Source organism: Rhizobium sp. BK181 (genome assembly GCF_014193305.1).
Classification (GTDB): Bacteria; Pseudomonadota; Alphaproteobacteria; order Rhizobiales; family Rhizobiaceae; genus Rhizobium.
The window spans coordinates 1-57,671 of record NZ_JACHZA010000016.1; the positions used below are offsets into that span (position 1 = coordinate 1).

Sequence of the window (57,671 nt, forward strand, 5' to 3'; positions counted from 1 at the left end):
TCATCGACACGAGGAACGCCGCGAGGCTTGTTCGGCAGTAGGGACGAAATGATTGACCACTCGTGGTCGGTGAGTTCGTAGCGGCGGCGTGTCATCATAGCTCCTAATTCGGAAGCCTTGAATCACGCCGAACGCAATACGCCAAGAGAATTTATGAGTTTACGGCCTAGCTGCCTCGCCAGTATCACCCGATCGACATCAGGCTTGCGTTGCCCCCTGCCGCAGCGGTGTTGATGGAGGTCGACACCTCCTCGAGAAGCCAGTTCAGGCAGTAGGCATCCGCATCATGCCTGAGCTCCGCTGGCGTCGCAGATTGTGTCAATAGTAGTGGCCCTGGCATTGCTGCTATCTTCGACAGCATAGCGAGAACCCGCGCGTCCTCACCTTCGATGAGCGCTCCGGCCAATGGCTCGGAAATTGCTTTGGTTTCCTTCCAGTCAATGCGTGAGCCGACGCTGGCGGGAAGTCCTTTCAATGTTGGACGCAAGCCTTCATCGCAATCGATAACTGCGCTATTTCCGGTGGCGAGGACAACGGAAATCTGGCGGATGAGACCTGTGCTGGACCACGGCGCGCACAAGATCTTACCGCGAGGGTGAAGCGCATATAGATTACGCTCGCCCACCGGACCGGGAAGCTCCATTTCAAGTCCCAGAGCGGACTGGCTGCCAAGTTGCCGCGCGACTTCCGCATCTTCAGAAAGGCCCTGCTGTTCCAGCCATTTTGCAAAGTCCAGAAGCGAAGGATCGCTGTAGACCGAGCTGTGCTGTGGCGGAATGGGCGGAGATGAAACCAGGCGCCCGAGGTAGAGAGGCCCGCCTGCCTTGGGGCCGGTCCCGGATAGACCGCGACCGCCGAAAGGTTGCACGCCGACGACTGCGCCGATGACGTTGCGGTTGACATAAATATTGCCCGCTTTCACCTGCCTCGTCACATTTGCAATCGTTTCATCGAGGCGCGTATGAAGACCGAACGTAAGACCATAACCCGTCGCATTGATATCGTCTATCAGGCGTCCAAGGTCCTGGCGGCGCCATCGAATAACGTGAAGAACCGGACCAAACACCTCGCGTTTAAGCTGCGAAATGCTGCTGATTTCGATGATGGTTGGGGCGACAAATGTCCCCCTCTCGGTCGCTTCGGACAAATTCACACGTTCGACTTTGCAGCCTGCGCCGCTCATGGCCTCTACGTGCGCTTCGATTGTATCCTTGGCTTCGGCAGTAATGACCGGCCCTATGTCCGAGGCCAGGCGATTGGTATTGGCGATGGAGAGCTCCTTCAAAGCTCCTTTAAGCATCACCAATGTACGGTCGGCGATGTCTTCCTGCAGGCACAGAACGCGCAGTGCCGAGCAGCGCTGCCCGGCGCTGTCGAATGCCGAGGCAATCACATCACCGACAACCTGTTCGGCAAGTGCCGAGGAGTCCACGATCATGGCATTCTGGCCGCCAGTCTCGGCGATAAATGGAATCGGCTTTCCGCCCTTGGATAGTCGCTTGGCGAGCTCGCCCTGGATAATTCGCGCAACCTCTGTGGAGCCTGTGAACATCACGGCAGCGGCTTCGGGAGCTGTCACCAGAGCCGCCCCTACCCTTCCATCACCCGGAACCAACTGGACGACGTCAGTCGGGATACCGGCTCCATGCAGAATTCTAACGGCTTCGGCCGCAATCAACGGCGTTTCTTCCGCAGGTTTGGCTAGAACCGGGTTGCCTGCGACAAGCGCAGCAGCAACCTGCCCGGTAAAGATCGCCAATGGAAAATTCCACGGGCTTATGCACACAACGGGACCAAGTGGTGCATGAGAAGGACCGAGGGTGCGGCGCGTCTGCTCGGCGTAGTAACGTAGGAAGTCGACCGCCTCCCGGACCTCAGCGACGGCATTCAGCAGCGACTTCCCAGCTTCGCGAATGATGAGACCCAACAAGGTCTCCATTTTCGCCTGCATAGCGTCAGCTGCCCGCTCGAGGAGCGCGGCCCGCTCGGCAGGCTGCACTGCAGCCCAGGACGGCGCGGCTTTGAGTGCGATTGCGGCCGCAGCTCCGGCTTCCTCGATCGTTGCCTCGCGCACGGTCCCCACAATGTCCTGCCCGTCGGACGGATTGACGACGTCGCGGGACGGCGCAGCCTCCCTTTCATGGGTTGGCGCTGCCTTCCAACGTAGCGTTGCGCTTGCCTTCAGGCTCTCGGTCAGTTCCGCAAGCGTCGTTTCGTTCGAGACATCGATACCAGCGGAATTGCGGCGCTGACCGTAGAGGTCGCCGGGCAGTGCGATCTTGTCGTGCTTCAGACCAGGTACTTGCATTCCGGCGACAAGATCGACGGGATCCGCAACAAGCTCTTCAACGGAGACGCCCGGATCGGCGATCCGATTCACAAACGACGAGTTTGCCCCATTTTCGAGGAGCCGTCGCACGAGATAGGCGAGCAGTGTTTCATGTGTGCCAACCGGTGCGTAGATGCGGCAGGGACGGTTGAGGTTCTGGCGGCCGACGACCTCGTCGTAGAGCGGTTCCCCCATGCCATGAAGGCATTGGAATTCGTACTTCCCAACATGGAAGTCTGAACCGGCCATGTGATAGATTGTGGCAAGCGTCTGCGCATTGTGGGTTGCGAATTGCGGGAAGACAGCATCTGGTGCAGCCAAGAGCTTCTTTGCGCAGGCCACATAGGACACGTCAGTGTAAATCTTTCGAGTAAAGACGGGAAAGTCTTCAAGACCGTCGAGTTGAGCCCGCTTGATTTCGGCATCCCAATAGGCTCCCTTGACCAGGCGAACCATGATCCGGCGACCAGCGCGACGGGCAAGGTCAATGATAAAATCGAGCACGGACGGGCAGCGCTTGCCATAGGCCTGCACAACAAAACCCATGCCGTTCCATCCGGAAAGATCATCGTCGAGGCATAGTGTCTCAAGGATATCCAGCGACAACTCCAGCCGATCCGCCTCCTCGGCATCGATATTGAGGCCTATATCATAGGACTTGGCAATCAGGGCAAGCGTCTTAACCTTCGGCAGCAGTTCACTGACGACCCTTTCGCTCTGTGCTCTTGAATAGCGCGGATGCAAAGCAGAGAGCTTGATCGAAATCCCAGGCCCTTCATAGATACCACGCCGATCGGACGCTTTGCCGATTGCGTGGATCGCGGCTTCATAGTCCTTGTAGTACCGTTCGGCGTCGGCGCCGGTCGTTGCCGCCTCCCCAAGCATGTCATAGGAGTACCTGAAGCCGCGCTGTTCGAGTGGCTTTGCTCGTTGCAGCGCCTCGTCGATGGTTTCGCCAGTGACAAACTGCTCACCCATCATTCGCATCGCCATGTCGACGCCACGCCTGATAACCGGCTCGCCGCATCGTGCGATCAGGCGCGTGAGCGCAGCCGAAAGGTTACGATCGTTGACCGTCGCTGTGAGCTTGCCGGTTACCACCAGCCCCCAGGTTGCGGCATTGACGAAGAGGGACCGGCCGCCGCCCAGATGCGACTTCCAATCACCCTCGGCGATCTTGTCGCGGATCAGGGCGTCACGGGTAGCCGTATCAGGAATCCGAAGCAAGGCTTCTGCCAGACACATCAGCGCCACGCCCTCCTGGCTCGAAAGCGAATATTCGTGCACGAGGCCCTCAACGCCAGTACCCTTGTGTTTGGCACGGAGTGCTTCGATAAGTCGACGCGCAGTCGTCGCTGCACCCTGGCGAACTTTTTCCGGGAGTGCAGCAGCTTCCACGAGAGCCGGAACGCAAACGGTTTCTGGAATACGGTACGCCGCAGTGATTGTTCGTCGCAAATCACTTTGTGGACGCACCGCCGGTGCAAAACCCTCAAACGGATTGGCGCCACCAGTCACTAAGCTGTTGAGGTTGCTTGCCACCGTCTCGCTGGTGATCGTCATGTCTTTGCTCCAGGTAGAATCTTGACCAACACATAACAGGTCGTGCGAAGGTAATTTCACTTGAAATTGCCACCTCTGACCTATAACTGCCTAATTTAGAGGAACAGTCGAGGGAAAATCGTGAGTATAGTCACAAACGGCAGGGAAATTGACCAATTCGATCACAAGATCATCGAAGCTCTTATCGCAGATGGTCGAATGTCGATAACCGATCTTGCCAAAAAGGTGGGCCTCTCTAACACACCCTGCCAGGTCAGATTAAAGCGATTGATCGAAGATGGCTATATCCTCGGCTTTCGTGCGGTCGTCGACTTGAAGAAACTCGGGAAGAACCACGTCGCATTCACGGAGGTGAAACTCTCGGATACGCGCGAACACGCGCTGAAGGCATTCAACATTGCAGCGCGGAGGCTGCAGGAAGTGGAGGAGTGCCACATGATCGCAGGCGCATTCGACTATCTGCTGAAAATCCGCACCTCCGATATTGCCAACTATCGCCTCGTGCTCGGAGAAAAGATTTCGAGTCTCCCTTTCGTTGCCAGCACCTCGACCTTCGTCGCCATGGAGGCCGTCAAAGAAAGCGGGGCCTGAGAGAACGACCACTCTTTTGGCCGCACTATTTCCGATCCGCCAAAATCGCGCTGTCCGCGATATCACCTATTACAACTAACGTCGGCCGGCGCGCATTGTCACCTAGCTAGTTGCCGGCTCCATTCAGCCGCGATAGCAGCCAAGATCATTGACCGCTCGCAAATGCAACGGCTGCCGTTCTGCGTTTGGAAGCGCTCTTGCACGAATTGCCGCTTCACCTTGGACTTCAGGAAAGGATCTGCAGGATAGTCGTCAGTCAGTACTTAAGCTCAACTTCCTCAGTCCACCAATAGACATGCTGGACGGTGGCGCCCATCACCGTCTTCTTAGTAATTAAAACGGCTGTTCCCAATGCCGGCCCAGGCTTGAATAGTCCACCGCCCCAGGGCGATGGGAAATAATCATCGTCTGCCTTCCATTTCGACCCGGAGGGATTATCTTGGTAAGCCATTTGTATGGCGCCGGTACTTTGCTGCATAAGCCAGACCTCAACCCGTACCGGTTGATACCCGTCAACGTAACCCAACGGTCCCGTTGGCCACTCGACGAATCCAGGCAATATTAATTTTTAAGGGTGAATCGAAATTTGCTGGCATGAGATCGCCCTCCGATCTTCTTGCAACAACTTATTCTACTATGTCGTATCTTCCAAAATTCCACAATGGAGTATCAATCGACTTATGTGAGGTTATTTTTTCTTTACTCCGGTCGAATATTACCCTTTGACCAGCTGGGCAGCTTTCTCCATTTCTTGCGGTCAGCTGAAGTGGATAGGCAAGCGATTTTTCTCCTCTCGCCGCTCGCCGTGCAGAGAGGACCGGGTGTTTAAACCTAAGAATGTGCCTTAGTTATTCAGGCGCCGGGAGGCGGTATTTCAGCCCAATGTTCAATATCTTCGTCTCTCACCTTGATGCCAGCGCCACCGTACCAAAGCTCCATCGGCGCATGGTAGAACACAACGTTATAGTGGTACCCCCCCCTCATCCTGTGAGCCGATTATAATCTGGCGACCATCTTTAACGTTAGAACGGTCTGAAATCGTATTCCAGTTCAGTTCCATGAGCTTGCCTCCCATCAGGACGTGCGCGCCAGCGCAAAAAGATTCGGCGCTTGGGATGACCTGCTGTCAAATCAATTCTGGCACCGCTAAACCGTGGTTTCTGCCGGTCCCGAGAGCCATCACTCCCGACTCGATTGGGCCGGTGACCGTTCATTTCCTGGGATCATCAGGTGAAATCACGGTTGACATGGGCCGGACAGGTGGCACCGAACACGCGAGCGGCGCCGAATGCTGTGTCGCCAAAAACCAGAAAGATATGCCCACCAATGCAGTTCGACCGACCAGACCTATGTATAGGTCAGAAGACGCCGGGAACAGGATATGCTCGTGGCAAATTATAATGGGGTAACGATGTCCAGAGTGTCGAATTTGCGTCGCGCACGCGATCCGGATGGAGGCCACAACGGGGCATTTGCCTTGGCTGCGGGAGGGCTCGCAGCCGAGCCGGCCCAGCTCTCCGGTGGCCAGCGGTAACGCGTCGCCATGGGACGGGCAGTCGCCCGGGACCCGAAAGTCGTCCTGTTCGACGAACTATTGCCCAATCTTGATGCAAACTTGCGCGTCAAGATGCGGGCCGAGATCAAGGCGCTTCACCAACGCTTGAAAACGACGATCGTCTACGCCGCGCATGACCAGATCGAAGCGATGACCATGGCTGACAAGATCGTCGTGGTCCAGGGCGGCAAGGTGGAGCAGATCGGCAGCTCTCTGGAACTCTACGACAGGCCACGCAACGTATTTGTTGCAGGGTTTCTTGGTTGAGGGAACCATCTAGATCGGCGCCAGCCCTTGGCTCGTGCTTGCAGGCGGGGCCCGCATCCGGCTTTCACGTTGCGTGCCAATTCGGACAAGAGGCCGTTCACACTCGGCATACGTCCCGAGGACATCACGCTTGGCGACCGAAACGGGCATCGAAGCCACTATCAAGGTCGTGGAGCCGACCGGTTCGGAAACCCATGTCGCCGTTGAGCTCGACGGCAGGGAACTGACATGGGTCGTGGGCGATCGCGTTGAGTTACGCGCGAGCAAAAGGTCAGGCTCCCCTTGGAAACGGCAAAGGCTCACTTCTTCGACCGACAGACCCAACAGAGGGCTGGAAACCTGAAGGAGCGCGCACCGTTCGCCGCGCTCTCGCCCCCTCAGCGCGTCAATTTGATTGTTCCGCGGGGGATCGACTTGACAAGCCGGCGTGTATATGGGTGCTGCGGGTCGCCGATGACCTTCTCTGTCGGTCCCTCCTCGACGATCTCGCCGAGATAGAGCACATAAATTCGCTCGGCGATCTGTCGCAGCACAGCGAGATCGTGCGTGATGAAGAGGTATGATAGCGCGTGTTCGACTTGCAGGCGTCGGAAGAGATTAAGCACCTGGCCCTGGACAGACACATCGAGAGCAGAGACGGGTTCGTCGCAGACGAGAATTGCCGGCTCGACCGCAAGCGCACGGGCAATCGCAACGCGCTGGCGTTCGCCGCCGGACAGCGACCTCGAACGGCGGGAAGTGTATGAAGCGGACAAGCCGACCTCGGCAAGCAGCGACACGATCCGTTCGGGTGTCACCGGGTCTGTGGCCCCCACCGACGCCCCGAGTGCCTCTGCCAATGCCTGGCCGACGCTATGTCGGGGATTGAGCGTCGAATAGGCGTCCTGAAAAACCATCTGGATGGTCCGGCGTATTCTCGCAAGGTCCCCCTTGGTCAGGGCGCGATAATCGCCAGCCGAAATGCCGTCGATTACGATGTTGCCGGAGGTCGGGTTCTCGAGGCCAACGAGACAGCGCCCGATGGTCGTCTTGCCCGAACCGGATTCGCCAACCAGCCCCACACATTCCCCAGACCTGATGTGCAATGAAACCTCCCTCACTGCGCGGACCGGCCGTCCACGGGCTCCGGAGAAAGTCTTGCTGAGCGAGTCGACACGGACAAGGCAATCCGTGGTTTCTCCGCGACTCAACGCTTTCGGCTCCTCCGACAGTGCAGTCGCGCGCCGGGCATCGATCTCACTCTGGATCTCGTCCTGACGGAGACATGCGGTGGAGCGCAGAGCGCTGAGAGCACCGAGCGGCGGCTTGCTGGCGCGGCAAACCTCGCTTGCCCAATCACAGCGGTCTGCGAAACCGCAGCGGTCAATAACGTCGGCCGCGCGGGGCACGGAACCCCGCATGGCGACAAGGTTTTGCACACGAATATCAACCGGCGGTTCCGACAGGAGCAGCCCAAGGGTGTAGGGATGGAAAGGTCGACGCTCGACGGAAATGGCGTCGCCGACTTCTAGTACCGAGCCTGCATAGAGGACGTAGACGCGCTGGCAGGTCGCGAAGGCGAGCCGCAGATTGTGGGTGACAAGGATCAGGCCCATATGACGCTCTCGCTGGATATGGCCGAGGAGCTTCATGATATCGGCTTGACTGGTGACGTCGAGCGCCGTCGTGGCCTCATCGGCAATGAGCAGATCCGGGTCGCGCGCAAGCGCGGCAGCCATCGCGACACGCTGACACATGCCGCCCGACAACTCGAATGGCAGGCGGCGCGCCACATCGGGATCCGAAATCCCGACTTCCTCAAGGCGCCTTTGCACCTCGCCCCCCCTTGCCTGACGCGACGCGAACTCCGGCCGATCACGCAGCATCTCGTCAATGTGGTCACCGCAACGCATGAGCGGGTTCAGCATCGTGAAGGGATCCTGCATCAGCATCGAAACGCGATATCCGCGTAATTTGCGACGTTCGCGCTCGGGAAGCGGCATCACGGACATGCCGTCGAAGGTGATCGCACCGGTTGCGTTGAGGCCTGGCGGCAGAAGCCCGGCAATCGCGCGGGCCGTCACAGACTTTCCCGATCCAGACTCGCCAACGATTGCTATGCTCTCGCCGCGCTCCAACGCGATGCTCACTGATGTTGTGATTGCCGCCCTGCCGAACGAGATCGCAAGGCCCTCGACCTTGAGTAGCGGCCCACCTCCGCTAGCCTCGATCGACCCTGTCTTCATCTGGCGAACCGCTCGAGCAACCAGTCGCCGATGAGGTTTATGCTGATGGCGGTGACGATGATCATGCCAGCAGGCAAAAGCAGTGCAGCGGGATTTGAGAAGAGGATATTACGGTTCTCGAAGAGCATCCGGCCCCAGTCGGGGGCACCGGGTTCGATGCCGAGGCCGAGGAACGACAAGCCGGCGAGGTTCACCAGGGCAAAGGCGAAGTCAAGGATCACATACGCAAGGATGATCGGCGCCACATTCGGAAGAACGTGCACGAACAGGATGCGCGTCTTCGAAAGACCGAGCGTGCGCGCAGCTTCTATGTAAGGAAGGGGTCGCTGCTCGAGGACAGCACTGCGAACAATGCGGGTATCGGTAGCGGAAAATAGAACCACAAGAACGGCCACCGCGGTCCAGTAGCCGCCTCCCACGATACCGACGACAACGATCGCCAGAAGCGGTCCCGGCAACGCGAGCGTGACGTCAACCCAGCGCATGATCGCTGTGTCGACCAGGCCGCCGAAATAGCCTGACACCAACCCAAGCACGGTCGCGATCGCAAAGGAGCCGGCGGCGACGATGACCGGACCGACCAGAGCTGTCCGCGCGCCGTAGATGACGCGCGAAAGCACATCGCGCCCGAACAGATCCGTCCCTGCGAGGTGCGCGAGCGATGGCGGTGTATCGCCAGTCCCGAGTCGCTGGAGAAACGGTGAATCGGGGACAATCTTATCTCCAAGGATGGCGCTGACCGCTACTGTCGCGAGAACGAGCATGGCAACGAGCACGCTAGCGGCAACGCGCGGCCGCAGCTCCTCTACACCTCCTTCGTCGGCGGCCGGGCTGCTCATGGCCGAACCCTCCCAAAGCGGATGCGTGGGTCTATCATTGCGTAAATCACGTCGACTCCAAGATTCACCAGCACGACAAAAGTAGAAAATAGCAGAACAGTCCCCTGGATCGTCGGAATGTCGCGCTTCTGGATGGCGTCAACTGTCAAGGCGCCGAGGCCCGGCAACGAAAAGGTGACTTCGACGTAAATCGCCCCTGCCACAATACCGACAATGATGATCCCCGCGGCCGTGACCAGCGAAATGAGGGAATTCCTGAGGACGTAGGCAAAAAGAATACGGTGCGGGGAAAGGCCACGTGACCGTGCAAAGGTGACGTAGTCCTGCCCCAGCTCCTCGATCATCGCTGCACGCGTGATCTTGATGACGATTGCCATGACAGATATCGCCAGCGCCAGCGAAGGAAGTGCCAGGTGCCAGGCCCGGTCGAAAAAACCATCACCTGATCCGAAGATGGGAAACCAGCGCAGCAAAACACCGAAGAGGTAGAGGAGGAAGATACCGGTGACGAAGGCTGGCGAGCTTATCCCGAAAACACCCAGCAACACGACCACCCGGTCCAGGCGCGTACCTTGGCGATAAGCCGCAACGGCGCCAAGCAAGATGCCCGGGCCGAGAACAAGGGCACTGCTCATCAAGGTCAGGAAGACGGTGACGCCTAGCCGATCCTTGATGGTCCGCGTCACCGCCCGATTGCCCTGAATGGAGACGCCAAGGTCCCCCCGGATGACTTGCGACAGCCACTTTCCGTACTGCATCGGCAGCGGGTCATCCAGGTGGTATCGGGCGCGGATCACAGCAATCGTCGCCGGGTCTGCCGCACGCGTGCCAAGCAGAGAGCGCACCGGATCGCCTGGGGCGATATGGACGAGTGCGAAGACACCGAATGAGATGATCAGAAGAAGCGGGATCGCTATTGCGAACCGGCGCGCGAGAAACATGACGAGGGTCGAAGCCGTCATTGTCGTGCCCCACGGGTCCGCCCCAAACAGGTGCAAATGCATGCATCCACTTGATGTCGGTCGTGTGGGTCAAGGCTGTGGCATTGCGGAACGACCTGCATTTCCACGAAGCAGGCGTCTGGCCTCCCCTGCAGGTCCCTCATCTGCCGCCGATCGATGATGCGCGCTAAAAAAAGGTCCATCCGCCGGTACCTTCCGTCTTCGGCCGGTGTCGATCGATGGGGAAACACCCCTCTGTCTTCTTCCGGACAGCAGCGTCACCATGCCGGGCCAAACCCTCTCATGGCCCAGGGAACATTATACCAGAAGGCGGTATAGCCGTTGAGCCTGTACTTATTGCTGAGAGCCATCGCAGAGTTGGGCCAAAATATCGGCACAAGGGGGACTTTGTCGTTGACGATCGTGAACAGTTTCTTCAGCGCCACCGTGCGTTCCGTGGGATCGGACTTCTCGGTCGCAGTCTTCAGGAGCGCATCAACCTCAGCATCCTTGAAGTTCGAACCGTTCAGTCCATCCTTCCTCGCGGTCGAACTCGAGAAGAAGAGGTAGGGATAACTGACGGCGTCGGGATAGTCAGGATAATAGGCCATGATCTGCATTCCGAGCTTCTCATGGCGAAAATACTGGGCGAGCCAGGTGTTGTTGTCGGTTTCCTCGATCCTTGCACGGATACCGATCTGCTTCAGGTTCTCGACCACGGACTGCAGGATATTGACCATGTATGGATCGGCACTCGATGCCGGGATGGAAACGTCAAAACCGTCCGGATGGCCGGATTTTGCCAGTTCAGCCTTCGCTAGCCCTAGGTCGAATGGGTACTGCGCCAAGGTAGCGTAAAAGGCGCGGACCTCCTCGGGCAACATCAGCCCTGACCACATCTGCGGCGGATTGAGAGCCGTTGCTGCCTCTCCCTTGCCTTTGAGCAGAGCCTTAACCAGGCCTTCCCGGTCGACAGCATGGGCCACGGCGCGGCGAACATGGATGTCGTCGAACGGTGGCGCCGATTGGTCCAGGATGAGTGCATAGACGCCAAGAGAAGGCGTCGTCTCGACGTTGCCGAGTGCATCCCACTGGTCCAGGTCAGAAATGGCGATATCGAAGGTACCTGCTATGTCACCGTTCTGCATGGCTAGCAGCCGGGCCTGCCGGTCTGGTATTGCCTGGAAGACGATGCGTTTAGCAAAGGGTGTCCCACCCCAGTAATCATCGCGGGCCTCAAGAACGACGCGATCGGACGGAACAAATTCGGCTAACCTGTAGGGGCCGGTCCCAAGTGGCAGCACCTCCGGCGTTCCGATGCCGTTGTCCGCAAGTTGCTCCTTCTTGAAGACGAAGCCCGCCATGTGTGCAGCGGTATAGACGAACTGTACGTCGGGACCCTTCAACTTGACAGTGACCTGGTCTTTTGCTGTCGCCTTGACGGCTGCCACCGAATTGTAGAAGGAGGCCAGCTGTGAACCGGAGTCCGGGTTCATGTGATATTCCATGGTGGCAACGACATCGTCGGCCGTTAAGGGAGATCCGTCGCCAAAGGTGACGCCACCACGCAGGTGATAATGCAGCGTCGTCGCATTCTCCTGGTTCCAGGTGTCAGCGGCAGCGAGCTCAAGGCTGAGATCGTCTCCGAACGTCAGCAGTCCCTCCTGGACGAGCGACATGATCGCCCCGACATACGTTGTCCAGGCATGTGGGATCAACAGCGTTTCCGCAACGCTGGGCAAGGCCCATGTAACCTCGCCGATCTGATCACCGGCACGTGCCGACGGTATGATCGAACGTGTTCCCGAAAGGGCGACCGCTGTGGTCAGAAGCACGCCGTTCACCATCGCACAACGTCGCGTCAAGCTGATGTCCATTTCGCTCCCCAGTCGCGCAAGGGTACATTAGGCACCATTAATGTACCTGTCTCGTTGCCGGGCCTCAAGAGGCACGTCAGGCACCGTGCAAACCAATTCGAAGCAGTGGACGAACAACGGATGGCGCCGGCCGATTCTGGTCGTCGCATTCGCAGCAATAGGCTATTGTTTTGTTCTGGAACGACGTGTGATGAAGGCAAGTCTGCCAGCAGAAGGGCGATATTATGCCATTGCCTCGGGTCGGACGAAAGCTCGCAGCAATTCTGGTTGCAGATGTCGTCGGCTATTCAGGCCTCGTCGAGGCGGACGAAAGCGGAACGCTCACCGCGTTGAAACATTTACGGCAATCCCTCATGGAGCCGTTGTTTTCCGAGCACCACGGCCGGATCGTCAAGGTCATGGGTGACGGACTGATCGCGGAATTCAACTCCGTCGTCGATGCCGTAGCTTGTGCTGTGACCATGCAGGAAAAGGTGGCCGACTGGCAAAGGCCGGTCAATTCCGAACGCCGGATCGTCTTACGCATCGGCATAAACCTCGGAGATGTCGTGGTCGAGGATGACGACCTGCTCGGCGATGGCATCAACGTCGCCGCTCGTCTCGAACAAATTTGCCCTGCCGGAAGCGTATTGATCACGGGCTCGGCCTACGAGCAACTCCCCGGCAAGATCGATGTCGATTTCGAATATGCCGGCGAGCAGCAACTGAAGAACATCAGCCGGCCTGTCAAGATCTACCGGATGGCAGCCCGAACGGCCGAGGTCAGGCCGCTGGCGCCCGGGCTGCACGAGCCGAGCACCGACATCCGAAAGACGGTCACGATCCTTTTTGCCGACATCGTGGATTCCTCCCGACTCGGGCTTGCGCTTGACCCGGAAGCGCTTCGCAACGTCCTCAAACGCTACTTTGGCGAGATCAGCGCTGTCGTGCAGCGCCATGGCGGAATCGTTGAAAAGTATATCGGGGACGCCATCATGGCCGTTTATGGCACGCCCACAGCCAACGAAGACGACGCTACGCGGGCCGTGCGGGCAGCGGCGGAAATGAGAGAAAGACTTGCCGATCTTAATCAGGAACTGGAGGCTGGGTGGGGAGTACGCCTTGTAAACCGGATAGGCATCAACACGGGTGAGGTTATCGCCAGCGCGGATTCGCGGGGGTTTCTCTCGGTCGCCGGCGAAGCCGTCAATACAGCAAAGCGGCTGGAGGAAGCAGCCCTGCCGAACGAGATCCTGATCGGCAAATCGACACACAGGCTGGTACGCGATGCGGTCGTCGTTTCACCAAGCGGCCCGCGCCTACTCAAGCACGGCGAGACCATCACAGCGCTTGTCGTTAGCGAAGTCCTCCATCACGCGCCGGGGCTTGCGCGCCGCTTCGATTCCCCTTTTGTCGGACGCGAACGCCAGCGCGTCCTGCTGGAAACCGTCTTCCAGAACGCGGTCGGCGACAGGACATGCCATATGGTCAGCGTCCTTGGTGATGCCGGGGTCGGAAAGTCACGGCTCGTACGGGAGTTCTCGCGTGGTCTTGCGGAAGACGTTACGGTCTTGCACGGCAACTGTCTGCCCTACGGCGAAGGCATCACCTATTGGCCATTGGCCGAGATCGTCCGGGAATTCACGCGGGCCGAGGGGCTGGATGGAGGTGAGCAACTCGCAGCTATGATCGAAGCGCAGCTTGCAGGGGACGAAAAGGCCAGCCTCATTGCCGAGCGCGTCGCTGGGGCGCTTGGCCTCGGCGGCGCGGTACAAGGGACCACCGAGGAGACCGCCTGGGCCGTGCGCAAGCTTCTGGAGGCACTCGCCCGATCCGGTCCGCTCGTCGTCGTGGTGGACGATGTTCATTGGGCGGAGCCAACATTCCTGGACCTGCTCGAGCACGTTGCCGACTTCTCCCGCGACGTCCCAATTCTCCTTGTCTGCATCGCGCGGCCGGAACTCTTCGACGCTCGACCCGGCTGGGGAGCGGGCAAGCGCAATGCAACCTCGATCTTTCTCGAGCGGCTGAGCGACGAGGAATGCCATACGCTCATATCCAATCTGCTCGGCGGCGCACCACTCCCGCCGGCTGTCGAATCGAGGATCTTCGGTGCCGCCGGTGGCAATGCACTCTTCGCTGAGGAGCTTGTCGCAATGCTGATTGACGAGAACCTACTGCGTCGCGCGTCCGATGGCTGGGTCACCGTGTCCGATCTCGCCGATCTGCCGGTTCCCTCGTCGATCAACGCTCTTCTCGCTGCCCGGCTCGAGCGGCTCCCATCCGTGGAGCGTTCGATCTTGAGGACCGCAGCGGTGGAGGGCGCAGTTTTCCACCAAGGAGCAGTCAGCGAACTGGCGAAACCCCTGTTAGATGCGCTCGAGGCCGGGCTGCTTGCGCTTGTGCGCCGGGATCTGATCCGGCCGGAGGCTCCGACCTTCCCTGGAGACAAGGCCTATCGCTTCAGGCATGCCCTCATCCGGGATGCCGCATATCGATCCTTGTCGAAAGGTTCGCGGGCCGAGTTGCACGAACACTTCGCCGCCTGGCTTGAACGAGCGACTGCAGACCGTCTTCGCGAATTCGAGGAATTTGTCGGCTATCACCTTGAACAGGCCTTTCAATACCGGACATCACTCGGACCACGCGATACCCGTACTGCCTCTCTTGCCGCCCGTGCAGGCGAACGGCTCGAGGCGGCCGGAAGACGGGCGCTTGTTCGCAGCGACCTTCCGGCGGCAATCAGCCTTCTCGAGCGTGTATCGCGGCTCATTCCAAGGGATGACCCACGCCGGATCGCGCTGCTTGCCGAATTGAGCGGTGCGCAGATCGAGAGCGGCCGACTGGACGATGCGGGCCGTATCCTCGACGAAGCCGAACAGCTTGCCGCCGCCTCCAGAGACCGGCGATTGGTTGCGCATGTCAGCATCCAGCGACAGTTCCTGCAACTCCTCCTCGCCCAGGAGGGCGGGGTAAAGCAAGCAGAAGAGGCCGCAATTGAGGCTGTCCCGATCTTCGAAAGTCTGGGAGACGACCTCGGTCTATGCCGTGCACACCGACTAAAGGCCTGGCTTCGTTTCAACGGCGCCCGGGGCGAGGCGGCAGCCGAAGCTTGGGAGCGCGCTGCAATTCACGCCAGGCATGCGGGCGATTGGCACGAATATCACGAAATCCTGACCTGGATTGCTTCATCGCTCTGGTTTGGCCCCACCCCTGCCGCCGAAGGAATTAGCCGCTGCGAGGCCATGCGTGTGGAAGTGACCGAAAGCCCAGTGTCCGAGGCCGCAATCCTGCGTCAACTCGCTTCCCTCAACGCAATCGCCGGCCGCTTTTCTGTTGCCCGCGACCAAATCGCAAAGAGCAATGCGGCGTACGCCGACTTCGGCCTCAGCCACACCCTTTATGTAGCATCCTCAGAACATGAAGCCGTCGTCGAACTGCTCGCCGGCAATCCTGCCGCTGCAGAAAGGAGCGCGCGCGCTTCCTACCACGCGCTTGAGGCGATGGGCGAGCGCGCCTTTCGTTCGACGATGGCGGCCTCGCTTGCAGCCGTTCTCCTGGAGCAAGGTCGTGACGATGAGGCAGAGGAGTTTACGGCCGTGAGTTCGGAGCTTGCTGCAATCGATGATCTGGTGACGCAGGTTCGCTGGCGGCGTGTGCGCGCACGTATTCTTGCCCGCAGGGCGAAAATCCAGGAGGCCGAAGCCCTTGCGCGCGCCGCAGTGGAGTTCGCCGAAAAGACGGACTTCGTCAACGACAGGGCCGTAGCACTTGTCGATTTGTCCTATGTCCTCGAGGCGTCCGGCCAACATAGCGACGCGTTCGCCGCGGCGTCAGTTGCGTTGCGTCTATACGAGCGCAAGGGAAACGTGGTTGCCGCAGCCAACACAAAGCGTCGACTGGCAGAGTTCGACAAGACGTGACAAATGGCGTACTACCGGCGAGATTGGCCTAGCCACGCTCCTTGCCGCTCGGGCGCCGCTGGACAGGACCGAAGACCGCGTCCATAGCCTCTCCGCGGGCTACCCGCTCAAGCTTTTCTTCGGCTCTGCCGATTGCCTCGGTGACCCTCTTCTGCAAAGTCCGCAGGACGTCGACCTGGGTCTTGTAGCGCTCAATGAATTCGCGCTCCTCCATGGTCATTGTATCCTCCATCTGCGTCTCGCTCGACCATTCCAGATCGGCGCTAATCCCGAAGTGTGACAACATCGAACCACCAATCATACTGGTAATGTCCATCATCATCGCGCAATGCGAGGAGCGAAATTCCGACCGCAGGACCGGGCGCAAAGCGTCCGTTTCTCCACCCAGCTTCGGGCGCGGTCCAGCGCCCACTCTGGAAGCCTGTCCAGGAACTCTGAGCGGAGCTCTGACTTGGTCCGGCCCAAACCTGCCCTGGGCCAATTCCGCCACCCTGTACGACCCAGGCTTCGACCCACCTGGGTTCGTAGTCCGGATCGATGTCGGTCATCGGACCCGTCGGCCATTCAATTCGACCTGTCTCGGAGTCAATATGCTGATTTGGATCCCAATTGGCTGGCATGACGTCTCCCCAATCGCTACCGGGCAATCCGCCCTTTAAACATGAACAAGAGAACAACTGCGCAGTAAGTATGTCCCAACTCGGTGACCAGGGCTAGGTTAAATCTCTCGCCAGAAACAGCATTATATTTCCTCCTGGATCATATCGCGCACAAGTGAACTCCGGCGAATTACTATACGCTAACAATAAGGTTACGCCGAACATTACTCCGACATACTGACGCTTTTGGACGCGCAACCCGACGTTCCGAATAAGACTCAGTCAACGGCTGAGAGCGTGTCTTGGCGTTGTTTCGTCACTCTCGACTTGATCCCCGTTCGACCGAACGGCACACGCTTAGCACCTACTTGTGGTGTCACCTGCGGGTGGCGCCAAGCCTCGCGAGGACCTCGCCGGGAATCTGGTAGCGATCGATGACATCTCCGTTGTTGCGAAGGCCGCAGATCTCCCGCTGGATGAACAGGGCCCATACTGCATCAGAAGCGTCATCCAGAAGCGTCATCCGATCAATTCGTTGAGGGCTTTCCGAAGACCATGCAGCCAAATTCGCCAACGCGGCCTCCGCCTTGCGGCCCTGTCGGCCGAGAGCATCCGCGCGCTCGGAGGCGAGCTCGTAATCAAGTGGGTTGACGAGCGAGTGGCTGGAGATCGATTGTGGCAGCCTGAGTGGCACATTGCCTCACTTCCCGAGCGGTTTGCTCGAAGCGCAACGGGTACCTGATCGACCAAGTCTAATGCTGGTGCGCCCACCAGGAAAGACAAATTGAGCAGACCTATCAATCGAGGACCTGAACCAAAGCAGCAATCAAGAGGAGCATTTTGGCTCCATCGACATCCGAGGACGCAGCGGCGCAGCTGCCGAGGAGCTCCTCAAGGGCTGGCGGTATCTCGGAATGTAACCGGATACAAACAGGGGCGTTGGCCCGCAATACTTACGTTGCGAAAGGCCAACGCAAACAACGTTCAACTTGAATGTCACCTATCGTCGCGAACATGCTGATTAGTTGATGACTTCGATGACGCGGTGGGTATGGGGATCGACGATCACGCGTTGTTTGTTGATTACTGTGTAAGCGTATGCATCATTGCTGGGGATCGTGTGAACTTCGATGGAGGACGGCAGCTCTGTTCCGACAACGATATCGCCGTCATACGTCACCGACGGAACCTCTTGCTCGGTAATGTAAGTCCTTACCTCGCCGGGCACTGTCACGACGGTGGTTTGTGCCATTGCCGGGACACTCAACATCATTGCCGCGATTGCTGCTGTAACATGCACTTTCATAATTACCTCCAATGTTTCTGGAGCGATGAACTCCATCCTCGCTTGAAGGTTCCGACGACACCAGCAACAAGTGTGTTCGGATATTAGTGCAACATCTGGTGCGACCCCTCGTCCGGCGCGACGATTGCAGTCAGCAGCAGTTTGTCGATCCGTCGCCCGTCAAGGTCGACGACCTCGATACGCCAGCCATTCATAATGAAGCTCTCGCCGACCTCGGGTAGATGCTTCATTTCCTCCAGCACAAGACCCGCGACTGTCTGATAGTCCCTGTCGCCATCAATCTGGAAATTCATGAAATCCGCGAACTCGTCGATTGGCGTCCAGCCGGATACGAGGTAACTGCCGTCGTGACGACGCACAATGGCTTGCTCGCCGATCGAGTCTTCCTGGACGGCACCCAGAATTGCCTCCAGGATGTCGCCGGAGGTAATCACCCCCTCGAAGTGGCCATATTCGTCATAGACCAGTACCATGTGACAGCTTGATCGACGAATTGCCTGAATGACGTCCAGTGCGCCTGACAGATCCGATACGATCGGCACCTGCTTAACGAGCGTCCCGATTTCGACATGACCCGAGGATGCCAAGGCGTCATAGAAGTCCTTGGTCAAGAGCACGCCGATAATCTCGTCCGAGCTATTCTTGCGTACCGGCAGTCGCGCCTGCGCGCTCAGGCGGAGTTGCTCCCGGATCTCCGGGAAACTGTCTTCGACATCAATCACCTCCACCTCCCGGCGCGGTGTCATCAAGGCACGTGCGTTTCGGTCGGCCAACCTCATCACCCCGGAGATCATCGCCGACTCTTCCGTCTCGATGACACCGGCGCTGTGCGCTTCTGCCAGAACAGTCTTGATTTCCTCGTCTGTGACGACATCGCCCGACTTGCCTGCCTGGCCGAGAAGGCGAAGGATTGTCCGTCCTGATGCGTCGAGCAGCCAGACGAGCGGCGCGGCAAGCCGGGACAGGAAAATCATCGCCGGTGCGACCTTGCTCGCCACGGTCTCCGGCGCACGAAGCGCAATCTGCTTTGGCACCAGTTCGCCAACAATCAATGAGAGATAGGTGATCGCGACAACGACCGAGCCGACGCCAAGCGCATCAGCAGCTGCTGGCGACAGACCCTGCGTACCAAGCCAGCCGGCCAGTCGAGCGCCAAGCGTCGCGCCCGAGAATGCACCTGATAGCACGCCGACCAGCGTGATGCCGATCTGCACTGTCGACAGAAACCGCCCGGGCTCCTCGCCAAGCCTCATAGCCATGGCGGCCCCGCGACTGCCCTGGTCGGCAAGAACCTTCAAACGAGCCGGCCGCGAGGAAACGACGGCAAGCTCCGACATGGCGAGAACGCCATTCAAGATGGTAAGAATGGCAACGATTGAAATTTCGAGAAGCAAAAATGGAAACCCTGTAACGTCGAAGCTACGCGAAACATAGGCATTCTCAGACAGAACACCAGCGGCAATCCCGTCGCGGTAGCTGTTTCTTTTGCTCAACGCCCACAAGGGAAGGCAGGCCACCGGCGGCAACTTGCTTTCCCGCGTGTCAGGCTTTCCTTGGTACTCCCTCTTCCTGATTTGCAAAATCGGTCTGTTTTCTTGGGAGGCCATATCCAGTCGGCCGGACACCGAGGAGCCAACGCGGGCGTCTCAGCCGCCAAGGCGTGCCGAGCGCCGCGTCATTTCCTTGCGCGCGACATAAGCGCCGAGCGACACAAGCAGGGCGCCGGCGACGAGCGCGATCAACAGGTGCACATGCAGTTGCAAGCGTCCGAGCATGGCTTCGATGGCCTGCCCGGCCAGGAACCCGGCGCCTGTTATCATGATACCCCAGGCCGATGCGGCAATCGCGTTGAGGCTGACAAATTTCCAGCCCGGAACGCTGGATACACCGATCGCAACAGGACTGATCGTGCGAATCCCGTATATGAACCGAAAGGCCAGGATAAAGCTTGTCGGACGCGCTTCGAGGAGGCGAGTCGCCCCGGCGATCGGTGCCGAGTCAAGAAGCCTCTTCACATAGGACCATTTCGCTGCGTGGCGGCCCAACAGGAAGAAGATCTGGTCTGCGGTAAACGAACCAAGACTTGCCGCTAAGGCAACCTGCCAGTAGGCGATGAGGTGGCGGTGGGCAGCGATTCCGCCGAGAAAAGCCGCTGTTTCGCCTTCGATACCAGCGCCAAGAAACACGGCGAACACGCCGTAGTCACCGATCAGCTTTTCCAGCAATGTCTGACCTCCAGTGTTCCACGGACGCAATCTGCATTGGATTCATTCTGGCGGCAATCTGTCCGCTCTACATGCAAGAGCTATAGCTTGCAGGCCATCCCGCGAGACTGTATCCCGCCAGTCAGGTGCGATCCCATTGGACGCATCGTGGCACCTGGGGAGGACGGCAATGAAGATTGAGAAGATCGGTTTCATCGGAACCGGGACGATTTCCGAGGCCATGATCAGGGGACTGCTGGCAGAATCCCCCGCTCTCTTGCATGTCATTGTTTCGCCCCGAAGCGCCGAGATTTCGCAACGTCTCGCCGCCGAATTCGCAGAGGTCTCGATTGCGGCAGACAACCAGTCGGTCATCGATCAGAGCGATATGGTTGTCCTGGCATTCCGACCTCAAATTGCACAGGACGTCATGAGTGAGCTGAAGTTCCGAACCGGGCAATCCGTTCTCAGCGTCATTGCGGCGACCGATCGCCAGACCCTTCTCGGATGGATTGGTGTGGAAGTTCAACTCGTACAGGCCATTCCATTGCCTTTCGTCGCACGTCGCGAAGGTGTGACCGCCATCTTCCCGGCAGATAACGACGTTGCAGACCTTTTTTCCGTTCTTGGGACCACAGTCGAGTGCGACACGAAGCAGGAATATGATCTTCTGGCTGCGGCCAGCTCGCTGATGTCGACCGTTCTCGGGATCATGGACATGTCGGCTGCCTGGCTTGAAGATAATGGCCTCGCCGCCGACAAGGGACGCGCCTATATCGCGGCGTTATTTACCAGTCTGTCGCAAACCGCCATGCGTTCCGACGTCCCGCTTGTCGACCTCAGTCGCGAGTTCGCGACCAAGGGTGGCCTGAACGAACAGGTATTGTCCGATTTCAAGGCAAAAGGCGGACATGACGCGTTGATATCGGCACTTGATCGCGTCCTGAGGCGGATCAAGGGCGACACCGACACTTGACAGCGGGCCCTATGTCTTAGCGATCATTTCGGATACACCAAAATAACGGTGGTGCGGTTTGCTTTTTGATCGCATCGGGATAAGGATCCGGAGGCAAGCAGGGAGTTTCGAGATCCAATGTCAAAGCCCCGGTTGAGAAGGGAAGCTGACCTCCTTCTGCATCGTGGAACAAGAACGGCAAGTGGCGACTATGCCCTGAGCCGTTCACGCAGGCCTGCCAATGTCCAGCGCGTTATCGGCGCGTTGGGTAACATCCTGATGTCGGATGCAGCTCCTTTCATGGAAAAATTCGTCGCCGGCAAGGTATTTCACCTCCTGCAGGAGCCCGGCGCCGTCGCGATGAAGCCGGCTAGCCCTCTGCCCTTGGCGCCGCAGTTGCAATTCGCGCTACGCAACCTGGCCTCCAGGGGGGAGCCTTACGCCGAAGCTGCCGCCGCCATCACCGATGTCGCCAGGAGCCTGGAATGGGTCGCCAGCAAGACCGGCCCGTTTGCCAGCATCAACATCGAGCATACCCACGCTCATGCGGTAATCGCGGGCATGTCTGGCATGGAGGAGCGCAGCGACGTCGCTCTCGGTCTGACCATCATGGCACCCTACAGCCGCTTCCCCGATCACATCCAGTTTCGGTCCCGCGTCTTTCTCTCGCTGTCCGACTGCGAATTCTCATGCGACGATAAGGGATGGCAACGCGGCACGGTCGGTTCGATCTTCTTCAATGAAGCCGGCCATAACGTCGCAATGCGATGCACGTCACGGCCACTCCTGGCGGCCTGGTGCCACGTCGAGAAGTGAAGAGGCACCTTAATTTTCCCCTTGACGTTTGGCCATCAAACCTCTGAATTAAAAGGCCATCGGGTGGAGGAGAAGCCCCTGCACAGCAACGACGCATCACCCGGATCCGACGAGATGTCGGGCCGCATCTACGGTCAGGGCCTGGCCGATAGCAGTCTGGGTCCACCAAGCACATGGCCGCAGTGTCTGAAGTCGACTGTCGATCTGATGTTGCCGTCAAAGGCTCAGATCGTTCTCTTCTGGGGCGAGGATTTCATCGCACTCTACAATGACGCTTACGCCCCGACCATCGGCACCAAGCATCCGCGCGCACTTGGTCGCCCGGCGCGCGAATACTGGGGAGAGTTGTGGAGTGACCTGGAGCCTCTTTTGCGTCGCGTCCTCGATTTCGGAGAAACGGTCTTCGCCAAGGACCGCCCCTTCTACATCGAACGTCACGGCTATCCCGAAACCGTCCATTTCGACATTTCCTACTCGCCGGTACGCGATGAGACAGGCAAGGTGCGCGGCGTATTCTGTATAGTCAACGAGACCACTGAACGAGTCAGGTCTGACACGGCACTGCGCGAGAGCGAGGAGCGGTTCCGCGCCATATTCACACAGACTGCAGCCGGGATCGGGCAATCCGATCTCGCCGGCAGGCTGCATCTGGTAAACAGGCGGTTCTGCGAAATTGTCGGATATTCGGAAACTGAACTGTTAAAGATGCGGGTGCAGGACATAACGTTCCCGACCGATCTCGAAGACTACCTCCGTTCGTTCAGGCAAATGATCGAGACCGGCGAGAGCTTCGACATCGAGAAGCGCTACGTGCGCAAGGATGGAAGTCTTGTCTGGGTCGCGAATTCGGTTTCGCCCCTACGCGACGAGCACGGAGAGATCAAGCAGGCCGCCGCGGTTGTTGTCGACATCACCGAGCGCAAGCGCGCCCAAGAGGTGGAGCGTCGTCTTGCGGCCATCATCGCCTCCTCCAACGATGCCATTCTCAGCATCGATCTGAACATGCGGATCACGAGCTGGAACAGTGGCGCGGAAAAACTCTACGGCTACTCGGCACAAGAAGCCATTGGACGTTCTGTCATGATCCTTGTTCCGGACGACAGGATTGAAGAAGAACCTGCGATCATCAGGCAGGTCAGCGCCGGATTGAGGGTCGATCCCTACGAAACAAAGCGCCGGCGCAGTGATGACGGGCTGGTCGATGTCCTGCTCAGCGTGTCCCCGATTTTCGACGCCTATGGCAGGACGATCGGCGCAGCGAAAATTGCGCACGACATCTCTGCCCGCAAGGAAGCAGAGCGACTTCAGACGGTTCTTGTCGGAGAGCTCAATCATCGGGTCAAGAATGTGCTTGCAACCGTCATGGCCATCGCCCGACAGACGCTTGGGCGTGAGACGGCGAACCGCGCAGGGGTGGATGCATTCGAGGCCAGGATCTCCCTGATGTCGAGGGCTCATGACTTGCTGATGCACGGGAATTGGGAACAGGCAGAGCTGGAAGCGGTGGTAAAGCAAGCCCTGTCGCCCTATTCGCGCGAGAAGATTTCAATATCAGGCCCAAGCGTTCGCCTGGTGCCCCGTGCGGTCGTTTCGATCTCGCTTGCATTGCACGAACTGGCTACGAATGCGGCAAAGTATGGAGCGCTGTCCATGCCGGAAGGACAGATATCCATTCACTGGTCTGTCACCAATGACGAACCGCATAGACTCACCCTGCGATGGCAAGAAATGGGCGGACCAAGGGTCAGCGAGCCTACCCGAAGGGGATTTGGCTCCCGCCTGATCGAAAGCCTGCTTGCGGCTGAACTGAAGGGCGAGGTGAATATCACCTATGATCCGGCAGGCTTGATATGTGAAGTCAATGCCGTTGTAGACGACGATGGGATCCCAAGCGCCTGAACCAACCGTCGCGATAGCGGACCGCATCTCGATAAGCTCCCGTGCCGCTCTTCGAGTGAGGCGGTTGTTTGCTGTTTCAGGCGGTGTTTTCCTCCACTGCTTAACGCTGACGTTTGATGGTATTGTTGTCCCGCTCGCCTCGCGGGACGACCTGGGTGGCGGGATGGTAAATCCTCTTTCGCGCTGAAGGTGTCCTGAAATAAACCTTCGAAATCATCCGCCTGTCATCGAGACGGAGGCAGAAATGCATGCAGTTGTTTCTGGTTCAGGTGGTACCTTTCCAACCTTGCCGCATCGCTTTGGCGGGTTTCATGCTTTCCATTTGTGCAGTGGAAGCATGGGCGGCCCCGATTCTCATCGTTTGTATAGGAGCCGATAACACAGCCGGGAGAGGAACAGGCCGGCGGCATCCTGGCGGCGTCGCCAGAGATCAGGCCTTCCCGTTGAACTGGAACGTCTTCTTCATGGGCGTGAGGTTGATTCCCATGTCGTCAACGCTGGTGTTCCGCACAGCACAAACGCCGGTGGCAGGTTAGACGCGGATGTGCCCACCGGGGCCGGCTTGTCATTATCGACAGGGCCAAGGGAAATGACAAACAATAAAGTGGCCTAAATACCAAGGAATACGTCGCCGAGATCGGATTAAGTGCGCGTCACATTCCACTGATCCGATTACCTGGAGGTGGGCGAACCTTCAGCGCGTATCGTGATCCTGTGGCCGTCATCGCACCGCGGAAGGTCATGAAGAGGTTGCCGAGTATTTGTTGCCGCAGGCATTAAGGGCCCTGGGCAGTAGTTAGCGTCACGGTCACCCGAAGGTCCGCCCCATTGTTCGGCGGCCACGAACGATTTTCATACCCGTTGCCGCCGTCTCAACAGTTGCGTCGTCCTGGTCTAACCCTAGGGGTTCCTGTTCACCAGTCATGTCGAAATGCCCACTGGGGGATGCTCGGTCCGGACGCGCGGCTCGCTTTCACTCATCGCTCACGACCTATTTCACGAGGAGCGGTGCCTTTCCGCGGACACGGTCATAGAGATCGATGACATCCTGGTTGAACATCCGAACGCACCCAGATGACGCGTTCTTTCCGATCGTTTGCCACTCCGGAGAGCCATGGATGCGATAGAGCGTATCCTTGCCGTCCTGAAAGATGTAGAGAGCACGCGCGCCGAGTGGATTTGTCAGGCCGGGCTTCATGCCCCCCTTCCAATGTGCGAGCTTTGGATTTCGCGCAATCATCGAAGGGGTGGGCGTCCACGTCGGAAACTTCCTCTTCCACTGGATGATCGCCCGCCCCTTCCAGGCACGACCCTGCGCGCCCAGACTTACCCCGTATCGCATTGCGCGTCCGTCCTCGAGAACGAGGTAGAGAAATTTCCTCTCGGTGTCGACGATGATTGTGCCCGGTGGCTCGTCCGTTGCGTAGTCGACCTCCTGGCGCAGATAGTCGGGATGAACCGCCCTAGGGTCGATCGCCGGCCAGCGAAACTCCTGATCGTCCAGCTCAGCGTAGGCGATCGAATAGTCTGGCTTCTCAGGAGGCCGATCCGTCGGGACGACGGTTGACTGGGCTGCCGCCGCCCGGCTTGGCTCAAGCGCTGAAAGACTTGCTCCGGTCGGGGGAGTGTCGACGGATGCGACAAGGCGCTCCGAGGGGATTTGCGTACAAGCCGCAAGAAGGGAAGCGCCGGCCGCCACCAGGAGCGGTCGGATCAAGAACGTGGCATGCAACTTCAGGGGTTCCGATTCGAGTTTCGAGAGTGCGAGCCAGTCCTACTCGCCGACACCATGGCCGAAATGTGGTTCCAGCGGGCACAATTGCGCGAGCGGCGCGTCTGGACCACATACTGTTTCAGGAGAGCAACAATCAGTCCGGAACGGCCTCCCGGGATTGACCCGGACAATCAAGTCCTCGCTGTCACTCGCAAAATGGGAACGGTTTCCAGCCGGTCCGCCTCGAGACCGAAGGCATCGACCGATGCCGCAATGCCTCGAGATCTCAGAAGCTTTGTCTGCGACCGTACCTTGACCGTCTCATTAACTTCTCGGTCATCCGCGGGCTAATATACGCTAGACGCAATGAGGTGTGCCAATGGACAGCAGATCGACCCATAGAAAAAGAACGTTTATCGGAGGAAAGGTACTCTTTAACGGCGGCGGGAGTGTACTGGACTGCGTTGTAAAAGACTTGTCCGATGGCGGCGCGCGACTGGCTGTCGAAGCAGCACTCGCGGTTCCTCAGGAGTTCGATCTGAGATTGTCTGACGGCCGTGTGTTTGAGTGCACCGTCAGATGGAGGCAATTCGGCTCCCTCGGCGTACGTTTTGCACCAACCATGTAGCCGTGGCCCTGCAGCCGGATCGCCGATCCTTGCGGGCATGATGGGCCGTCATCAAGGGTCGAAAGGCTGCTCGTCGCGAAGCGAAAGATGGAGCCAGGACAGCGGAAATTTCGACAGCCGGGATCGATGGATGCCACAAAACGAACCGGCAGCGGATTCAACGTCCGCTGCCGACGGTGGTTCGGTGAGTTGGCTGCCTCATCTTGCCGGGGATTTGTAGGCAGATACGATTTTGCCCGCCTTTTCCTGGGCGGCCTTGAATTCCGAACCCGTGTATGCTCGCACGGTTTTGATATTTGTTACTGCTCCCGACGCTCCGATGACCAGGAGTGCGGGGACCAGGTCAGCACCGTCAGGAAATTCAGCGGTTACCATCCAGTCATTTTCTCCGGTCGTAATGTAGAAAGAGTGTAGTTTTCCGCCTGCTGCTTCCATTATGGCTCGCGCCGCCACCTCCCGGTCAGATGGATCGGCGATCATTCCTTTCGCTGCCGTCGTTGAATAGCACCCTGTGATGATGAAGAGTGGCATAAGGAATCCTCCCTCAACAACCGGGCAGATCGGCCGATCTGCCGCGCACCCAATATCTCACATCCGGGCGTTTGCCGCGACAGTTAAACCGGAGTCAATCTCACAGCGCGGGACGTCATGTGGTGCAGGAGGTCGCGCGTCGCCGTCTCCTCCCTCGAACCATCGCGCGACAAATGGATCGGTGTAGCCACGCAGGTGACGGAACCGACGACTTCAAGTCACACCGTGATCTCGAAACTATCTGGAACAGTCTCGGGCCGGGCCTTTTCGACATCGACGGCATCGACAGACGCCCCCGGCGGCCCTTTCCAGAAATCCTTCAGCATGCTCGAAACGGCGGTTTCCTCTCCGGCAATAAGGGCCATGACCGAGCCGTCGTCTTCGTTGCGCACCCACCCCTTCAAGCCCAGTCGACGCGCACGATCCCGCGTCCATACGCGAAAACTGACCCCTTGGACGCGACCGGTTACCCGGACCCTCATCACCATGGAATCTGCATCCATATCGGTCTCCCATCTTCCTGCCTGAGGGCAATATGGCGCTGCCACGCAGGATGTCAGCACGAGGCGCACAGACCGCTGCGCCTCACGTTAATCATTTACCGAATTCCTACGAATTTAGACGGCCTTATGGTTCCGAGCTGCTGGTACAAATAAGAATCGGCTCTATATTCGTAAGTGCTTCAACATGAAGGGATCTCGATCATGCGCAGGCTTATCGCAGTGACTTCAGTGCTCCTTTTCGGTTTTGCTGGTTCGGCCTTCGCGCAAGCGAGCATGGGAATGGACAGCAGCGGCCGCTTCGATGGTTCTCCGCCATTGGGAACATCTCCCGACACCGAGGGCACAGGCGGAGGAGGTCTTTCTATCCCGATCGATTTTGGCACGACCACTATATATTCAGACCAGATCAACTGGACCGTTTGCCCTGGCGGCCAGCGCGTGGAAGCCCAGCCTGGAACCCGTGCAGCCAATCAGGCCTGCCGGAATCTCCAGTAGTCATTGCCCGTACACTGTCCCGCGAGCCGAGATGCGGTTCGCGGGACCGCCATGCTGTGCTAGGGAGTGGCACGCAACGCGAGATACGAGAACATGCTTCCTTGGATTCAACTTGATTCGGCGCCGATCCCTGGCGAAAGCGGCGAATTGCGTCTGAAGCGACGCGGCAGCGAGTTTTCGATCATGCTTGGGTCAAACGAGCTGATGAACAGCCGCCTCAGTGGCTCCGAAGAAGCGCTGGCAACCCTTTCCCATAAGAAGATCAGCAATCATCCGCGCCCGACCGTCCTTATCGGCGGCCTCGGCATGGGCTTCACACTGCGTGCCGCCCTTTCAGTTTTGCCTGAAAATGCGTCGGTCGTGGTTGCCGAACTTGTGCCGGCGGTCGTCGATTGGGCCCGCGGCGCGATGTCAGAGGTCTTCCAGGGTTGCCTTGATGACCCCAGGGTTACCGTCCATCAGGGTGATGTAGGTGAACTGCTGCGGGAGCGCAACGCGAAATTCAATGCCATTCTGCTGGACGTCGACAATGGGCCTGACGGGCTAACGCGCCGTTCCAATGATCGCCTTTACGACAGCGCCGGACTGCGCGCGGCGAGAAATGCCCTTCTGCCTGGCGGGGTTCTCGCCGTCTGGTCATCAGGACCCGACGCCAGGTTCACCCGTCGTCTGTCTGATTGCGGGTTCGTCGTCGAGACGATAAACACACGCGCCAATGGCAAGCGCGGAGGCGCGCGTCACGTCATCTGGCTAGCGGTGAAGTAGTCAACCCGAAGCCTGAACCCGCCTGGCCGCAGCAATCGCGCTTGCCGCTCCTGCACGCAGTTGCTGCGTGTCGGCGCCTGCGATGACGAAATCGAAGCCCATCTTCAAGAGCTCGCCTGCCCGCTCGCCGTTGCTGCCGAAAACGCAGGCGAACTTGTCATGAGCGCGGCATCGGGCGATCAGGTGCTTCAGAACGCCGTCGACTTCGGGCGTATCCGGTGCCACCGAGGTGCCCTGCGAGAGTGCAATCGACAGGTCGGATGGCCCGATGAAAATGCCGTCGATTCCCTCAACGCGCGTGATTTCGTCTGCGGCATCGAGCGCGGCCCGCGTTTCGATCATGGCGATGGCGACAGTTGTATCGTTCGCTGTCGTCAGATATTCGGCTGCGGGAAGTCCCGTATGGTTCAGGGCCAGCGTCGGTCCCCAGCTACGCTCACCAACCGGCGGATACTTGGTAGCCTTCGCGAAGGCGGCCGCATCCGCCGCCGAGTTGATCATCGGCGCAATGATCCCAGAGGCCCCCGCATCAAGGAGGCGGGAGGCAGCGGCGAAATCGCCGACAGGAATTCGCGCGAGGACCGGCTTGCCCGCAAGTCTTCCCTGACCGATTCCAACGGCAGCCGACCCCAGATCCCAGACGCCGTGCTGCATGTCCAGCACGATTGCATCGAATTCTTCCTGCGCCAGATGATTGACAAAAAGTGGGTCGGGAATACCGATCCACGCAGAAATCAATCCGCCTTCGCCGCTTCTGATGCGCTGTGCGAAGCTGTCGATCGTCCTGCCACTCATTCCATGCTCCTTTCGCGGTTCAGCCGACCGCGCGCCGCCTGTCCAGTTGAAACTCCTCGATAAACGCCTTTTCGAGCCGGATGCCATCCCACTCGTCTGCGTAGAACGTTGAATCGTAGATCAACGTATATGGTCCGTCGTAGCCTGCCACCCGACACGCTTCCAGAACTTTGCGATAATCATCGCCATCGAGGCCGGACGAGTTGAAATTGGCCTTGGCGTGGCAGAGTTCTGCCCGCCGCATAATGTCGCGAAGACCTTCGTACTTGGCCGGCGCTGCCCAGTTGCCGAGGTCGCCATTGAGACCGACCTTGCCTTCCAGCGTGTCAAGCAGCCAGTTTGTTTCCGTAGGGGATGGCAGGAGATCAAACCAGTTCTCGGTGACAACCCGAACCGCGCTATTGCCGGCCTGTCTTGCAAGCCACCCGAGGTGCCCCGCCGAGCGCTCCAGATTTTCGCGTAATGGCGGCTGCTTGCCCGCAATCACCCGAATGTTCCTGGCGCCAAGCACCTCTGCGATCTCGAGCCAGCGGGCAATCCATTCGATGTCACGTTTCGCTGTTTCCGGATGGCTCGGATCCCCATCCTCGACAAGAAGCGTCTGCAGCATGATATCAGCTTCCTGAAGGGCCGCCTGCATTTCCTGGAGATAGCCTCGATCCAGGCTTGGCAGATGAAACGAGCATATCTCGATCCTGCCGATACCGTTGCTTGCGAGCTGCTGTGGGATTTCGATCAGCGATGAACGTCCCGGTTCATAAGGCTCCTTGCTGTCCTGGCTCTTGTCTGGATCGGGGCTGTAGGGATAGACGGTTCCCAACAACCGATGCAGCGACCACGTCGAAACTGCAAAGCGTCCATTCTCCAGCGTTCCTTCAGTCATGTTCGCCTCCTCGCAATGCCAATCGGTCAACTCAGGTCTTTGCGGATGATCTCCTCCGCAGCAAGGGCGGCACCGAGGACTGCTTCGTCCTGCCCTGCCACGGCAGAGAGCAGGAGACCGACGGGCATATTGGCGTCACCAGTCCCGCAGGGGATCGAGACGCCACACCAATCGAGGAAATTGCCGAGCATTGTGTTGCGCAAGGTCTGGCCGTTGGTTGCAAAGAACAGCTCGTCGTCGGCTTCGAGTGGTGCAATTGGCGGTGCCACATGGGCAACGGATGGGAAGGCGACGAGGCTGGACCCCACGCGACGCGCGACATCGGCAATCAGCCGCTCGCGCGCTTCCAGGATCGTAAGATAGTCCGCAAGCGTGATCTTCTCGCCGAGCCTCGTGCGCACGACGACACGTCGATCCATGTCGTCGGCGGCCGGCCCGGCCAGCCGTTCGCGATGAAGTGCAAAGGCTTCGGCAGTAACAAGAGCGCCATATCGGGTCATGAGCCCCAATATGGCATCGAAGGCCGGTATTGTGATCCGGGTGATCGACGCACCCGCGGCAGCAAGCCGATCAAGCCCTGCTTCAAAGGCTGCAACAACCCCGGATTGCGCGCCATCGAAGACGACGTTGTCCGGCACGACAATTTCAAGCCCGGCGACCGGTCGAGCCACCATCAGCGGGAAAGGCGTTCCACGCAAGGCTGCGTCAATCCAGACGGCGTCCTTCACCGTTCTGCATAGCGGGCCAAGGGAATCCAGGCTCTTTGCCAGTGGGTAGACGCCATTCATCGGGTAGCGACCGCGTGTCGCCTTGTATCCGACGATACCGTTGAACGCCGCAGGAATGCGAACGGATCCCCCGGTGTCGGTGCCCATGGCGACCGGCACGAGCCCGGCAGCCACCGCGACTCCGGCGCCGGATGACGAACCGCCCGGGATTCGCGGCACGTCACGACTTATTGGGTTTTCGGGCGTGCCAAAATGCGGATTGAGGCCAAGGCCGGAAAAGGCGAACTCGCTCATGTTGGTGCAGGCGATTGAAATCATCCCCGCCTGCTTCAGCGCTGCCACCACCGCTGCGTCGGTCTGTGCGGCCGGGCCGGTCGAAAGGACGGTAGAGCCGGCCGTTGTCGTGCGACCCTTGATGTCGAAGAGGTCTTTCCACGCTATCGGTATGCCGTCCAGCATCCCCCGCGACCGCCCTTCCCTCAGGCGTTTGGACGAGACCATGGCCTCCTCCAGCGCTCGGTCCCTCAGGACTGCCGTGAAAACTGCCCTATCCGCATAGGCGTCGATACCATCGAGCACGGCTTGTGTCACCTCGAGGGGATCGACGGCTGCAGTTTGAATGAGAGTGGAAAGCTGCGCAACTGACATCGCGCCAAATGAGTGTGCCATGGGCTATCCGCAATCTGAATGTCCTGCTGACCTAAGCCGAATTTTGTCGACGCGCCAAGCCCCATAGGTCAAATCAAACCGATTGGTTCGATTTTATGAACACTGCGTTTGCGTATTCACTCTTCAATCCGCGGCCTGAAAATCACAAATGCGTCGTGCGTGCTGTCTGCGGCAGAAGACGATCGTATGCCGATGCGCGCTTCAGTGTAGGAGTTAACAAAATGAAAGATGGTGAGACTTTGAACACGGCGCGCGGCGACGTGGTGCATCACCACGCAACGGAAGACGAGTTGAACGGCATGGGTGAACGCGAATATGTCGAGCATGTCAATGCAAACGCACCTTCCTTATCAAACCGAGTGATAGTCCTTGCAGCCTTCGTGCTCCTGGGCGTTGCCGGGTTGACGGTCCATTATACAGCTCCGATGGCATCCCTCGATCCGGCAACGGTCGGATCAATCTCAGAAACACTTCCATCGGCGGATTACTGCCGCGAGCACAGTCCATACCCCGACAGGTCCTGCTAGCGGCCTGTCGCAGTCCGGGCATGGACAAGGATCCCTGGCGATATAGTTATGCGTAAAGGGAGGGTCGTCGATGCCCGGCAAAATCGATTACAACCTTGAGCGCTTCGTAGACGCACAGAACGGCTTCTACGAGCGAGCGTTGTCCGAGTTGAGAGCCGGACGTAAGCGTTCCCATTGGATGTGGTTCATCTTTCCCCAAATGGCCGGACTGGGTACTTCCACAATGGCCGAGAAATATGCGATCAGGTCTGCCGAAGAGGCTACCGCCTATCTTGCCGATCCCGTCCTTGGAAGCCGGCTGCAGCGCTGCGTCGATGCAATCCTCGAAATCGAGGGCTTGTCTGCGCACGACATGTTCGGATCCCCCGATGATCTGAAGCTCCGCTCGTCCATGACGCTGTTTGCAGCCATCAGTGACCACGGCTCACCGTTCCACAAGGTCATCGAGCACCTCTATGACGGGGAGTACGATCAGCGGACCATACAACTGCTTAACGCCGGCAATTAGCGGGCATTCAAGTGTTCCAGGGTGTCGATTCCAGTGCCGATCTCGGTGAGCCGCTTCCGCAACTCCCGATCCGTACCGTCGTCGATCTCCTCGTCGCCGAAGCAATCGCGTGCCTCATAGAGCTCAAGCTTGGCTTCGAGCTCGGGGCGCTTTTGGTACAGACGATGAAGGTAGGTATAATTCATGCCATCCTCCCCACCTCGTCAGGAGAGCGAGAAGAAAGATGGTTCCCACCGACACGCCGCCTGATCACGCAAAGGCGGTGATGGCGGCGTTGCAGGCTTTGGAGAAGTGATTGCAGCATGTGTCGTTGCCCATTGCCTGGCGTGTCACGCGAGCCCCCTCAAGAAGCAGGGTCAGCGTATCCGCCAGGAGTGCCGGTTCGCGCGCACCGGCTGCAAGACAGAGCTCCTCGAGCCGGTCGCGCTGTTCAGCCTTATGGCGCTCTATCACACCATAGGCCGGATGCCCCTCGCCTTTGAGCTCGATTGCCGCATTCGCAAGATCGCAGCCGACGTGCTGACCGCAAAGGCTCTGGGTACGGGCTTCAACCCACGCCCTGAGCTGGCTCTTCGGGTCGCCGGGATGAACCGCCTCAAGGTCGCGCCAGATCGCCTCTGCCTTTTCTGAAGCACGTCGCAGCGTTTCGCAGACGAGTTCATCCTTGGAGCCAAAGTGGCGATAGAGCGTCATTTTGTTCGTTGAGGCCGCGTCTGCGATTGCATCTACGCCGATGCCGCGGATGCCGTGCTCACGAAACAGCAGGGTGGCGGTCGACACGATACGTTCTCGCGGTGGGAGTTTCTCGTCGACGTTGGCGGGAAATTGCAGGGCCAATGATTCAACTTTTTTTGCGGACAAGGTCCTTGACATCCATGTGACCGATCGGTAACAAATGAATTGTTACTTACCGGTAACACCACTCCTCAGCGAAGTCAACGAGACTTCATGCCGCAGTCACATGGCGCCGACGGAGTGGAACACGGGCTACTGCCCACGAAAGGAGGCAAACCATGAGCAAGACCAGAGAAGAATTGACGATTACCGAAGCCCTTCGCGACCCCCTGATCGCCATGGTGCTCCGTGCCGACGGCGTGAAACTTGACGATTTCAGACGTCTCCTCGAGACGGCAGCTGGGAAGCGCGAACAGCGGACTCCTGTGGGCAAATTTCTGAAGTCGATTTCGAACGATCCGGCTGCCATGTGCAGCTATTGCTGAATGTTTCCGGGCGGTTCCCTGCCCCTGTGAGAGTCGCCGCTGCCGCAGCGGCGGCTCTTTGTGTTTGGGCTCACCTGTCAGAACAACTCGTATTCCAGGTTTGAGAGGTAGGCTGGGTCTGCTACGGCATCAATGCCAGCAATCCTTTCCCCCTCGAACGTCATAAGCAGGACGACGCGCAGTTGTCCGCCGACCACAACGACAAATCCGAATTCTCCATCAATTTTTGCCGGCTGCGCTGCCTGGGCCCGACCCTTGAACGTCTCGGCAACTGCATCCGCGCCGCGCAGTTCGCGAACGGAAGGATTGTACCGGATTGCTGCAGCATCTGGGGTGAAGACCACCTGCGGGTCGAGGATCGACAAAAGTGCCTTGATGTCACCGAGCCGCGAGGCTGCAAGGAATGCATTGATGATCTGCTTCTTGCGTGTCGCGTCCGCCTCCGGCATGTCCGTCCTGCCCTGAACGCGGCGGCGGGCGCGACTTGCAAGCTGTCGTGTTGCCGCCGATGAGCGGTTGAGGATCGGCGCAATGTCGTCGAACGGGAGATCGAACATATCGTGTAGCACGAAGGCGACGCGTTCGGCTGGCGCGAGTGTTTCCAGGATCACCAGGAGCGCCAGGCCGACGGAATCTGCAAAGGCGACCTCGCGCTCCGGATCGACCGATTTCGACGTGTCTGCGACGCGTTCGTGCACGGGCCCGTCGAACGGCTCCTCGCGCCTCGCCTTTCTGGAGCGTAGCATGTCCAGGCAAATGCGTGCGACAACGGTCGTCAGCCAGCCGCCGATGTGGCCGATAGCACCGGCATCAGAGCGGCCGAGCCGCAGCCAGGCCTCCTGAACCGCGTCGTCCGCATCCGTGCGCGAGCCGAGTATGCGGGAGGCCACGGCGCTGAGGTGCGCCCTGTTCGCCTCGAATTCCGCCGCCAGCCAATTTTCTTGCATCACTGTCACATTCCTCCAGCCTGTTCCGTCAACTCCATGACGAACCAAACCCGGCCTGTGTGACAACACGGCCGGCGGCGTCATTTCGAAAACACATCAAGGAGAAACGTGATGCAAGCAAGAATGGGAAATCCAGCGGTTGTCGTTCCTGACGCGATGCAGGCCCTGCAGGCTCTGGCTGCCGTCCCCGCCAAAACAGGTTTGTCGCCAATCCTTCTGGAACTGGTCAATCTGCGCGCCAGCCAGATCAATGGATGCAGCGTCTGCATTGACGGACATCCGCGCATCGCCAAGAAGGCGGGCGAAACCGATGAGCGGCTTTTTGCCGTCAGCGCCTGGCGTGATACTCCTTATTTCACGCCGGCTGAACGAGCAGCCCTGGCGCTGACCGAGGCGGTTACCCGCATCAGCGATCGCGCCGACCCGGTACCCGATGATATCTGGAATGAAGCCACGCAGCATTTCGACGGCAAGAGCCTCGCAGCGCTCGTCATCGCCATCGCCAACATCAACGTCTGGAATCGGCTGAACATCGCGACCCGGCAGATAGCCGGCGAATGGAGGCCCTAATGTGAACCGGGTCGCTGTCGCGCCGACAGCGGCCCTTTGAAACGGCCGTGGAACGTGGCGATCAGATGATGCCGCCCCCCCCGGCGGCAGAAGCGGGCCGTTCGGCAGTCACCTTCTTGCGATAGCCGCTCGCCCGGTAGGTCCCGACCGGATCGATCGCACCACCGGCCCGCCGGCGTGCCTCCGAAAGGATCGGCTCGACGTCAGTGCGATAGGCGCGCTTCAGCGTTTCCGTCGCCATCAGCGCGTCGTTTTCGTCCTGGTGTCCAGTCAGCGCCTTGCGGTCGACCAACAGCGCCTGGGCGTAGGCCCGACGGATTTCGTTGGCACTGTTGATGAGGCTTTCGAGCGGATCAGTGACATTGTGCGACTGGTCTATCATATGCGCCGGATTGAAGTCGTTGACCCCACGCTGCTCCGCCTCAACCAGTTCATTGAAAACCAGGAACAGGCGGTAGGGCTCGATCGCACCGGCATCGAGGTCGTCGTCCCCATATTTGGAGTCGTTGAAATGGAAGCCGCCGAGCTTGCCGAACTGGATGAGCCGGGCGACGATCATCTCGATGTTGGTGTTCGGTGCATGGTGGCCAAGGTCGACAAGGCATTGAGCCTTCGGACCGAGCGTCTGGGCGATCAGGTAGTTGGTTCCCCAGTCCTGCACCACCGTCGAATAGAAAGCCGGCTCATACATCTTGTGCTCGGAAAACAGCTTCCAATCGTCCGGCAGCGCCTTGTAAATGTCAGCCATCGCCGCAAGGTAGCGCTCGAATGCTTTCGTGAAGTTGCTCTGGCCCGGGAAATTCGAGCCGTCGCCGATCCAGACGGTCAGTGCCTTGGACCCGATCGCCTTTCCGATCTCGATGCATTCGATGTTGTGTTCGACGGCCTGAGCACGGGTCGCCGCATCCGTGTGGCTCAGTGAGCCGTACTTGTAGGAATGCGCCTGGCCGGGTGAATCGGAGAAGGTGTTGGAATTCATCGCGTCGAAGCCGAGGCCAAGCGCATCGCCCTTCGCCTTCAGTTCCCTCGGATCGGCCTTGTCCCACGGGATATGCAAGGACACGTTTGGTGTCGCGCGTGTCAGCTCATTGATGACGGAGCAGTCGTCCAGCTTGTCGAAGATACCGCGCGGCTCGCCGGTGCCCGGAAAGCGGGCAAACCTGGTGCCACCGGTACCGACACCCCAGGATGGAACGGCGACGAAGAACTCGGACACCTTGCGTGTTATGGTTTCGATGTCGACGCCGCGCCGCGCCAAATTGGCCCCAAGGGCCTCGTAGTCCGACTGGAGCGCTGCTGCACGCTTGTCATTTTCCTGCGCGATAAGATCCTGCGCGATCCTGGTATCGGCCATTCTTTCCTCCCTTGCCGCAACGAACCAACGGCTCCTGTCCGCGTTCACCTGCGTGGAATGCTACTCATGAACGAGGCGGCCGTGGACATCATTCGAATTCTTCTCGCGATCATCCTGCCGCCTCTAGGCGTCTTTCTGCAGGTCGGTCTCGGCCTGCACTTCTGGCTGAATATTTTGCTGACGCTCTGCGGCTACGTTCCGGGGATCATCCACGCAATATGGGTGATCCTGCGGAAATAGCGATCAGCGCGGGAAGCTCTGCGCATTGCCAGCATCGACGTTGATGATGTTGCCGGTGGACTTTGCCGAGAGATCGGATGCCAGGAAGTAGATTGCCTCGGCGATGTCCTCCGGGAAGACATTCAGCTTCAACATTGAACGCTTGCGGTAGTGCTCCTCAAGTTCCCCGATCTCGATCTTGGAGGACGCTGCACGCTGTTCGCGCCACTCTCCACTCCAGATCTTCGAGCCACGAAGCACCGCATCCGGATTGACGGTATTGACGCGAATGCCGGCTTCTGCGCCCTCGAGCGCCAGGCAACGGGCAAGATGGATCTCGGCGGCCTTTGCCGTGCAGTAGGCGGCCGCATTCGGCGAGGAAGCCAGGCCGTTCTTTGACCCGACAAAGACGACATTGCCCCCGAGGTTCTGCCTGCGGAACAGACGGAAGGCCTCACGCGATACAAGGAAGTAGCCAGTTGACAGGATATCCATGTTCTTGTTCCACATCGAAAGCTCCGTGCTTTCGATCGGCGCCGACGAAGCAATGCCGGCATTCGACACCAGGATATCAATTCCACCGAACTCGACGCAGGCTTCGGCGAATGAGGATATAACAGCATCTTCGCTGGTCACGTCGAGCCTCAGGCTGCGGACGGCGTCACCTCCGAACTGCTTCGAAAACTCGACTCGCGTGCTTTCGAGCGCGTCTTGATCGATATCGGCCAATACGACGCAGGCACCCTCTCCGATCAGTCGGGTGGCTGTCGCGCGACCAATGCCGCCGGCGCCGCCGGTGACGAAGGCAACTTTCCCTGCAAGGCTCTTCGGCTTCGGCATCCGCTGAAGCTTGGCCTCTTCGAGGAGCCAGTACTCGATGTCGAACGCTTCCTGCTCGGGCAGCCCCTGATATTCCGAAACCGTTGATGCCCCCCGCATGACATTGATGGCATTGACGTAGAATTCACTGGCAATGCGAGCCGTCGCCTTGTCCCGTGCGAATGACAGCATTCCAACGCCTGGAACAAGGAATATGACGGGATTTGCGTCGCGCATGGCTGGCGAATTGTCGTGCTTGCAGTCGTTGTAGTACCGCGCATAGTCGGCTCGATAATCCTCGAGCGCCTTGTCAAGGCCAGAAACGACGGCATCGATATCCGGCTTTGCCGGATCAAACGCGACGATCAACGGACGGATCTTGGTCCGCAGGAAGTGATCGGGGCAGCTCGTACCGAGGGCCCCAAGCGGCTGCAGGTTCCTGGAATTTACGAATTCGAGGACAGCATCCTGGTCATCGAAGTGACCAAGCTTGCGCTCAGCCTGGCCAATCCGGCCGCGAATTTCAGGCATCAGCCGGGCGGCGATGGCGCGACGCTGGTCAGCCGGCAGACTCTCTGTCGATTGGCCGCCGAAGATCGCTTTGCCCTCGGTCTTTTCGGCAAACCATCCGATCGCTTTGTTGATGATATCGAGCGTCAGCTCGTAGCAAGCCTTTGCATCATTTGCCCATGTGAAGAGACCATGGCTCTCCAGCACGACACCGCGCGCGTTCGGATTTGCCCTGACGAACTCTTCCAGGTCGAGCCCGAGCTGGAAACCGGGGCGGCGCCACGGAAGCCAGCCGATGTCGTCACCGAAGATCTGTTTCGTCAATTCCCGGGAGTTTTTGGAGGCAGCAATCGCGATGATGGCGTCCGGATGCATGTGGTCGACATGCGTGAACGGTACGAAACCATGCAGCGGTGTATCTATGGACGCTGCGCGGCCGTTGAGATTGTAGGTGCAGTGCGGAAGGAACCCAACCATGCGATCTTCATCCTCGACCCCCTTGTAGATCCCTTTGAGCGAATCGAGCTTGTCCTGGTAGAGAGTCGCAAAGCCGTCGAGCTTGATGGTGCCGACATCGCCGCCAGAACCCTTGACCCAGAGGATCTTGACGTTTTCGCCGGTCAGCGGGTCGGTCTCCATGACCTTGGCGGAGGTGTTGCCGCCGCCATAATTGGTGATGCGCTTGTCGGCGCCGAGCAGATTGGAGCGATACAGCAGCTTTCCAGGCTCATCGAGGCCTGCCGCGTATGAGTCGTCCCAACGGTTATCAAGAAGCCGGACGGTTGCCGCCATGTCATCCTCCCATGTGAAATTTATTGGTGCGCGAACGAACTGTGCGCTCCCTTGTGCTGACGATATCGCTCATGAAAGCAGACATTGTCAATCGAAAACGATCAAATCCGATTATGTTGCAGCGCAATATGAAATTATATGATCGTTTTTGATTGACAGATTTTCATAACTGCGAAATAAGCAGGTTAGGAGGAACCCCATGCACGAACGCGAACGCCATCGCATCATCTTGAGCGCCGTTCAGGAAAAGTCGGTCGTCACAGTTCAGGATATCTCTGAACTGACCGAAGCTTCCGAGGCGACGATCCGGCGTGACATTGCAGCGCTGCATGTGCAGGGAAAAATCCGCCGCGTCCGCGGTGGCGCAGAGGCCGTGCATCCGCCGCAACTCGGAAATCTTGCGGGCCGCCCTTTCAGAGTTTCGGAATCGGTCAACATCGATAAGAAACGCTCAATTGCCCGAGCAGCTGTCGATCTTTGCGATCCCGGTGACGCCATCATCATCAACGGCGGGACGACCACGTTTCAGATGGTGCATTTCATGGCCGCGCATCGCATGCAGGTCATGACCAACTCGTTTGCAATCGCCGAGCACCTGGTCAAGCATTCAAAGAACACGGTTACCGTTCCCGGCGGTGTGATCTACCGCGAGCAGAGCCTCATCCTGTCACCATTCGACAATGATGCGATCCGCAATTTCTACGCCCGACGTTTCTTCATCGGTGCGCAGGGCGTTGGCCCCCTTGGGGTTATGGAATCGGATGCGCAGATCATACAAAGCGAGCAAAAGCTGATGCACCAGGCCGACGAGCTCGTCGTCATGGTCGATTCCAGCAAGTTTCATCGCCGGTCGAGCCTCATTCTGTGTCCGCTTGAGCGTGTTTCAACGATCATTACCGACGACGGCGTTCCAGAGGAGTCCGTTCGGATGATCGAGGATGCAGGCATCAAGCTCGTAATCGCGAGCACGGTTTCGCAAGCGAAGGGGAATTCCTCGTCGGTCGCTTGAGTGGCGCCGCAAGGATGTAGCAAGTCTTATTAACGTGGGAGGATGAAAGCATGAAACTCGCAAAAACACTGGCAGTGGGCGTCGCCTTTGCCGTCGCCCTGATGGCAGGCGCAGCAAGCGCCAAGGACGTCAAGATCGGTCTGGTCGTGAAGTCGCTCGGCAACGGCTTCTTTGAAGCCGCCAACAAGGGCGCGCAGGAAGCTGCCAAGGAGCTGGGCGGCGTGGAGGTGATCTACACGGGCCCGACCTCGACGACCGCAGAAGGCCAGATCGAAGTCATCAACTCGCTGATCGCCCAGGGCGTTGACGCGATTGCCATCTCCGCCAACGACCCGGACGCCGTTGTACCGGCACTCAAGAAAGCCAAGCAGCGCGGCATCATGGTCATCTCCTGGGATTCCGGTGTCAACAAGGACGGCCGCATCCTGCAGCTCAACCCCTCGTCCAACGAGCTGATCGGCAAGATGTGCCTGACGCTCGCCAAGGACCATCTTGATGGCGGCAAGGGCGACTTCGCAATCCTGTCTGCAACCACCACCTCGACGAACCAGAACATCTGGATCGACCAGATGAAGAAGCAGCTCAAGGACTTCCCGGGTCTCAACCTTGTTACGACAGTTTACGGCGACGATCTGTCTGACAAGTCCTATCGCGAAGCCGAAGGCCTGCTGAAATCCAACCCGAACGTCAAGGTCATCGTCGCACCGACGACGGTCGGCGTTCTGGCTGCCTCCAAGGTTGTCGAAGACAAGGGCCTCATCGGCAAGGTTTACGTGACCGGCCTTGGCCTGCCGTCTGAAATGGCAGGAGCGATCAAGTCGGGTGCGACGAAGGAATTTGCCATCTGGAACCCGATCGACCTCGGTTACTCCGCAACGCAGATCGCCTATCACCTCGTAAAGGGTGATGCGACCGGAAAGCCGGGCACGGAAATCGAAGCTGGCCGCATGGGCAAGATCAAGATCGACGACAAGGGCGAAGCCGCAATGTCCGATCCATTCGTCTACAACGCTTCGAACATCGACCAGTTCTCGAAGGTTTTCTAGTCGCACTCCAACAAGCAAAAACCCGGCGGTTCGCGCCGCCGGGACTTTTCACCTGAACACTGGTAAACGCTGATGAACACTGCCCTCCAACAATCCGTCGCGGGTATCAAGGCGGACGAGGTGCCCGCGATCCTGGAAATGCGCGGGATTTCGCAGATCTTCCCCGGCGTGAAGGCGCTCGATAACGTCAGCATCGCGCTCTATCCCGGCAAGGTCACTGCCCTGATCGGCGAAAACGGTGCCGGCAAGTCGACACTCGTCAAGATCCTGACAGGCATTTACCGGCCGAACGAAGGCGAGATCATCGTCGATGGAAAGGTCATGACCTTCGCCAGCGCACAGACCGCCATCGACGTCGGCGTGACCGCCATTCATCAGGAGACCGTTCTTTTCGACGAACTGACGGTTGCCGAGAACATATTTCTCGGCCATGCGCCGCGAACAAGGCTCCGCACGATCGACTGGAAACTGATGAACAGTCGCTCGAAGGAATTACTGCATTCCCTTGAAAGCAATATCGATCCGACGATCCGGCTGAAGGATCTCTCGATTGCGCAGCGTCATCTTGTTGCCATTGCCCGGGCACTCTCGATCGAGGCGCGCATCGTCATCATGGACGAACCGACGGCGGCCCTCTCGCGAAAGGAAATCGACGACCTGTTCCGCATCGTCAAGGGGCTGAAAGCGCAAGGCAAGGCGATCCTCTTCATCAGTCACAAGTTCGACGAGCTCTACGAAATTGCCGACAACTTCGTGGTCTTCCGCGACGGACGTGCAGTTGGCCACGGCCAACTCAAGCAGACGCCCCAGGATGATATCGTTCGACTTATGGTTGGTCGCGATGTCGAGAATGCCTTTCCGAAGATCGATGTGACGATCGGCGGCCCGGTGCTTCAGGTCGAGAAGTACTGTCATCAGACAGAGTTCCGCGATATCTCCTTTACCCTGCGCAAGGGCGAAATCCTGGGTGTCTACGGGTTGATCGGTGCTGGCCGGTCCGAGCTCTGCCAATCTCTCTTCGGTATTACCACGCCCGCCTCGGGACGACTTTCGCTCGAAGGTCAGGAAATTGCGATCCGCTCGCCACTCGACGCGATCAGCGCAGGTATCGTCTATGTTCCCGAGGAGCGCGGTCGTCACGGACTGGCGCTGCCCATGCCGATCTACCAAAACATGACTCTTCCCTCACTCGCTCGCACCTCGCGCAAGGGCTTCCTGAAAGCCGCGAACGAATTTGCACTGGCGCGCAAATATGCCGAGCGCCTGGATTTGCGCGCTGCTGCCCTTTCGGTTCCTGTCGGGACCCTGTCGGGAGGAAACCAGCAGAAGGTTGTGATCGGCAAATGGCTCGCCACCATGCCGAAGGTGATCATTCTCGACGAACCCACCAAGGGCATCGACATCGGCTCGAAGGCTGCCGTGCACGGCTTTATCAGCGAACTCGCCGCCGAAGGGCTGTCGATCATCATGATCTCGTCCGAGCTGCCTGAAATCATTGGAATGTCCGACCGGGTCCTGGTCATGAAAGAAGGCCTGATGGCCGGTCTTTTCGAGCGCAGGGACCTCACGCCGGAAACGCTGGTTCGCGCCGCGACCGGAAACGCTTGAGGTAATCGGAATGTCCAGACTTCTGAAAAAACGAGAAACCCTTCTTTTCGTCATCATTGCGGTCATGGTCGCGATCTTCTCGACGAGAGCCCAGGATTTCGCTACGCCCGGTAACCTCGCTGCTATCTTCAACGACACGTCGATTCTCATCATCCTGGCGCTCGCGCAGATGACGGTCATCCTGACGAAGTCGATCGACCTTTCAGTCGCCGCAAACCTGGCCTTTACGGGCATGGCCGTTGCGATGATGAATGCCGCCTACCCTGACTTGCCCCTGGTCGCCCTGATCCTAGCTGCGATCCTGATTGGAGCATTTCTCGGTGCCATCAACGGCTTTCTCGTCTGGGCGCTTGAGATCCCGCCAATTGTCGTGACCCTTGGCACGCTAACGATCTACCGCGGCATGGCCTTTGTCCTGTCGGGCGGAGAATGGGTCAATGCCCACCAGATGACGCCGACGTTCCTGAATGTGCCGCGCACTGTTGTCCTCGGCTTGCCGGTTCTCAGCTGGGCTGCGATCATCATCGTCTGCCTGATCTACGTCCTCCTTAAACATACCCCGTTTGGCCGCTCCACCTATGCCGCCGGAGGCAATCCGACGGCGGCGGTCTATGCCGGCGTCGACGTGGGCTGGACGAAATTCCTCGCGTTCGTCCTGTCGGGCGCGCTTGCCGGCCTCGCCAGCTATCTCTGGGTGTCCCGTTATGCGGTTGCCTATGTGGATATCGCCAATGGCTTCGAGCTTGACAGCGTTGCTGCCTGCGTCATTGGCGGGATTTCGATCGCCGGGGGTGTCGGATCAGTCATTGGCACGGTGCTCGGTGCGCTTTTCCTTGGCGTCATCAAGAATGCGCTACCGGTGATCGGTATCTCGCCGTTCACGCAAATGGCGATTTCAGGCACCGTCATCATCCTGGCCGTTGCCTTCAACGCAAGGCGCGAACGCAATCGTGGTCGCATCATCCTTCGAGACAAGGCTGCGGGAGAGACCCCAGCAGAGGTTGCAGCATGAGCACCGTCCTTTTTACGCCGGGTGAAAAGCGGGTCATTCCCGATCGCCTCGGCACACCGTTCAAGCGCGTCATTTCGAGCTGGGAGGTCTTGCTCTTTGGCGTCGCCGTACTGATTTTCATCTTCAATTGCGTGGCATCGCCCTACTTTCTTGATGCCTGGAACCTCTCGGATGCGACCTTTAACTTTACCGAAAAGGCAATGATTGCCTTTGCGATGGCGTTGCTGGTCATCGCCGGCGAGATCGATCTGTCGGTCGCCGCCATCATCGCACTTGCCTCGACCGCCATGGGTGCGGCCGCCCAGCTTGGCGTCGGCGCGCCCGGGCTCGTAGTCATCGGCATCGTCGTCGGGCTGGTCTGTGGCATGTTCAACGGCTTCCTCGTCTCGGTCATGAAACTGCCGTCGATCGTCGTGACGATCGGGACGATGAGCCTCTTCCGCGGGATCTCCTACATCGTCCTCGGAGACCAGGCCTACGGCGGTTACCCGGAAGAGTTCGCCTTCTTCGGCCAGGGCTATGTGTTCTGGGTGTTCTCCTTTGAATTCGTCCTCTTCATCGTGCTGGCGATCGCATTCTCGATCCTGCTGCATGCGACGAATTTTGGCCGCCAGGTCTATACGATCGGCAACAATGATTTCGCCGCCCGCTTTTCCGGCATCCCCGTCGAGCGGGTGAAATTCATTCTCTTCGTCCTGACTGGCGTGATGAGCGGGATTGCCGCGGTCTGCCTGACGTCGCGGCTCGGCTCGACCCGTCCCTCTATCGCACAGGGTTGGGAGCTCGAAGTCGTTACCATGGTGGTTCTCGGGGGTGTTTCCATTCTCGGCGGCTCCGGCAAGATCGGCGGTGTCGTAATCGCTGCCTTTGTCATGGGCCTGGTGACCTTCGGCCTCGGACTTCTCAATGTTCCGGGTATCGTAATGTCTATCTTCATTGGCCTGCTCCTCATCATCACGATCGCGATTCCAATCGTTGCACGACGCATCAAGACCATGAGCTCGAAGTGAGTGGACAAATGACGATCGAAAAGCACGCCTTCAAGATGACGCTCAATCCGGGAATGGAAGCCGAATACAGGAAACGGCATGACGAAATTTGGCCGGAGCTGGTCGAATTGCTGCATCAATCCGGGGCGAGCGACTACTCGATCCACCTCGATCGGGAGACAAATACGCTGTTCGGCGTGCTGAGCCGTCGTGCCGACCATACGATGACGAGCCTGCCCGACCATCCCGTGATGAAAAGATGGTGGGCGCATATGGCTGACATCATGGCTACCAATCCTGACAATTCGCCGGTCCAGAGTGATCTCGTTACCGTCTTTCACATGCCATGACCACGCAGGATTTCAGATACGTCGCTGTTTTCGATATCGGCAAGACCAACGCCAAGGTTGTAGTGCTCGACAGTGCATCGGGTGCGGAAATCGCGGTGGCGAAGACACCGAATACGGTCCTGAGGCACGGTCTCTATCCACATTATGATGTTGACGGTCTCTGGGCCTTCGCGATCAGGGCGCTCCGATCCTTTGCAAAAACACCGGGTTTCGATGCAATTTCTGTCACGACGCACGGGGCATCTGCAGCTCTCCTCGACGCAACCGGCACTCTTGCCATGCCCGTGCTCGACTACGAGCACGACTATCCCGAAGAGATCAGCAAAGCCTATGCGCGCCTGCGCCCTGCCTTCGAGGAGACCTATTCACCGCATCAGATGATGGGGCTGAATGTTGGAGCGCAACTGCATTACCAGAAGACCAACTTTCCTGACGAATTCGCAAACGTTGCGACAATCGTCACGTACCCCCAATACTGGACGGGGCGACTGGCTGGCGTCTTTTCGAACGAGGTGACATCACTCGGCTGCCATACCGACCTGTGGGATCCCCGTCACGGACGATATTCCTCGCTCGTCGATACGCTTGGCATTCGGGAGCTGATGGCACCGATCCGGTCTGCCTTCGACCCGCTCGGCATGGTCCTCCCTGGTGTCGCGCGGGAGATTGGCCTGCGATCGGATATTCCCGTCTATTGCGGCATCCACGATTCCAACGCCTCCCTGCTCCCGCACCTAGTGGCTCGTGCCGCGCCGTTCGCCGTCGTATCGACCGGAACCTGGGTCGTCACGTTCGGCGTTGGAGGTAACTTCGATCGTCTCGATCCCGGCCGCGATACGCTTGCCAATGTCGATGCCTATGGCCGCGCCGTTCCTTCGTCACGGTTCATGGGAGGCCGCGAGTTCGAAACCATATTACGCGAGATCGGAAGTACCAGCGAAGAATATGTTCGCCGCGCCGTCGAGCACGTGATTTCGGAGGGCGTCATGCTGCTTCCCAATGTCGTGTCGGGCTCCGGTCCGTTTCCGGGCAAAAAGGGCAGATGGCTCAACGCCGAGGGCGCCAGCGCCGAACAACGCTACGCGGCCCTGTGCCTGTATCTTGCTCTGATGAGCCAGACCTGCCTCGACCTCGTCGTCGCAGACGGCCCCGTCATCGTCGAAGGGCCGTTTGCCCTCAACGAAACCTATCTCGTCCTGCTTGCAGCGCTGACCGGGAGGACAATCGTTGCAATTCCCGGATCAACGGGCACGAGCCAAGGCGCGGCGCTGTTGACCGGCATCACCCCCCACCCCGGAACCGAGCGCCGCATCAAGCCGGCCACAATTCCCGGGCTTCTGGACTATCGCCAGAACTGGTATTCTGCCCTGGCATAACTGTCTTTCCATCGAGGCTCTCGCGCCAGCCTTTCTCGGCCGATAAACTCGCGACTCAGATCAAAATGGAGAAGACCACATGGCAGATCCAGCCACCACATTCGATCCACGTGCCCTTGCATCGAAGCTTCACGCGCTGCATCGCGCCGGAGACCAGGCGCCGACCTCGGCTTTCGTCCTCCCCACTGATCTTCGCCATGCAATGGACGTGCAGAATTTTCTGGCAGCCGATGAGGCGATCTCCAGTAATGCTTGGAAGGTAACCGTGTCACCCGATGGGCAGGCGGTCACAGCTCCTCTCCACCCCTATGTTCAGGGTGATTCCGGCGCGCAGATCCCGTGGAAGCGGGGTACGAAGTTCGAGGCGGAGATCGCCGTCCGTCTGGGGCATGATCTTCCGATCCGTGCTGCTGCGGACTACACACGTGCGGACCTCGTCGAGGCAATCGCTGCGGTGCATCTCGGCGCAGAATTTCTTTTGAGCGCCATCGAGGAGAGCGGGAAGGTTTCATTCCTGCTGTTCCTCGCGGACCGCCTCGGCAACAGTGGCTATGTGCTCGGCCCGAACGTTGCGAAATCTGTGATCGACACAGCCAGTGGCACGCCGCTTCTGGTGACGTTGAACGGCCAATCGATCTATGACGCTCCCGCCCAGCATCCAAAGGGCGACGTCCTGTCTTGGCTCCTGGACTATGCGAATGACAAGCTGCGGCCAGCGACATCGCTCAAGGCCGGCGCTGTCATCACCACAGGCACGCTTTGTGGTGCGATCGAGCTTCTTACACCGGGTGACATTGAAATTGTGCTCGATGGAACAACCCGTTTGGGCATGACGATCTCCTGAGGAGAAGAAGATCATGGACGATCGGCGGCTTTAGTCCGCCGCTTGGGCGGAAACGCGATGAAATCAGGGATAGTGGCAAGCAACCCGCCGTGATCGGCACGGCGTGGTATAGGTCGACGGACAACAGTCGACAACCAGAGCCGCGCCGGGTCTCGATCATCAATCGCGACAATGCTGTCTCCGCATCCACGTCGGCGCTGGAGGCAGGGTGCAAGTCGCAGAACACGGCAAAACTTCGTCTCGTGGCTCGATTGCGCCTTGGTCTGGTTGTAGACTGGGTCTGCAAAACGTTCGGTTCAACCTGTTACAATTGGGAAGATACATGCCGAATTTCATCGTAATAACAACGACGCTGGTGACCGCAAGAGATCAGCAGGAAGCCGCCGAAACAGCATTCGCCAAAATCGTCGGGGCCGCAAGCTCAGCCTTCGACGTCAAGACCGAGGAAGGTGAGACAACCCGCGTGGCATTGACGGTAGACCAGCGCAAGAAGTTGCTGAAGACGACCCCCTGATGATGCGGTTGCGCTGATGCTGACTCGAACGGCGCCGCGCTTGATTGAACCGGCGAGCAGTGAATGCCGCAGCTTCCGCTCGCTAACCATTTCCCTCAAAAGGTCGGCGGTGTGCATGCGCTTATCACCTCGCAGGCGACGGGACCGACACATCGGAAACTGTGTGGCCTGCGACTTTCGAAATAATAGGCGTCACCGGGCCCCAGGATACGGCGCTCGTTATCCACGGTAACCTCAAGCCGGCCTGACAGCACGATTCCCCCCTCCTCCCCCTCATGAACCAGCGGGACCTTCCCGGTGCCGGCTCCCGGTTGATAGCATTCCTTCAGAATCTGCAGGCTGCGACCGAACAGGTTTTCTCCTACCTGGCGATAGGAGATCGCACCCTTGCCGATCTCCACCAGCTCCTCTGCGGCATAGAAAGCCTTCCGTGGCGCTTCGGGTTCAAAGGCAAAGAACTCGGCAAGGCCGATCGGGATACCGTCCAGAATCCGCTTCAATGCCCCGACGGAAGGATTTGTGGAGTTGGATTCGATAAGCGAAATCGTGGAATTCGTCACGCCTGCCCGCTTCGCAAGCTCGCGCTGGGAGAGGTTGTGTGCCGTCCGGACAAAGCGAAGTCTATTTCCGATATCGACAGACACGCAGTTCTCCTGTTTCAGGTGTTCTATATACCGAAACATGTCGACTACATCGATCGGAAAAACAAGGCGTTAAATTTTCCTAGAAAAGGACTTGTTGGAAAATAAAAAATTACGCAATCCAGGCTATCTCAACGGAGGCAGCAATGGATCACACCCCCAAGTCAAATCGCCCGGCGCTCGAAAATTTCTGGATGCCTTTCACGGCAAATCGCCAGTTCAAAGCGGCTCCGAGACTGTTGGCCGGCGCTGACGGCATGTATTACACGGATGTGGATGGCAACCGGGTTCTCGACGGCACCGCAGGCCTTTGGTGCTGCAACGCCGGACATGGCCGCAAGAAAATCACACAAGCCGTTGAACGCCAGCTTTCGACGCTCGATTTCGCTCCCACCTTCCAGATGGGTCATCCAATTGCATTCGATTTTGCAACGAAGCTCGCAGCGATCGCGCCGGGCGGACCGTCTGCGGGCCTTGATCGTTTGTTCTACACAGGTTCCGGTTCCGAATCCGTCGATACCGCGTTGAAAATTGCGATCGCCTATCAGCGTGCCATTGGACAAGGTACCCGGACCCGGGTGATCGGCCGTGAAAAGGGCTACCACGGAGTCGGCTTTGGCGGCATCTCCGTGGGAGGTCTCGTCAACAACCGCCGCGTTTTCCCGCAAATCCCCGCCGACCACATGCGGCACACACTCGACCTCGACCGCAATGCCTTCTCGAAGGGGCTTCCCGCTCATGGTGTTGAACTCGCCGACGATCTCGAACGCCTGGTTCAACTGCATGGTGCGGAAACGATCGCAGCGGTGATTGTTGAGCCAATGTCCGGCTCGGCGGGCGTAATCCTGCCACCAAAAGGCTATCTCGAACGTATTCGGGCCATCGCCGACAAATACGGCATACTTGTCATTTTCGATGAAGTTATCACTGGCTTCGGCCGGCTCGGAAAGCCATTTGCTACGGATTACTTCGGAGTCATTCCCGACCTCGTGACGACCGCCAAGGGCCTGACAAACGGTACCATCCCGATGGGTGCCGTGTTCGCCAGCCGCAAGGTCTATGACGGCCTGATGACGGGCCCGGAAAACGCAATCGAGCTCTTCCACGGTTATACCTATTCCGGCCACCCTGTTGCCTGCGCAGCTGGCATCGCCACACTGGAAATATACGAAGAGGAAGGGCTCCTCACCCGCGCTGCCGAACTCGCAGGCGAATGGGAAGACGCGCTGCATTCCCTAAAGGGTCTGTCGCACGTGATCGACATCCGAAACCTCGGCCTCGTCGGCGCGATCGAACTGGCTCCTCGAAACGGAGCCCCGGGAACACGCGCCTACGATGTTTTCGTTGACTGCTTCAACAAGGGCCTGCTGATCCGGGTAACAGGGGACATTATCGCCCTGTCACCACCGCTGATCGTCGAAAAGGAACAGATCGGCACCATTGTTTCGGTCATCGGCGATGCCTTGAAGCGTGCAGCCTGATGGAAGGGGACTCCCTTCTTGGGGCTGGCCCCCTTCCATAGTGCCTTGCGGTTCGTTCGTCTGAGAGGCAGCGGTACTGACCGTCCGGATCCGGACGGGCCCTGGACAATCCTGACGGGTCAGAACGCCAGAAGATCAGCCAAGAGCACACTCTCGGCCACTCCCCGTTTCCTACGCTCTGTGCTTCGGCCGCGCGCCGAGCACATCGCGTATCGAAAAACTCGAGTGAATTCGGAGAACGCCCGGCATTCTGGCGAGGATATCCTTGTGTATCCGCTCGAATTCGACGGCATTGGCGACATCGACCCGCAGGAGATAATCGGAGCCTCCCGTCATCAGGAAGCATTCCCTGATCTCAGGATGCTTGCGGACTGCGGCCTCGAACTTGTCGAGGTGGTCTTCTGTTTGCCGTTCCAACGTGATGTTTATGATGACCGCGATCGTTGCTTCGGCATTGCCCGTATCAACAAGAGCCGTATAGCCGCGGATGACACCAGAGCGTTCCATGATCTTGATGCGCCGCAGGCACGCGGACGGCGAAAGGCCGACCTCTTCAGCGAGCTTTGCATTGCTCATGCGCGCATCGACGCGCAGGAGCCTAAGAATGTTGCGGTCGATCGCATCAAGAGCGGCCATGGTGATTTCGTGCAAATGTTGATCGAAAATTCGATCTAGCCGAAAATATTGCAATCATCCAGCACAAAACGCTCTGCAATTTCATCGATTATTTCATAGTCTGCCCTTCAACAATGGGGACATTATGAACATGGGCGGGAATGATGCGCGCGTCGGATCAGCCTCTCTGCAGCATTCACAGAGCGGCTATCTTACCATCGACCTCGGTGCGCTGGGGCGAAATTATGATCAGTTGTCCTCTGTTGTGGCTCCGGCGAAGGCCGCAGCAGTCGTAAAGGCGAACGCCTACGGCCTCGGCGCGAGGCAGGTTGCGAACGCGCTTTACGAAAGAGGCTGCCGCAATTTCTTTGTCGCGCAGTTTCCTGAAGCTTTGCTCCTGCGGGAATTCATCGCCGAAGACGCTGACATTTTCGTGTTGAACGGCCTGCAGCCTGGAGATGAGGGCGCATGTGCCGAGGCCGATATCGTTCCCGTCATCAACAGCCTGGAGCAGTGGCATCAATGGTCGAGCGCAGCGCGCAGCGCAGCGCGCAGGCTGCCCGCGGTTCTGCAATTCGACACCGGAATGTCGCGGCTTGGGCTGCCTCCCTACGAACAAGCTCAACTCGCGGGCCTGATCGGCGTCTCCGAGATCGATGTCCGCTTCATCATGAGCCACCTGGCCTGCGCGGACGATCTCGGCTCCTTGCAAAACGCTGATCAATTGCTTGAGATGCAGCGGCTGTCCGACGATTTCCTCGGCCACGACGTGTCCTTCGCCAATTCAGGCGGTGCCTTTCTCGGCCGCTCCTACCACGGCGCGCTCGCACGGCCTGGCATCGCTCTTTACGGCGGCGCGCCGTCTGCTGGTACGAAGAACCCGATGGAGCCGGTTGTCAGTCTCGACGTTGCGGTCGTCCAGACACGCGTCGTGCCATCCGGCACCAAAGTGGGCTATGGTGGCGCCTTCGTTGCAGGCCGCGAAATGCGGTTGGCCACAATAGGAGCGGGTTATGCGGACGGGCTTCCACGCAGTCTCAGCGACCGCGGAGCGGTTTACTACAATGGCATCCGCCTTCCGATCGTCGGTCGGGTTTCGATGGACAGCATCACCATCGATATCTCCGCCCTGCCTGCAACGTCGATAACCCACGGCACGCTCGTCGAGGTCCTCGGCCCCAATCAATCTCTGGAAGACCTGGCGCGGGATGCCGGCACCATTTCCTACGAGATCCTCACCGGTCTCGGAACCCGCTATCACAGGCAATATCGCTGACCCGCGGGGTCTGCAGTTTTGGAACGATCATGAAAGTCATTGTACTCGGAGCCGGCATCGTCGGCGTTACGTCTGCCTATCAGCTCGCCAAGAGCGGCCATGAGGTCACGGTCGTTGACCGGCAACAGGGACCAGCGCTTGAAACCAGCTTTGCCAATGCTGGTGAGGTGTCCTTCGGCTATTGTTCCCCCTGGGCCGCACCCGGTATTCCGATGAAGGCGATGAAATGGCTCTTCATGGAGCACGCACCGCTCATTCTTCGACCCAGTGCTGGGATACACCAACGAATACGGGCTGGTGACCGACCGGCCGTTCGTGCCGGAGCAAGCCGATCCACATGGCGTGCTCCGGGCGTTTGTCGGTGACGACAGGCGTGACCTGGGCGCAAACGGGTCCTACCTGGTGATCCGGCAGCTGGAACAGGACGTCACAGGTTTCTGGCAATTCCTGGAAAGCGTTGGCGGTTCGCGCCAGGCGGCCGAGCAGCTTGCCGAAAAAATGGTCGGGCGAGCAAGATCCGGTACGCCCCTTGCCGCCGTTGAAAGCAAGGCCTCGACCGTCCATGAACCATCCAACGACTTCGATTTCGATGGTGATCCGGATGGGATCACCTGTCCCCTCGGCGCACACATTCGTCGCGCCAATCCGCGCAACGCCGACATCCCCGGCGGTACGCAAAGTCGGCTGTCCGGCCTGCTTCGTCAGCTGGGGCTTCCCAGGCCGCTTCCACGAACAGACGTGATAGCATCAGCACGCTTCCACCGCATTCTCAGGCGGGGGCGCAAATATGACCCGTCGCAGGAGACCGGCGACATGTCGGGCGGCCTCTACTTCGTCTGCCTCAACGCCAATATTGCGCGGCAGTTCGAATTCATCCAGAATGCATGGCTGGAGAGTTCGAAGTTCGGTGGGCTTTCCAGCGAGTCCGATCCGATTGTCGGCAGCCGTGTGCCTCTGCTGGATGGATCGCGCACCGACAGTTTCACCTGCCAAACCAACGGCGCGCCGAACCGGATAGAGAGCCTCCCGAGTTTTGTCACCGTGCGCGGCGGAGCCTATTTCTTCCTGCCCGGACTGAGGGCGCTCCAATATCTGGCTGCATTGCCCTGAGAATACCTATTTGCATCGGTTGCCCGAGGTAGACACACTCAAATGAATGTCTCGGAGCCGGTCGGTTCGACATGCGGCACAGCATTCATCGTCTGACGCAGGGTCGACAGTTCCTGGTAGATGCGCTTGCGCGCACGATTCTGGTTTCCGAGCGGCCTGTGCTCGGCCAGCGCATGCCAGGGGTTGAACGAAAGTCGATCGGCAAAAGCAAGCTGGGCGGGACTGTCGAAAACCTGGCGCTCAAGGACAAGCGCTGCCGCCGGTATTGGCGGCGAAAGGCTTTGCGACCAGATGATCGAGGCGTCCTCGATCGGCATCGACGACGGATCCGTCTGCACCTGGATGCGGAATTCAAAACTGGCCGGCCCCTCATTCAGCGTCGCAGCCATGGCCTCGCGAAGGTAATTGTCAGGCGGTCGCCCAGGCAGGTTCGGAACGCGCGTCCGGCTGGTACGGACAGGGTGGATCGAGTAGCGCATTGCCTGACCGGCGCCCAGAAGATACGGAACACAGCTCCAGTATTCAGTCTCGAGAGGGCTCGTCTGCGTTCTCGCCCAAAGTCCCTGCATGACTGCGTCGAGAAGATGTGGATCGCCTGGATTGACAAAATAAAACAGCGGCAGACCGCGATTGATCCACGTCTGCAGCTTGGCATTTTCAACCACGTTCGGGGTGGTGAAGGTTGGCGTGCTGATGCCGGTAAAGTCCTGGGTGAATTGTTCGTCGTCAAGACATTTCGCTCCATCGACCCCCATCAGCTTGATGCCGAAGCTCAGCACACCGACATCGTCAATATCAGGAGGCAGGCCCGGACCGGGCCCGGCAAAACGGACCCAGGCCGGAAACTCCCGCGGCGCGCTGAAAACCCCCTGGCGCATCGCATCAGGCAGATCAGGCCGGACGATGAAGCGACCGCGAACGACACCGTGGGTCTTGGTGTTGCCTGCGCGCTGGTAACCGCCCGGGCGATAGTGCGTGGACATATATGCCGACATTTCCTTTATGATCTTCTCGACGCATTCGTCCTCCCCGGCAAGGGTCTTTTCCATCGCCGGCATTGACGGTGCGCGCCCGCGCGTAGCCCTCAACCAGGCCTGGGCCAGTCCTGCGATGGGTGGACGCAGCAGCCTGTCCACGGGTGGGCGAATGAAAGGATCAATTCTCCGTTCGAGGTTGAGAAGCCGTACCAGGCCATCGTGCAATTGCTTCCACGTCAATGCCTTGCCTCCATCCGGTGACTTGCATCCTCCCGGATCATTTCGGCTGCCTTCTCGCCCACCATGCACACGGCGCTCGCAATGAAGAAGCCAGGAATACGCGGAAATACCGATGCATCGGCCACATAAAGGCCCTTCGTGCCGTGCACGCCAAGTCGTCGATCGACAACACCGCCCTGTTCCCTCGTTCCAATCGGACATGTGCAGGACGCGTGGTGACCCCAGGCATTGGCGCGCACATGCTGGATGAGCTGCTCATCGCTCTGCAATTCCTCTCCTGGCGTCTCCTCGGCCACGACCAGCCCGAATGCCTTCAGCAGGCGTGAAAGCCTGCGGGCAAAGCGAATGCCGGCAACGACCGCCGTCAAGTCAGAGGCAGCGTTGCCGCTGCCCTCCTCGAAATAGCGGAAGTCTACAAGGGGCGTATCGCGGGGATCAGAGGATCGCAGTGTCACCAGACCGGCGCGGTTCTCCGTGTGAGCTTTCAGGACGGCCCAGGTCAGGACATTGTGCCTGCGCGCGACGAGTTCGGAATAGCCGGGAAAATAGCCTCGGAAATCGCCAAGAAGTGCCATCGCAAAGAGGTCCGGAAGCTTCCTGTCCGGAGTGGAGCGGCGCACGACCGCCATCGCGGCACCATTGGAGGTATACATGCCGCTACGCTTTTTGAGCCATTCGCCATACAAGGGATCGCCGCGCTTGAAGCGCGCTCGCTCGAGGGCCTTCCACGGCCACCGTATCCGATTGACGACGCCGATCTCGTAGCGATCCTGCAGGTTCCGTCCGACGCCTTGAAGGTCGACGCGCACGGGAATGCCGTGCTCCCTCAGATGCTCGGCCGGACCGACGCCAGACAGCATGAGCAGCTGCGGCGTGTTGAACGCTCCGCCGGCAAGGATCACGCCAAGACGGGCATGCGCCTCGTGATGGTCACCCGCATCAGTGCACGGCACCGGACCCGCGCGGTAGAGTCCACGTCCCTTGAGGAATGAAACGCCTGTAGCCCGATTGTCGACATCGAACAGAACCTGTGACACGAGGGCATTCGTTTCAATGCGCAAGCGGGATGGATGATCACTTGCCACCTTGAGCAAGCGCTCGCGTGTTCCGACCCGCCTGTGGCCGGCGGTCGAAAGCGGCGTATAGAAAAGCCCCTCAGTTCCGCGCCTCACCATGGATCGGTCGTTAGCATCCGCTCGCCCGCCCAACAGGGCGCGCAATGCTGCCAGGGGTCGCTTGCTGATGGCGATCGCGGCCACCGCCGACGTGAACAAAGTCACCCTGAGGAGGCCGTCCATCACAGCCTGCAAGGGCAGTGCCCGCTCCGTCTGCAGCCAACCGTCCCAGCCGTGACCGGTCTTTGCAATTCCGATTTGCGACAGGGCCCGCCAGATTGGCCGGTGACGGCAATTCTCGATCATCCCGAAGTAGCGCTGCATGGCGTTTGCCGACCAGGTCTCGTCCCCGGTCAAGGCTGCAATCCCGTCCCAGTCCGCGTCGTGCGGCTGAATGAAGATCATCGCGTTGTGAGCCGTACATCCGCCAATCGCGCTCGCGCGGGGATAGAGCACGTCTTCTGCATCCGAAGAGTGTCTGACCCGAAAATTCCAGGCGATCGCCGGGTTCTCAGAGGCGAACGGATGGAATGCGGGAACATCGTATTCATCCGCAAGCCTGTCGCCTCCGGCAGAGCGTGGATCCTCTCCAGCCTCAAGAACGAGAACGCGGCATCCGGCCTCCGCAAGGCGCGCGGCAACCGTTCCGCCGCCGGCACCCGCTCCGACGACAATATAGTCGAACTCCTCGCCACCCATGCTGCTCGCGGCTTCCATCTCAAACCCATCAAAAGGTCTTCAGGAATTCGATGAGGGCGCGCTTGTCGTCGTCGCTGAGCGGTGGCTCGCTACCAAACGCCTTCTCGTCATCACTGAGCCCGTCGACGTCGTTGAAGGCCGCTGTTCCGAAATAGTGGCCCCTGTTGACCTCGAAATCGGTACACTTGTCGAGCGCCAGCATCGCAGGCCCATGTTCGGCGAAATGACGACGCAGTTCCTCGTCACTGGCGTTGTCAGGCACCGAGGCAAGCGAGGCTTTGAGCCCGTGCAACAATCCGACAAGGCGCGCGGTATGGTCGACGGCCTGGACTGGATCGTGCGTCTCTGCCAACGGCCGAATATTGGCGATAAGATTGACAGGCACGCCCTGGGGAATGGGTCCGATGGTGATGTCTCCGCCTTGCGTCACCAGCCATGGCAGCCAACGATGGAGAGTGCCTTGGAGCGGTCGCAGGATCTCCGGCACAAAACCCTGCGGCAAAGTTATGAGACTGCGTGCGGTCGTACGGTCGATCCTGTAGACCCCGTCCTTTCCAAGCACAGTGTCCTTCACCCGTCTTTCAGGCCATAGCATCTGCTCGATCGAAGCCTGGAAAACCTTCATGCGGGCATCGACCGAAGGACTTTCATCGAATGGTCCGACGGTATTGTTGAGGAGATACGGACCGGTCGACCACAGGCTGACCAGCGAAGGAACACGGGTATAACCGCGTCCTCCGTCGGGCATTGCAAAGGGTCGGCGCTGACCTTGAAACGGATCTCGTACGGTGATTGTCCCGACCGATGGCAAGTGCTTGTAGGACTGTGACGAAAAGTTGTCCCATATATTGCCGGCAATCGCGTTTGTCGCCAGCGGGCTGCAGGCGTTGGTCCTTAGCAGCGTCACCGGGATGCGCAGTTCGTTCGACAGGAAATTGTCGTCGAGGAAGTCAGGCTGAAGCACAATCTGGGTCATCTGCTGCTTGTAATCCGCAGTCTTCGTCCAACCCCAATAGGACTTAAAGCAGTCGATGTAGCCTGGACCATTGCATTGAGCCAGATTGAGACCCGCGGGCAATGGCGGCATCTTGCTCGAATGGCAGCGGGCACACGTGGTCGCGAAAACCGACCTCCCGCGCATGAGGACAGCTTGGTCATTGCTGAGGTAGGCAGCGCCCCCGGGGGCATCCTTCAGAAGATCCGGCCGAGTTGCCTTCAGGAAGAAGAGCGCAGTAGCAGGTGTCATCATCTCCGTGGCCTGCCAGTAGCTCGACTGCTTCTGGGCATCTGCGATCTTGATTGGCGAAATAGGCTTGCCGCCGACCACTGCATTGAAGTGCAGAAGCCATTCCTCACTGAAGAGGCCGATGTTGAGATAAACGCGATTGAGTGCTCCAAGCGCTCCCACTGCGTCCGATCCATCCTTCAGCACACGCGGGGTGAACACTGTGTCGGGCGCGACAAAGGACTGTATCAAGGGTCCCTCATGCAGGTAGTCCTTGAACTGCTTGTTATCCTGTTCGCCCCCGGCAATCGTTTCCTTCCCGAGTTGCTGTGCCAGCGCCAGGCGGTTTGATACGTTGTAGATCGCATTCATGGTGCGTGGATTGTTGATATAGTCTGTGGACACTAGGGACGTATCCATCGCCCCGGGGCGGTAGGTATGGACCAGCTGGAACATGAAGTTCGACTTGTCGGCCGAGTAGATGAACAGCCTGTCGACC

Annotated in this window: 51 protein-coding genes and 3 pseudogenes (1 of these 54 running past the window's edge); 27 read left to right on the plus strand and 27 right to left on the minus strand. The window is 58.9% G+C overall.

The window, feature by feature from the left end; all coding sequences use genetic code 11:
* Positions 1-95: pseudogene (locus FHT77_RS24975) on the minus strand (IS5/IS1182 family transposase); the annotation flags it as partial.
* A gap of 89 nt (positions 96-184) precedes the next feature.
* Positions 185-3,892 (minus strand): trifunctional transcriptional regulator/proline dehydrogenase/L-glutamate gamma-semialdehyde dehydrogenase, encoded by a 3,708-nt coding sequence (gene putA / locus FHT77_RS24980; protein ID WP_210281024.1) that lies wholly within the window; start codon positions 3,890-3,892, stop codon positions 185-187.
* A 120-nt stretch (positions 3,893-4,012) separates the two neighbouring features.
* On the opposite strand from putA, the gene FHT77_RS24985 reads away from it, so the two are divergent.
* Positions 4,013-4,483 carry an Lrp/AsnC family transcriptional regulator gene (locus FHT77_RS24985; protein ID WP_183757515.1) on the plus strand — a complete coding sequence of 157 codons (471 nt, stop codon included), beginning with the start codon at positions 4,013-4,015 and terminating at the stop codon, positions 4,481-4,483.
* 1,492 nt (positions 4,484-5,975) lie between these two features.
* A pseudogene (locus FHT77_RS32090) lies at positions 5,976-6,635 on the plus strand (ABC transporter ATP-binding protein); the annotation flags it as partial.
* A 47-nt stretch (positions 6,636-6,682) separates the two neighbouring features.
* On the opposite strand, the gene FHT77_RS24995 reads toward FHT77_RS32090, so the two are convergent.
* The 4 genes from FHT77_RS24995 to FHT77_RS25010 all read right to left on the minus strand — a co-directional run bounded on the left by FHT77_RS24995 (position 6,683) and on the right by FHT77_RS25010 (position 12,187).
* Complete coding sequence (locus FHT77_RS24995) at positions 6,683-8,530, minus strand: dipeptide ABC transporter ATP-binding protein (RefSeq protein WP_183757516.1); 1,848 nt, start codon at positions 8,528-8,530, stop codon at positions 6,683-6,685.
* Positions 8,527-9,369: an ABC transporter permease gene (locus FHT77_RS25000; RefSeq protein ID WP_183757517.1), complete on the minus strand. Its 843-nt coding sequence runs from the start codon at positions 9,367-9,369 to the stop codon at positions 8,527-8,529. Before FHT77_RS25000 ends, FHT77_RS24995 begins: the two co-directional genes overlap by 4 nt.
* Positions 9,366-10,331: an ABC transporter permease gene (locus FHT77_RS25005; protein WP_183757518.1), complete on the minus strand. Its 966-nt coding sequence runs from the start codon at positions 10,329-10,331 to the stop codon at positions 9,366-9,368. The genes FHT77_RS25000 and FHT77_RS25005 overlap by 4 nt, the downstream gene beginning before the upstream one ends.
* A gap of 257 nt (positions 10,332-10,588) precedes the next feature.
* Positions 10,589-12,187, minus strand: coding sequence for an ABC transporter substrate-binding protein (locus FHT77_RS25010; RefSeq protein WP_183757519.1), 1,599 nt, complete (start codon positions 12,185-12,187; stop codon positions 10,589-10,591).
* A gap of 224 nt (positions 12,188-12,411) precedes the next feature.
* On the opposite strand from FHT77_RS25010, the gene FHT77_RS25015 reads away from it, so the two are divergent.
* Positions 12,412-16,089, plus strand: coding sequence for an adenylate/guanylate cyclase domain-containing protein (locus FHT77_RS25015; RefSeq protein WP_183757520.1), 3,678 nt, complete (start codon positions 12,412-12,414; stop codon positions 16,087-16,089).
* A 28-nt stretch (positions 16,090-16,117) separates the two neighbouring features.
* On the opposite strand, the gene FHT77_RS25020 is transcribed toward FHT77_RS25015, so the two are convergent.
* The 5 genes from FHT77_RS25020 to FHT77_RS25040 form a co-directional block, all read right to left on the minus strand.
* Positions 16,118-16,501, minus strand: a complete 384-nt coding sequence (locus FHT77_RS25020) for a hypothetical protein (RefSeq protein WP_259186233.1) — start codon at positions 16,499-16,501, stop codon at positions 16,118-16,120.
* Positions 16,502-17,064: 563 nt separating this feature from the next.
* The gene (locus FHT77_RS25025; protein ID WP_183757521.1) at positions 17,065-17,382 is read right to left on the minus strand and encodes a DUF6665 family protein; all 318 of its coding nucleotides are present in this window, start codon (positions 17,380-17,382) and stop codon (positions 17,065-17,067) included.
* A gap of 327 nt (positions 17,383-17,709) precedes the next feature.
* Positions 17,710-17,994, minus strand: coding sequence for a DUF1236 domain-containing protein (locus FHT77_RS25030; protein WP_183757522.1), 285 nt, complete (start codon positions 17,992-17,994; stop codon positions 17,710-17,712).
* Between the two features lie 83 nt (positions 17,995-18,077).
* Positions 18,078-19,388, minus strand: coding sequence for a hemolysin family protein (locus FHT77_RS25035; protein WP_183757631.1), 1,311 nt, complete (start codon positions 19,386-19,388; stop codon positions 18,078-18,080).
* A gap of 252 nt (positions 19,389-19,640) precedes the next feature.
* Positions 19,641-20,219 carry a DedA family protein gene (locus FHT77_RS25040; protein WP_183757523.1) on the minus strand — a complete coding sequence of 193 codons (579 nt, stop codon included), beginning with the start codon at positions 20,217-20,219 and terminating at the stop codon, positions 19,641-19,643.
* 169 nt (positions 20,220-20,388) lie between these two features.
* Here FHT77_RS25040 and FHT77_RS25045 point away from each other — a divergent pair, with 169 nt between their 5' ends.
* From FHT77_RS25045 to FHT77_RS25060, 4 genes are all read left to right on the plus strand, one after another.
* Positions 20,389-21,174, plus strand: coding sequence for a pyrroline-5-carboxylate reductase (locus FHT77_RS25045; protein WP_183757524.1), 786 nt, complete (start codon positions 20,389-20,391; stop codon positions 21,172-21,174).
* A gap of 279 nt (positions 21,175-21,453) precedes the next feature.
* On the plus strand, positions 21,454-21,969 hold the full coding sequence (locus tag FHT77_RS25050) for a dimethylsulfonioproprionate lyase family protein (RefSeq protein WP_246712669.1): 516 nt from the start codon (positions 21,454-21,456) through the stop codon (positions 21,967-21,969).
* A gap of 114 nt (positions 21,970-22,083) precedes the next feature.
* Positions 22,084-23,868: a PAS domain S-box protein gene (locus FHT77_RS25055; protein WP_183757526.1), complete on the plus strand. Its 1,785-nt coding sequence runs from the start codon at positions 22,084-22,086 to the stop codon at positions 23,866-23,868.
* Positions 23,869-24,116: 248 nt separating this feature from the next.
* Entirely contained in the window at positions 24,117-24,404 is a 288-nt protein-coding gene (locus FHT77_RS25060; protein WP_183757527.1) for a hypothetical protein, read from the plus strand.
* A gap of 455 nt (positions 24,405-24,859) precedes the next feature.
* Here FHT77_RS25060 and FHT77_RS25065 read toward each other — a convergent pair whose 3' ends face one another.
* Complete coding sequence (locus tag FHT77_RS25065; protein ID WP_246720162.1) at positions 24,860-25,585, minus strand: L,D-transpeptidase; 726 nt, start codon at positions 25,583-25,585, stop codon at positions 24,860-24,862.
* Positions 25,586-25,961: 376 nt separating this feature from the next.
* On the opposite strand from FHT77_RS25065, the gene FHT77_RS25070 reads away from it, so the two are divergent.
* Positions 25,962-26,210, plus strand: a complete 249-nt coding sequence (locus FHT77_RS25070; RefSeq protein WP_183757529.1) for a PilZ domain-containing protein — start codon at positions 25,962-25,964, stop codon at positions 26,208-26,210.
* A 198-nt stretch (positions 26,211-26,408) separates the two neighbouring features.
* Here the strand turns inward: FHT77_RS25070 and FHT77_RS25075 are convergent, their stop codons facing one another.
* Complete coding sequence (locus FHT77_RS25075; protein WP_183757530.1) at positions 26,409-26,741, minus strand: GYD domain-containing protein; 333 nt, start codon at positions 26,739-26,741, stop codon at positions 26,409-26,411.
* Between the two features lie 218 nt (positions 26,742-26,959).
* A complete protein-coding gene (locus tag FHT77_RS25080; RefSeq protein WP_183757531.1) occupies positions 26,960-27,244 on the minus strand; it encodes an acylphosphatase in 285 nt (94 codons plus the stop codon).
* Positions 27,245-27,832: 588 nt separating this feature from the next.
* Between FHT77_RS25080 and FHT77_RS25085 the strand changes: the two genes are divergently transcribed.
* The gene (locus FHT77_RS25085) at positions 27,833-28,504 is read left to right on the plus strand and encodes a spermidine synthase (protein ID WP_183757532.1); all 672 of its coding nucleotides are present in this window, start codon (positions 27,833-27,835) and stop codon (positions 28,502-28,504) included.
* Here FHT77_RS25085 and FHT77_RS25090 read toward each other — a convergent pair whose 3' ends face one another.
* Genes FHT77_RS25090 through FHT77_RS25100 form a run of 3 tightly spaced genes read right to left on the minus strand, consistent with a single transcriptional unit; the run spans position 28,505 to position 31,579 of the window.
* Positions 28,505-29,299, minus strand: coding sequence for an HpcH/HpaI aldolase/citrate lyase family protein (locus FHT77_RS25090; RefSeq protein WP_183757533.1), 795 nt, complete (start codon positions 29,297-29,299; stop codon positions 28,505-28,507). It abuts the gene before it with no gap.
* Positions 29,300-29,318: 19 nt separating this feature from the next.
* On the minus strand, positions 29,319-30,182 hold the full coding sequence (locus tag FHT77_RS25095; protein WP_183757534.1) for a sugar phosphate isomerase/epimerase family protein: 864 nt from the start codon (positions 30,180-30,182) through the stop codon (positions 29,319-29,321).
* A 26-nt stretch (positions 30,183-30,208) separates the two neighbouring features.
* Positions 30,209-31,579 carry an amidase gene (locus FHT77_RS25100; RefSeq protein WP_183757535.1) on the minus strand — a complete coding sequence of 457 codons (1,371 nt, stop codon included), beginning with the start codon at positions 31,577-31,579 and terminating at the stop codon, positions 30,209-30,211.
* Between the two features lie 221 nt (positions 31,580-31,800).
* Here FHT77_RS25100 and FHT77_RS25105 point away from each other — a divergent pair, with 221 nt between their 5' ends.
* Positions 31,801-32,106, plus strand: coding sequence for a hypothetical protein (locus tag FHT77_RS25105; protein WP_183757536.1), 306 nt, complete (start codon positions 31,801-31,803; stop codon positions 32,104-32,106).
* Positions 32,107-32,176: 70 nt separating this feature from the next.
* On the plus strand, positions 32,177-32,614 hold the full coding sequence (locus tag FHT77_RS25110) for a DUF1810 domain-containing protein (protein ID WP_183757537.1): 438 nt from the start codon (positions 32,177-32,179) through the stop codon (positions 32,612-32,614).
* Here FHT77_RS25110 and FHT77_RS25115 read toward each other — a convergent pair.
* Positions 32,611-32,799 carry a hypothetical protein gene (locus FHT77_RS25115; RefSeq protein ID WP_183757538.1) on the minus strand — a complete coding sequence of 63 codons (189 nt, stop codon included), beginning with the start codon at positions 32,797-32,799 and terminating at the stop codon, positions 32,611-32,613. The genes FHT77_RS25110 and FHT77_RS25115 overlap by 4 nt on opposite strands.
* A 64-nt stretch (positions 32,800-32,863) precedes the next feature.
* Positions 32,864-33,487 carry a TetR/AcrR family transcriptional regulator gene (locus tag FHT77_RS25120; RefSeq protein WP_183757539.1) on the minus strand — a complete coding sequence of 208 codons (624 nt, stop codon included), beginning with the start codon at positions 33,485-33,487 and terminating at the stop codon, positions 32,864-32,866.
* Positions 33,488-33,627: 140 nt separating this feature from the next.
* On the opposite strand from FHT77_RS25120, the gene FHT77_RS25125 reads away from it, so the two are divergent.
* The gene (locus FHT77_RS25125) at positions 33,628-33,834 is read left to right on the plus strand and encodes a hypothetical protein (protein ID WP_183757540.1); all 207 of its coding nucleotides are present in this window, start codon (positions 33,628-33,630) and stop codon (positions 33,832-33,834) included.
* A gap of 77 nt (positions 33,835-33,911) precedes the next feature.
* Here the strand turns inward: FHT77_RS25125 and FHT77_RS25130 are convergent, their stop codons facing one another.
* The gene (locus tag FHT77_RS25130; protein ID WP_183757541.1) at positions 33,912-34,784 is read right to left on the minus strand and encodes a sigma-70 family RNA polymerase sigma factor; all 873 of its coding nucleotides are present in this window, start codon (positions 34,782-34,784) and stop codon (positions 33,912-33,914) included.
* 108 nt (positions 34,785-34,892) lie between these two features.
* On the opposite strand from FHT77_RS25130, the gene FHT77_RS25135 reads away from it, so the two are divergent.
* Positions 34,893-35,351: a carboxymuconolactone decarboxylase family protein gene (locus FHT77_RS25135; protein WP_183757542.1), complete on the plus strand. Its 459-nt coding sequence runs from the start codon at positions 34,893-34,895 to the stop codon at positions 35,349-35,351.
* 61 nt (positions 35,352-35,412) lie between these two features.
* Here FHT77_RS25135 and rhaI read toward each other — a convergent pair whose 3' ends face one another.
* The gene (rhaI, locus tag FHT77_RS25140) at positions 35,413-36,705 is read right to left on the minus strand and encodes an L-rhamnose catabolism isomerase (RefSeq protein ID WP_183757543.1); all 1,293 of its coding nucleotides are present in this window, start codon (positions 36,703-36,705) and stop codon (positions 35,413-35,415) included.
* Between the two features lie 81 nt (positions 36,706-36,786).
* On the opposite strand from rhaI, the gene FHT77_RS25145 reads away from it, so the two are divergent.
* Positions 36,787-36,945: a YqaE/Pmp3 family membrane protein gene (locus tag FHT77_RS25145; protein ID WP_183757633.1), complete on the plus strand. Its 159-nt coding sequence runs from the start codon at positions 36,787-36,789 to the stop codon at positions 36,943-36,945.
* A 3-nt stretch (positions 36,946-36,948) separates the two neighbouring features.
* Here the strand turns inward: FHT77_RS25145 and FHT77_RS25150 are convergent, their stop codons facing one another.
* Positions 36,949-39,045: a bifunctional rhamnulose-1-phosphate aldolase/short-chain dehydrogenase gene (locus FHT77_RS25150; protein ID WP_183757544.1), complete on the minus strand. Its 2,097-nt coding sequence runs from the start codon at positions 39,043-39,045 to the stop codon at positions 36,949-36,951.
* A gap of 199 nt (positions 39,046-39,244) precedes the next feature.
* On the opposite strand from FHT77_RS25150, the gene FHT77_RS25155 reads away from it, so the two are divergent.
* From FHT77_RS25155 to FHT77_RS25195, 9 genes are all read left to right on the plus strand, one after another.
* Entirely contained in the window at positions 39,245-40,054 is an 810-nt protein-coding gene (locus FHT77_RS25155; RefSeq protein WP_183757545.1) for a DeoR/GlpR family DNA-binding transcription regulator, read from the plus strand.
* A gap of 50 nt (positions 40,055-40,104) precedes the next feature.
* A complete protein-coding gene (gene rhaS / locus FHT77_RS25160) occupies positions 40,105-41,100 on the plus strand; it encodes a rhamnose ABC transporter substrate-binding protein (protein ID WP_183757546.1) in 996 nt (331 codons plus the stop codon).
* Between the two features lie 72 nt (positions 41,101-41,172).
* Positions 41,173-42,708, plus strand: a complete 1,536-nt coding sequence (locus FHT77_RS25165; protein ID WP_183757547.1) for a sugar ABC transporter ATP-binding protein — start codon at positions 41,173-41,175, stop codon at positions 42,706-42,708.
* 10 nt (positions 42,709-42,718) lie between these two features.
* Positions 42,719-43,720 carry an ABC transporter permease gene (locus tag FHT77_RS25170; protein WP_183757548.1) on the plus strand — a complete coding sequence of 334 codons (1,002 nt, stop codon included), beginning with the start codon at positions 42,719-42,721 and terminating at the stop codon, positions 43,718-43,720.
* Complete coding sequence (locus tag FHT77_RS25175; protein WP_183757549.1) at positions 43,717-44,730, plus strand: ABC transporter permease; 1,014 nt, start codon at positions 43,717-43,719, stop codon at positions 44,728-44,730. The genes FHT77_RS25170 and FHT77_RS25175 overlap by 4 nt, the downstream gene beginning before the upstream one ends.
* A gap of 8 nt (positions 44,731-44,738) precedes the next feature.
* Entirely contained in the window at positions 44,739-45,059 is a 321-nt protein-coding gene (gene rhaM / locus FHT77_RS25180) for an L-rhamnose mutarotase (RefSeq protein WP_183757550.1), read from the plus strand.
* Positions 45,056-46,435: an FGGY-family carbohydrate kinase gene (locus FHT77_RS25185; RefSeq protein ID WP_183757551.1), complete on the plus strand. Its 1,380-nt coding sequence runs from the start codon at positions 45,056-45,058 to the stop codon at positions 46,433-46,435. The genes rhaM and FHT77_RS25185 overlap by 4 nt, the downstream gene beginning before the upstream one ends.
* A 79-nt stretch (positions 46,436-46,514) precedes the next feature.
* Entirely contained in the window at positions 46,515-47,279 is a 765-nt protein-coding gene (locus FHT77_RS25190; protein ID WP_183757552.1) for a fumarylacetoacetate hydrolase family protein, read from the plus strand.
* A 322-nt stretch (positions 47,280-47,601) separates the two neighbouring features.
* Entirely contained in the window at positions 47,602-47,793 is a 192-nt protein-coding gene (locus FHT77_RS25195) for a hypothetical protein (protein WP_183757553.1), read from the plus strand.
* A gap of 95 nt (positions 47,794-47,888) precedes the next feature.
* On the opposite strand, the gene FHT77_RS25200 is transcribed toward FHT77_RS25195, so the two are convergent.
* Entirely contained in the window at positions 47,889-48,437 is a 549-nt protein-coding gene (locus FHT77_RS25200) for a cupin domain-containing protein (protein WP_183757554.1), read from the minus strand.
* A 143-nt stretch (positions 48,438-48,580) separates the two neighbouring features.
* On the opposite strand from FHT77_RS25200, the gene FHT77_RS25205 reads away from it, so the two are divergent.
* Complete coding sequence (locus tag FHT77_RS25205) at positions 48,581-49,915, plus strand: aspartate aminotransferase family protein (protein ID WP_183757555.1); 1,335 nt, start codon at positions 48,581-48,583, stop codon at positions 49,913-49,915.
* 171 nt (positions 49,916-50,086) lie between these two features.
* Here FHT77_RS25205 and FHT77_RS25210 read toward each other — a convergent pair whose 3' ends face one another.
* Positions 50,087-50,551, minus strand: coding sequence for an Lrp/AsnC family transcriptional regulator (locus FHT77_RS25210; protein ID WP_183757556.1), 465 nt, complete (start codon positions 50,549-50,551; stop codon positions 50,087-50,089).
* 130 nt (positions 50,552-50,681) lie between these two features.
* On the opposite strand from FHT77_RS25210, the gene alr reads away from it, so the two are divergent.
* The 3 genes and pseudogenes from alr to FHT77_RS31970 all read left to right on the plus strand — a co-directional run bounded on the left by alr (position 50,682) and on the right by FHT77_RS31970 (position 52,916).
* Positions 50,682-51,806 (plus strand): alanine racemase, encoded by a 1,125-nt coding sequence (alr, locus tag FHT77_RS25215; protein ID WP_183757557.1) that lies wholly within the window; start codon positions 50,682-50,684, stop codon positions 51,804-51,806.
* Between the two features lie 29 nt (positions 51,807-51,835).
* Positions 51,836-52,072 (plus strand): annotated as a pseudogene (locus FHT77_RS25220) (FAD-dependent oxidoreductase); the annotation flags it as partial.
* A 31-nt stretch (positions 52,073-52,103) separates the two neighbouring features.
* Entirely contained in the window at positions 52,104-52,916 is an 813-nt protein-coding gene (locus FHT77_RS31970) for a Dyp-type peroxidase domain-containing protein (protein WP_312859772.1), read from the plus strand.
* A 38-nt stretch (positions 52,917-52,954) separates the two neighbouring features.
* Here the strand turns inward: FHT77_RS31970 and FHT77_RS25230 are convergent, their stop codons facing one another.
* The 3 genes in view from FHT77_RS25230 to FHT77_RS25240 are tightly spaced (at most 10 nt apart) and all read right to left on the minus strand, a layout consistent with a single transcriptional unit that may run on beyond the window.
* A complete protein-coding gene (locus tag FHT77_RS25230) occupies positions 52,955-54,133 on the minus strand; it encodes a catalase family protein (protein WP_183757558.1) in 1,179 nt (392 codons plus the stop codon).
* Positions 54,130-55,965, minus strand: coding sequence for a GMC family oxidoreductase (locus FHT77_RS25235; RefSeq protein ID WP_183757559.1), 1,836 nt, complete (start codon positions 55,963-55,965; stop codon positions 54,130-54,132). Before FHT77_RS25235 ends, FHT77_RS25230 begins: the two co-directional genes overlap by 4 nt.
* Positions 55,966-55,975: 10 nt before the next feature.
* Positions 55,976-57,671: the 3' portion of a hypothetical protein gene (locus tag FHT77_RS25240; protein ID WP_183757560.1), read on the minus strand. Its footprint extends 794 nt past the window's final position; 1,696 of the gene's 2,490 nt are visible here — the last part of the coding sequence; its start codon lies beyond the right edge, outside the window; it ends in the stop codon at positions 55,976-55,978.

Excerpts from the sequence above, each read along its gene's own strand:
- FHT77_RS25165 (WP_183757547.1), top strand. The coding sequence starts at position 41,173 with ATGAACACTGCCCTCCAACAATCCGTCGCGGGTATCAAGGCGGACGAG.
- FHT77_RS25005 (WP_183757518.1), bottom strand. The coding sequence starts at position 10,331 with ATGACGGCTTCGACCCTCGTCATGTTTCTCGCGCGCCGGTTCGCAATA.
- FHT77_RS25150 (WP_183757544.1), bottom strand. The coding sequence starts at position 39,045 with ATGGCGGCAACCGTCCGGCTTCTTGATAACCGTTGGGACGACTCATAC.
- FHT77_RS25190 (WP_183757552.1), top strand. The coding sequence starts at position 46,515 with ATGGCAGATCCAGCCACCACATTCGATCCACGTGCCCTTGCATCGAAG.
- FHT77_RS25050 (WP_246712669.1), top strand. The coding sequence starts at position 21,454 with ATGGAAAAATTCGTCGCCGGCAAGGTATTTCACCTCCTGCAGGAGCCC.
- FHT77_RS25100 (WP_183757535.1), bottom strand. The coding sequence starts at position 31,579 with ATGGCACACTCATTTGGCGCGATGTCAGTTGCGCAGCTTTCCACTCTC.
- FHT77_RS25060 (WP_183757527.1), top strand. The coding sequence starts at position 24,117 with ATGCAGTTGTTTCTGGTTCAGGTGGTACCTTTCCAACCTTGCCGCATC.
- FHT77_RS25095 (WP_183757534.1), bottom strand. The coding sequence starts at position 30,182 with ATGACTGAAGGAACGCTGGAGAATGGACGCTTTGCAGTTTCGACGTGG.
- FHT77_RS25090 (WP_183757533.1), bottom strand. The coding sequence starts at position 29,299 with ATGAGTGGCAGGACGATCGACAGCTTCGCACAGCGCATCAGAAGCGGC.
- FHT77_RS25075 (WP_183757530.1), bottom strand. The coding sequence starts at position 26,741 with ATGCCACTCTTCATCATCACAGGGTGCTATTCAACGACGGCAGCGAAA.
- FHT77_RS25155 (WP_183757545.1), top strand. The coding sequence starts at position 39,245 with ATGCACGAACGCGAACGCCATCGCATCATCTTGAGCGCCGTTCAGGAA.
- FHT77_RS25125 (WP_183757540.1), top strand. The coding sequence starts at position 33,628 with ATGAGCAAGACCAGAGAAGAATTGACGATTACCGAAGCCCTTCGCGAC.
- FHT77_RS25195 (WP_183757553.1), top strand. The coding sequence starts at position 47,602 with ATGCCGAATTTCATCGTAATAACAACGACGCTGGTGACCGCAAGAGAT.
- FHT77_RS24995 (WP_183757516.1), bottom strand. The coding sequence starts at position 8,530 with ATGAAGACAGGGTCGATCGAGGCTAGCGGAGGTGGGCCGCTACTCAAG.
- FHT77_RS25080 (WP_183757531.1), bottom strand. The coding sequence starts at position 27,244 with ATGGATGCAGATTCCATGGTGATGAGGGTCCGGGTAACCGGTCGCGTC.
- rhaM (WP_183757550.1), top strand. The coding sequence starts at position 44,739 with ATGACGATCGAAAAGCACGCCTTCAAGATGACGCTCAATCCGGGAATG.
- putA (WP_210281024.1), bottom strand. The coding sequence starts at position 3,892 with ATGACGATCACCAGCGAGACGGTGGCAAGCAACCTCAACAGCTTAGTG.
- FHT77_RS25115 (WP_183757538.1), bottom strand. The coding sequence starts at position 32,799 with ATGAATTATACCTACCTTCATCGTCTGTACCAAAAGCGCCCCGAGCTC.
- FHT77_RS25085 (WP_183757532.1), top strand. The coding sequence starts at position 27,833 with ATGCTTCCTTGGATTCAACTTGATTCGGCGCCGATCCCTGGCGAAAGC.
- FHT77_RS25235 (WP_183757559.1), bottom strand. The coding sequence starts at position 55,965 with ATGGAAGCCGCGAGCAGCATGGGTGGCGAGGAGTTCGACTATATTGTC.
- FHT77_RS25015 (WP_183757520.1), top strand. The coding sequence starts at position 12,412 with ATGCCATTGCCTCGGGTCGGACGAAAGCTCGCAGCAATTCTGGTTGCA.
- FHT77_RS25205 (WP_183757555.1), top strand. The coding sequence starts at position 48,581 with ATGGATCACACCCCCAAGTCAAATCGCCCGGCGCTCGAAAATTTCTGG.
- FHT77_RS25045 (WP_183757524.1), top strand. The coding sequence starts at position 20,389 with ATGAAGATTGAGAAGATCGGTTTCATCGGAACCGGGACGATTTCCGAG.
- rhaI (WP_183757543.1), bottom strand. The coding sequence starts at position 36,705 with ATGGCCGATACCAGGATCGCGCAGGATCTTATCGCGCAGGAAAATGAC.
- FHT77_RS25000 (WP_183757517.1), bottom strand. The coding sequence starts at position 9,369 with ATGAGCAGCCCGGCCGCCGACGAAGGAGGTGTAGAGGAGCTGCGGCCG.
- FHT77_RS25105 (WP_183757536.1), top strand. The coding sequence starts at position 31,801 with ATGAAAGATGGTGAGACTTTGAACACGGCGCGCGGCGACGTGGTGCAT.
- FHT77_RS25070 (WP_183757529.1), top strand. The coding sequence starts at position 25,962 with ATGGACAGCAGATCGACCCATAGAAAAAGAACGTTTATCGGAGGAAAG.
- FHT77_RS25210 (WP_183757556.1), bottom strand. The coding sequence starts at position 50,551 with ATGGCCGCTCTTGATGCGATCGACCGCAACATTCTTAGGCTCCTGCGC.
- FHT77_RS25170 (WP_183757548.1), top strand. The coding sequence starts at position 42,719 with ATGTCCAGACTTCTGAAAAAACGAGAAACCCTTCTTTTCGTCATCATT.
- FHT77_RS25175 (WP_183757549.1), top strand. The coding sequence starts at position 43,717 with ATGAGCACCGTCCTTTTTACGCCGGGTGAAAAGCGGGTCATTCCCGAT.
- FHT77_RS25055 (WP_183757526.1), top strand. The coding sequence starts at position 22,084 with ATGTCGGGCCGCATCTACGGTCAGGGCCTGGCCGATAGCAGTCTGGGT.
- FHT77_RS25120 (WP_183757539.1), bottom strand. The coding sequence starts at position 33,487 with ATGTCAAGGACCTTGTCCGCAAAAAAAGTTGAATCATTGGCCCTGCAA.
- rhaS (WP_183757546.1), top strand. The coding sequence starts at position 40,105 with ATGAAACTCGCAAAAACACTGGCAGTGGGCGTCGCCTTTGCCGTCGCC.
- alr (WP_183757557.1), top strand. The coding sequence starts at position 50,682 with ATGGGCGGGAATGATGCGCGCGTCGGATCAGCCTCTCTGCAGCATTCA.
- FHT77_RS25030 (WP_183757522.1), bottom strand. The coding sequence starts at position 17,994 with ATGAAAGTGCATGTTACAGCAGCAATCGCGGCAATGATGTTGAGTGTC.
- FHT77_RS25010 (WP_183757519.1), bottom strand. The coding sequence starts at position 12,187 with ATGGACATCAGCTTGACGCGACGTTGTGCGATGGTGAACGGCGTGCTT.
- FHT77_RS25135 (WP_183757542.1), top strand. The coding sequence starts at position 34,893 with ATGCAAGCAAGAATGGGAAATCCAGCGGTTGTCGTTCCTGACGCGATG.
- FHT77_RS25110 (WP_183757537.1), top strand. The coding sequence starts at position 32,177 with ATGCCCGGCAAAATCGATTACAACCTTGAGCGCTTCGTAGACGCACAG.
- FHT77_RS25185 (WP_183757551.1), top strand. The coding sequence starts at position 45,056 with ATGACCACGCAGGATTTCAGATACGTCGCTGTTTTCGATATCGGCAAG.